We start from the raw sequence: 55,907 nt of genomic DNA, 5'->3' as shown, positions 1-55,907 counted from the left end.
ACGTCGGGCCGCGCGGAGCGCAGCCGACCCGGCGCGGTGCGCCATGTGGCCTCCACCACCGACAGATCAGGTTCCAGGCTCAACCACCGTGCCAGCACCGCTCCCACCAGATACGTATCGTGCACGAGAAGCACCTTGATCACGTCTGCCCTTTCATCCGGCCGATCGTTTCTGCTTACCTCGTGTCCCGTGGGAGCGCGTGCCCCTTCTCAGCTCTCTCACGTCTCCGCCTCTCAGCCCTTCTCACAGGTCCATGGCGGCGACGTCCGGAAGGAGTTTCGGCGCCGGGCGCGCGCCGAGGGGTGCGCGCCGGCGTGCGCCCGGCGCAGCGTCCGCCTCCCCGGTTGGAGCGGCCGCGCGTGACGGTGGGCCGGGACACCGGCTCAAAGCCGGGCCTGTGGCGGATGAGGGCCCCGGCACGGTGGGCGGTCGCGTGGACGGCCTGCTACGAGGCGTAGATCCGGGCCAGGATTTCGCGCCGTGCCAGTTGGTCCGCTCCCGGATACACGATCACCACCGGAATCCCACTGGGGTCGCGGCCTTCCAGCATGGCGAATCCACCGGCCGTCCGGTCGGTCGCGGATACGTAGGACGACCAGCGCCTGAGCACGCCCTCGCACCGTCGGAGATCGTCGAAGCCGTCGGCCACCCAGACCACGTACTGCACCCCGACGGAGCCGACGAAATGCTCGGCGTTGGCGCCGACACCCCGCAAGTAGAGTTGGACGTCGTCCGTCCCGACGAGGAGGGCTGCTGTGGTCGCACGAACCGTGACGTTCATCAAGAGCAACTCACGGTAGAAGTCGATGGAGCGCTCGAGGTCGCGAACGAACAACACCACCGATCCGAACACTGGTCCTCGGGGGGTCCTCGGGGGTTCAGCCGGTCGCCCTGCCTCATCGCCAGGCGTCTTCGCTTGGTCGTTCTCCACCGAGGCTTCCGCTCCTTCGTGCCACCCTCCGCTCGTCGGGGGTGCATCAAAACCGGGGGCGGCTCGAGCTGGGTCACCGGAACGTAGTCGGCTTGCGCGGCGATCAGGCCGCAACGGTGCAGCGGCCGCTGACCGTCACGACGGTATGGCATCCGCGGCGCGTGCTGTGCGCAGGCCCGTCGGCGTGTCGCCAACTACAGGCCGGATTCTTCGGCGGCCGGGACGCAGGACCGGCCGGCGCGGTGCGTTGCCGTGACGGAAGTCGCCGGGCTCGGCTCGACTGCCACCGCGACATGCTCCGCGCCCCCGGGGTACTCGGTGACCGCGCACGCTCTTTCCCCCACCACCCACCGGATCGGCAGGGCCGCCGACACGGCACACGGCGGCACCCTGCGCACGGGCGACCACCACCGTGGATCGGTCGCACGCAGGGGGACACTTCGGCAACCGCTTCGGTGCCGCAAGGTTCCGGACCTTGGTGAAGGCCATCGGATCGTGACTGATGAGGGGAGCCGCGCGTTCGTCAGGCTGTCACGAATCGATCGAGGGCCGCGGTCAGTTCCGCCGGCTTCTCCACCGGCAGTTCATGGCCGGCGTCGACGATACGGACCACCGCGTCCGGGTAGGCCTTCGCCATCCGCAGCATCTGCTTCACGGGCAGTTGGACGTCGTGGTAGCCGTGCACCAGCAGCGTGGGCACGCGGATCTCGCCCACACGGTCAAGGACGTCGAAGTCCCGCATGGCGGCGTAACACGTCATGACGACCTCGCGCGGTGTCGCCGAAGAGGCCCGGATGTGCTCCCGGACTTCCTCACGGGGATACCCGGGGGCGAAGGCACGCTGGATGTTGGCGGCGACGAACAACTTGAAGGGAACAAGCGTGGACACCGTCATCAGCAGGCCCCTGCCCCGGCTGTAGGTCATCCGGCTGATCGAATTGACCAACACCAGGCGCTCGACACGCTCGGGGTGCCCCAGGGCGATGGTCTGGGCGATCATCCCGCCCATGGAGTGGCCGATCAGGACGAAACGATCGACCTTCAGATGGTCGAGGAGGGTCAGGACGTCCCGGGCCAGTTCCCCGATCGTCCGCGACCCCGAGCCACCGCTCTCCCCGTGTCCGCGCAGATCGAGCCGTATCACCCGGCGCTCGACGGAGAAGTGCTCCACTTGGTGGTCCCAGCGGTGCCGGTCGGCCGTCCAGCCGTGGACGAACACCAGGGGTGTGCCGTCGCCGTCGCGGGGCCCCTCGTCGTCGTACGTCAGTGCCGCGCCGTCGACTTCGAGCTGTGGCATGGGATGCCTCCTGGAGTTCGGTCCGATTACTGGCGAGTACGGTAGTCGGCCCCGAGACAGCCTCTCCAGCATTTCGTCGACCGACCACTGGTCGTAGGCATGCTCGCAGTGGTTGGCCGCGACGACCCGGCCGTCGCCGTATGGAGGCCGCTCGAACCGCTCGCGCCGGCCGGCGGGACAACGGCGCTCGCCCGGTCCCTGGCGACCCGCCTTCACCCGCGCAACAACTGCCTCGGCGGCGAGCCTGGGAGGCGGCGCTCACCGCGACTCTGATTCTCAGGTTGAGGAAAAGACATCACTCAAGAGGAACAACAGGCTCCACCCATCCGTACCATCTCCACACCGGACTGCTCGCAGCAGTGACCGCCATCACCCTTCGGGCACCAGCCCGGGAACGTGTGTTCGCTTGGTTCCACAATCTGCGCAACAGCCCGCACACCGGTCGGGAAAACCGGAAGAAAGGAAAACTCATGTCCCAGAACACCAACGCCAACACCGAACTGACATCTCAGTACGCCGCCCAGGTGACAAGCGACCTCGAACGCAACGCCAAGGAACAGGTGCGCATCAGCGCGGACATCGCCGCCCTTCAGGAGCAACTGTCCGCCCTGCAGCATGACCACACCGTGCTGGTGAACGTGCAACAGGCACTGGGCCTCCCACCCACGCCGGTACTGCCCGCAGCCACGTCGGAGAGCGCCACTGTGCCCACTCCCCGAAGGAAGAACTCTGCCGAGCCCGTCGGCAAGCGAACGCGAGCGAAGGAATCCGCCGGTACTCAGAGCCGTACGGCAGGCAAGAGGTCGACCCCCAAGAAGCCGGCCGACAAGACAGCAGCCGCGAAGGCGGCCCGGCCCACGTTGGTCGAACTCGTCCGCAGCCACCTCACCGAACAGAGCGAACCACGCTCCGCGGCGGACGTCGCCACCACGCTCGGCCAGGCTCATCCCGACCGCGGCATCAAGATCACTGTCGTACGCAACACCCTCGAAGGACTCGTGGCCAAGAACCAGGCACAGCGCACCAAGCAGGGCGCCTCCGTCCACTACACCGCCTCCGACGCTGCGGAGCGGACGGCCACAACGGCCCAGGACGAGGCGCCCGGGGAAGCTGAGTAGGACCTTTGGCTGCACACTTGCCGAACTCGCCCGCCGTCCGTACGAGGCGGGCGCCGGCATTGGTACGCGGCTGTGGCTCGAGGGGGTCCCTCGCATGAGAGCGGAGTGGAACGTGACACGGACACTGGTCATCGGTGGCGGGATCGCCGGTTCGGCGGCCGCGCTGGCCCTGCACAAGGCCGGGTTCGAGGTAGCCGTGCATGAGGCGCACCCGGACACGGCCGAGGACATCGGGGCCTTCCTCACCCTGGCGAGCAACGGCATGCGTGCCCTGGCGCAGCTCGACGCCTCCGACGCGGTCACCGCGATCGGCTTTCCGCTGCGCTCGATGCGTCTTCTGGACGACCGGGGCGGCGAGTTGGCCCACGCGCCCCTGGGCGAGGCCGACAACGCCCTCCTGCAGTACCGGTGCCTGCGCCGCGGCGAGTTGAACGCCGCTCTGCAGGCCGAGGTCAGGCGGCGGGGCATAGGTCTTTCGCACGGGGCCCGGCTCGTCTCCGTCGAGAACGGCAGGGACCGGGTCACCGCCCGCTTCGCCGACGGCAGTGCCGCGACCGGTGACCTGCTCATCGGTGCCGACGGTCTGCACTCGACCGTCCGGCGGCTGATCGCCCCCGGCTTGCAGCCTGTCCACGCGGGGCAGCGCGTCTTCTACGGGTACACCCGCAACGGTCCTGCAGCGGAGGAGACCGGGCACATCACCATGGTTCGAGGCAGCACGGCCGCCTTCGGCTACGCGGTCTCGCCGGCGAGGGAGACGTACTGGTTCGCCCGGGTGGCCGGTGAAGCCCTGCTCGCCGACGAACTCACGCACCGCACTCCCTCCCCATGGCGTCGGCAACTGGTCGAGGTGCTGAGCAAGGACGCCACCCCTGCCGCGGACATCGTCGCGGCTTCCTCCGACGGCATCATGGTGACGAACGCCACCGAGATACCGCTCGGGACGCCGTGGTGCTGCGGGCGGACGGTGATCATCGGCGATGCCGCGCACGCGGCCTCTCCGGCGACGGGCCAAGGGGCCTCGATGGCGCTGGAGGACGCCGTCGTCCTCGCCAAGTCCCTTCGGGATGCGCCCGACCTGGCGAGCGCGTTCTCCGTCTACGAAGCGTGCCGCCGCCCGCGGGTGGAGCACAACGTCACCGTCAGCGGACAGATCTCCCGGGGCACCCACACCCCGTCCCCTACCGGCCGCGGAACGCCCGCTCCCCGCCCCGGCGACGACACACTGATTCCGCAGCTCGAGTGGGACATCGACATACGCACCGTCTCCAACGGCACCGGGTGAGCGGACCCTCGAGGCCCGTAGGGTTCCTGCATGACCGATGAGCGGGAGCTTGCTGTGCAAGCGGCCATTGAAGGAGAGCTGCGGCTGCTCGATCCTGAGGTGCGTGCTTCTCCGGCCGTCGTCTCGGAGCTTCTGGATCCGGAATTCACCGAGTTCGGAGCGTCGGGACGCCGGTGGGACGCGGAGTCGGTGCTCACCGTCACGAGCGCCGGAACGGTGTCACCCAGGTCTCCGGTGAAGGTCAGCGGGATGTCGGGGGTCGTTCTGGCTCCCGGAGTCGTTCATCTGACATATCTTGCCGACAACCAGGGGCGCAGGGCCTGGCGGAGCTCCTTGTGGCGGCTGACGGAGCAGGGCTGGCGCATGTACTTCCACCAGGCGACTTTGACCGATTGAACGGAGCAGAGGTCACGAGGCGGCTTCGAGGCCGCCCGTGATCAGGGCGGTGACGGCGGCAAGGCCACCGTCGGCCAGAGCGTGGCGCTGCCGGTCCGCGCCGGTGCCTGCCTGAACCAGCCGCTGTACGAGCGAGGTCACCTTTCGAGTGTCACCGGCCTCCTCCAGTGCGGGACGCACGCGGTCCACAAGCTGGTGCACCGCGTCGTCCGCGCGGCAACGCCTGCCGCCGGGGCCGATCAGATCTCCGCTCAGGCCATAGCGCGCAGCCTGCCACATGGCTGCCTTCATCAGCTCCGGAACGGGCTCCGGCGCCCGGCTGCCCGAGCCGGCCTCGGAAAGCTCAGTAGCCACCAGGGCGCGCACCAAGCCGGCGAACATCACCGCGTCGTCCGTGCGCAATTGGACATCCAGGCAACGGACTTCCACGGTGGGATAGTTCTCGGACAGCCGCGCCTGCCAGTACAACTGGCCGGTGTCGCTGATCACTCCCATCGACAGCAGCCGGCGCGCACGCACGCTGTAGTCCGTCTCGTCGGCGAAGCGCGGGGGCAGGCCGCTCACCGGCCAGCGGTCGAAGATGAGGGTGCGCCAGCTGGCGAAGCCGGTGTCGTGCCCCTCCCACAGCGGGGAGTTCGCTCCCATGGCGGTCAGCGTGGGCAACCACGTCCGGATCCCGTTCAGTACCTGAACGCCCATGTGGCGAGTGGGGACGGAGACGTGCACGTGCATGCCGTTGACCATCTGCTCGGCCACCAACTGGGGGGCCTGGCGCTGCATGGCCTGGTAGCGCGTCTTGTCGGTGACCGGGACAGGCAGGTCCTGCGCCAGTGGTGGCGTGCCACTGACCATGGCCCGGCATCCGTGTGCCTTGGCCGCTACGGCCACGGCGTGGCGCAGACGGAGCAGGTGCCCCTCGACCTCCTCCAGTGTGGTGCACACCGGGGTGGCCACCTCGATCTGAGCCTGGAGCAGTTCCGGCTGGACCTCCCCGGCGGAGACGAACGGCTCCAGCCCGGCTGCGGCCCGTACCTTCTCCCCCCGTGCTGCCAGACGGCCCGAGGCTGGATCGATCAGCAAGTACTCTTCTTCGACACCGACCGTCGCCATCAGCGATTCATCCGTTCCGCCGCGCCCGGCACCGCCCCGTCTGCCTCCAGCGTGCTCCTGGCAAGTTCCGCCATCGGAACGATTCAAACCTGCCGCGCGACCCGTGCCGGTCTCCGGGTACTTCGCCTCACCGAGGGCCCGTACGCGGCTGGCTGCCGAAGGGGCGCACGTACATGCCGAGAATCTGCCCGCCGTCACCGTGCACGACGATCACGCCGAGCGTGACACGTCCGCGCTGCACAGTGTCCGCCGGGATCAGATGCGGTTCGAGTGGGGCACCCGCGACGAGGGCTGCTGACGCAGCGACCGCCGCCCAAGTGTCCAAGCTGCCGACCGCGTCTTCCGGGTACTTCCCGCGCCGACTGCCCTCTTCGGCTCGTCGCCGCCACCCGGTCAGGGGCAGGTCGACTCCGGGCAGGAGCGGTCCCGCACCAGTTCGACTGCCAGCAGACAGAGCCATACGGCCACGGTCACCAGGTGGATCCGCTGGGCAACACCCTGCCCGCCCGGCCGACCGACATAGGGGCCGACGGAGGAGATGGCCGCGGCCATGGACGCCGGGAGCAGCCACCGGGCGCAGCGCCCGGCGAGCCGTGGTCCTGCAGGAACCGAGCCGAGGACGACGATGAAGGACGCCATTGAGGCGAACAGAGCGAAGTGGACCAGGCCGCTGGTCAGCGTGTGCCAGATGTTGTCGACGGGACAGCCCGGCTCGAGCGAGGGCGCGCAGTGCATCGGCAGCGCGACGTCGGCCACCGAAAACAACCCGAACGCCACCATCGCGCCCCACCCGGCGACGGCCCAGCCTCTCGGCGCCACGGATGCGCCCAGGAGGGCGCCGAACATCACCAGCAGCGCGGTGGCGACTTCGATGCCGCCGAACACCACCCGGTAGGGCTGATCGGCGGCGAAGACCTCACTGACGTAGGAATTGCGCTGGTCCAGCCCGGTGGGCACCAAGAACTGCAGCAGCCAGTCGTTATAGGTCACGCCCGCCACGGCGAGCAGCACCGCCGCCACACGAGTGACGCGGCCTTGCCGGACACCGAGCGCATACGTGCGCATGCCGCTCCTGCCCTCCGTCATCGGCCCCGCACCACGACGACACGTCCGCGAGGCCTCAGCTGTCCCTCCACCACGCCCCTTTCACTGATCCCTCTGCAGACCACTCGGCACAACCAGACGACTGCTCTGCAGTCCTACCCGAACCGCCCAACAGGCATCGCCGAAGGACAAAGGTGGACCAAGACGAGTCGTTCTGGGTATGCGTCAGGAACACGATGTCCCGGAAGGGATCGACGCGCCCGGGCTCGACCACCGTTCGGTTGGCGAAGGGCTACCGGCCGACACGCAATTCGGGCCGTGGGCCCGCCCGTCCGAAACGGCCCTGCGTCCTTCGGCTGCCGGACGCTCGGACTCGGCGCTGTCACCGACCGGACACTTCGTCAGATCTCGAGCGCTCGCTCCCTCCGCCGCCGGCTCCTCGTCCCTGTCCCATACGCCATGGACATGTCATATTGAAAGGAGTCTTTCCCCCCACGAAAGGTCACCTCCATGGCACACAGACGCCTGGCGGGCCTGACCGCCGGTGCCCTCATCGTCGCCGCGGCCCTGCTGCCGCAGGCAGCCCAGGCCCGGGCCCACGCGGACACCACCGCGGACCGCACGGACACCACCCGTACCGCGGACAGCGGCAGACAGCGGACGATCATCATCTACCGCGTGCCGACGCGCCACCCGCGCCGCGACGCGGAACGGCTCGCCGACGCGGGATACGACCTGCTGGAACGACGCCAGGGCGACAACCTGTTCGTCTCCGGCGACACGGCGACCGGCGCCGCACTGCGGCAACTCGGCTTCACCCCGGCGATTTCCACCACCCTGACCGAGGCGCTCCCCTCCCGCGCCGCCGCGCCGCACGCCTCCCCCGTGGGCGACACCTACGACGGCGGCTACCACACCGTCACCGCCCAGTACACGCACATGGACCAAGTCGCCACCCAGCATCCGGATCTGGCAAAGGTGGTGACGTACGGTCAGTCATGGCTCAAGCAGCACGGGCAGGGCGGCCGGGACCTCAAAGCGATCTGCATCACCAGGCTTCAGCCGAACGACTGCGCGCTCAGCCCGGGCTCGGCGAAGCCGCGATTCTTCCTGATGAGCCAGATCCACGCCCGCGAGCTGACCACCGGTGAGATGTCCTGGCGTTGGATCGATGCGCTGACCAACGGCTACGGCAAGGACTCGGCGATCACCAAACTGATGGACAGCACCGAGCTGTGGGTGGTACCGGACGCCAACCCCGACGGCGTGGACATCGTCGCCCAGGGCGGCAACAACCCGGTTTTGCAGCGCAAGAACGCCGACAACTCGCACGGCACCAGGTGCGGCGTGAGCGCCTACAGTCAGATCGGCGTCGACCTCAACCGCAACACCGACACCCACTGGGCCACCGCCGGCACTTCAGACGCACCTTGCGACCAGACGTACGGTGGTCCGGCTGCCGACTCCGAGGCGGAGAACACGGCTCTGGAGACGCTCTTCCGCGAGTTGTTCCCCGCGGTGCGCACCGGCACCGGCGACAACGACCCTGCGCCGTCCGGCGCGAAGGGCATGATGATCACCCTGCACAGCGACGCAAGCATGGTGCTCTTCCCCTGGGAGTACGACGCCTCCGTGCACACCGGCAACGACGCCGCCCTGCGTGCCCTCGCCGCCCACATGGCCTCGCTCACCGGCTACCAGTACGGCCAGGCCGGCGAGATCCTCTACAACGCCTCCGGCGGCACCGACGACTGGACGTACGACAAGCTCGGTCTCGCCAGCTTCACCATCGAGATCGGCGACAGCGACGGCGTGGGCTGCGACGGCTTCACGCCTCCGTACTCCTGCCAGGACAGCTACTTCTGGCCGAAGATCGAGCCCGCCCTCCTGTACGCAGCCCAACACGCCGCCGCTCCCTACCGCACCGCCTCCACCTCGCGGCACTGACGTCTTCCGGTCCTGCGGCGGCTTGCAAGGAGTCCGCCGCAGGACCGCCTGCCGTTCGAACGGCGCGGGAGGCTGACGGACCGTGGCTTCGGGTGATCCGGGCTGCCGACGAAATGCGTCTCGTGAAGGGCCGACGAGCCGGTCGCCCGCCCCGACGGGCCGGCTCAGATGGTGATCACGAGCTTGCCGCGAGTACGCCCGTCCAGCAGATGGCGGACGGCTGCGGCGACCTCGCTGAGCGGGTAGGTCCGGTCGATGACGGGCGTGACCTTACCGGACTCGATGATTTCGCGGATGGCCACCAGGTCTGCGGCGTTCTCCGACGCGATGAAGGTGCCGAGCTTCTGACCGACGAACGGAGACAGAAGGTGAGCCCGGAGCTGACGGTCGATGCCGCCGAGCCACCGCCCGTCGGTCTCGCCTCCGACGATGACGAGCCGTCCCTTCGGGGTGAGAGCTCGCCGCAGATGTGACAGACGACGGTTGCCTCCGATGTCGAGGATGACGTCGTAGCGGTCCCGGCCGTCGGCGAAGTCCTCTCGCACATAGTCGATGCACCGCTCCGCGCCGATCGCACGGACCATGTCGGCCTTCGAGGCACTGCACACCGCCGTCACTTCGGCCCCGTACGCCTTGGCGATCTGCACGGCGAAGGTCCCCACACCCCCCGAAGCGCCAACGATCAACACGCTCTGTCCGGCCCGGACCCGTCCCTGGTCGCGAACCGCCTGCAGCGCGGTGAGCCCCGAGACAGGGACGGCGGCCGCCTGCCCGAAGGACAGGTTCGCCGGCTTGAGCGAGAGCTTGCCGGGCCGGACGCACGCATACTCGGCGAACGCGCCGCCGCCGATGCCGAACACCTCGTCACCCGGATCGACGCCGGTCACATCGGCGCCGACGGCCTCGACCGTTCCCGCGAGGCTCCGGCCCGGGTTGGAGATCTTGGGCCTGCGCAGACCGAACCCTGCCGTCCGGACGGGATAGGGCAGCCCGGCCATCGCATGCCAGGTGCCCCGGTCCACGCTCGCCGCATGCACCCTCACCAGGACCTCGTCCGGCCCCATCGCGGGCGTGACGGTCTCCGCGAGCCGGAGGACCTCCTCGGGCGCCGCCCCGTACCGGTCCTGGACGATCGACTTCATGGTCTTCCCCCTGGCTGCCACATCGCCCACAGCATCCGGCTGTGCCGGGTTGCCGGCTTCTTGCGTTGCATCACGACCTGCTTGCTGTGCATCACGACGCTCCTGGTCAGGTCCTTACGACGGGAGGAGGCTCCTTACACCGTAAGGAGTAGTCCTTACGGCGTAAGGGTCGTCCTTACGACGTAAGGTTGTCAAGGTCGACGACGAGAGGATTCGGATGACACCGCGGACCGCGCGCGATCGAGCGCCCCGCACCCCACTCAGCCGCCAAAAGGTGCTGCACGCCGCGGTCGCTCTGGCCGACGGGAGCGGACTCGAGGCGCTCAGCATGCGCAAGCTCGGCGAGGCGGTCGGGGTCGAGGCGATGTCGCTCTACACGCACGTGGCCAACAAGGAAGATCTCCTCGACGGCATGATCGACCTGGTGTTCAGCGAGATCGATCTGCCGTCCCTCGAGGACGACTGGAAGACGGCGATGCGTCAGCGGGCGGTCTCGGCCCGCCGTGCCCTGTCCCGCCACCGCTGGGCGATCGGCCTGATGGAATCACGCGCGTCACCCGGTCCGGCGACGCTGCGGCATCACGACACCGTCCTCGGATGCCTTCGCGGAGCCGGATTCTCCGTTGCCCTGACCGCGCACGCGTACTCGGCCCTCGACAGCTACGTCTATGGGTTCGCCCTTCAGGAGCGCAGTCTGCCGTTCGAGGGGCACAACGAGACCGCGGAGCTGGCGCAAGCCATCCTGAAACGGGCCCCGGCCGACCAGTACCCGCACTTGGCCGAGCTGACGACCGAGCACGTACTCCGCCCCGGCTACGACTACGGCGACGAGTTCGAATTCGGGCTCGACCTGATCCTCGACGGTCTCGAGAGGGTCAGAGGCGGGGCCTGACGCAGACGGGACGAGTGGGGCCCGGCTGCAGCCGGGCCCCACTGGAGAACTGACGGTACGCCACTACCAGCGGTACCAGCGCCCCCTTCGGCCGCCGCTTCCGGCCGGCCGGACGACAAAGCCCAGCAGCCACAACACGAGCACAATGACGGCGATCCACCACAGCGCCTTCAGCGCAAAACCCGCGCCGAAAAGGATCAGGGCCAGCAGAAGGACGACAAGCAAAGGAACCATTTTCACAACCTCCAATGGGCCGAGTGCCCGCTCGACGAACGGACAAGCATCCGGGGCTTACGGTTTCTTCACCGCTGCCGGGAGAATTCGCGAAAAGCTACGCTTCCACCAGTTGTCCCCTCTTCATTCGCTCGGTCAGCGCTGGAGGACGAGGTTCGCCTCCGGCCCTGCGATCGACGCAGGAAGAGTCAGATCCGGCCGCCGGTGAGCCTGGTTATGGGACCGTACGTACGCTGTCCCGAGCGTCGGCCCACCGCATACGACGCGGCGCTCAACGCAGTCAGACCGGCACCGACACCGGCGGCGACGAGCTTCCGCTGGGCGATCACCGTCCAAGCCGTCCTGGCCGTGGCCGCGACGTGACCGGCGCTCGCGACGATCGCCTGACGGCCCGCTTCCACGCTGCCGGCCGCCGTGCGCACGGTCCGGACTGCCGCCTCGGCCGAGCGCTCTGCTCCTGCCTTGGCCGCTGACGCCGCTTCATCCGTCGTCGCCACGGCGTTCTTCGCGGCCCGCGAAGCCGGAGCGGTCGCCTTGTCCGCGGCCCGCCGGGCCTTGGATGCGGCCGTCGGCTTGGCATCGGGCTGGTGATTCATTCCGCTGTTCGATTCACTCATGGACATCGCGTTGCCCGTCACTCCGACGGCAAACACATCCGGACACCCAACCTGCATGGGCCGTCGGTGGGCTCTCGCGCCCCGATCGGCTCACTGCACGACGACGGCCATGTTCCCGTAGGTGGCGTAAGCGGCGGTGAACACACTCAGGGGGATGGAGACTCTGCCCCGGGCCGGGTCGTTGACCGTCACGGTGTTGCCGGAAATCCCGGTGACGACGACGGTGTGTTCTGCAGGCCCGGCGTATGGAATGCGAGCTCCGTCATAGGCCGTGTAGGTCGTGGTTGCCGCGCGGCGCCAGAGATAGTCGATCCAGACGATCGCGGGGTGCCCCTGGGCAACCTGGGACTGTAGTTGGCTGATGGAGACGCCCTGTCCCGCTTCGAGCACGTTCAATCCCAGGGATTGGGCCGCAGCAGCCACCGGCGGGGAGTAGACGCCGAATCCGGAACCGGCTTTCTCCGAACCGTTTGGATCCCCCACAAAGGCGCGGAACGGGTTCCCGGACAACGCTCCGGAGCGCCCGAATTGATAGTGACTCCTGTCCACCCCGATCTGATCCAGAATCGCCTGGTCTCCGATTTGGATGCCTCGCGCGGCAAGGACCATCCGGAGGGCCGCCGCTTCGCAGTCATTGCGCAACTGCATGCCGTACAGCGGTACTTCGGTCGATGACGTGGATGGCATGGCCGAGCGCGATGGGCTCGTCGGCGTCGACGGCGGTCGGCTGGTGTGCTCCTGCGGGGGCGTGGGGGCCGGTGTCACCGCCAGAGCTGACGTTCCCGACGCGAGGACCAGGGTGCTTGCGGCCATGCCGCTGACCAGCGATTGCACGATTCGTTGTGCCCGGCGTATTCGCGGTCTCCGTTTCTGCGACGGCTTCGCTCGCATGCTCAACCTCCTCGGGTCGACCACGATCGGTCACTTATGGTGACTTTATGTGATCAAGCGTGAGGAGGCCCCCCGTGCTGCGCCGTACGGGGGAAGGCGAGACCCCTCATGCGGAGGTCAGCCGGCGATCGCGACTGGACACGGAAGCGGCGTCAGGGTGCGGTGAACAGGGTCGGAAAACGGGGCGCCAGCCACGGCTTGCGCCCCCAGGCGAGTACCTGGCCCCGGGCCATGGCCCGCAATGGGTCGCGGCGGCCCAGCGCCATGAGCAAGAACGTGATGGGCTCGGTGAGAATGGTGCAGTCCGGGCGGTTCAGCGGTTCCGGCGTCACGTCGACCGCGCCGTCGTTGAAGGTCACACCGAACGCCGAGCCGCCCCTCAGGCGGAGCGTGTAGCGGGCCGTCAGTCCGGCGGTGGCGGCGGCGTCGGCGACTCGCTCCATGGCCACCAGCAGGAAAGGCAGGCACAGCCCGACCCGGACACGGTTGATCATGTGCGGCCGGCCCAGCGCGCGAGCGAGGTCGTAGCCATGACCCAGCATGTGCGTGAGCAGATACGAGGCCAGCACGGCCTGGTCCATGGGACCGAGGGGCGTGCCCAGAGTCCGGTCCGCGGTCCCGTCCGCGGCGGACCGGGCCACCGCGTCGAGGAAGACGCCCGCCTGCTCCTCGATCATGGTCGCCAGGGGTTGCGCATCGCGCTCCCCGAACACCGCGAGCGCACGCTCGTTGGCCTCGGCGAGGCTCTGGGGCGTGCCGTCCCCGTACGGGCGCTCGAAGCCCGCCGCGAGGTCGGCCATCAGCTCGTTGGCCTGCGCGAGGTGGGCCGCCGCTTCCCCGAGGGTCCACTGCGAACCGGGCACCGGCACGGTCGTGTCGGCCGCTGCGCGCAGCAGTGCGGCGATGTCGCCGGCGGTCTCGCGTATCGCCTGCCCCAGCCCTTCGGGCAGGGTGCTCTCGGTGTCCTGCCGCGTCCCCGGTTCCATTCCGCTCCCGTCCCAGTGCCTGATGCTCTTGTCGCAGGGCACCCAATCAGGCACGGAGGCGTACGACAAGAGTCCGAGCATCGCGCGGGGGTACACCTTCCTCGCACATCGTCCCGAAGTCGATTCATACTCCACCCACAAGTCGATCCGACCCTCGAGTACTACAAAAGGCGCTGCAGAACTCATGGACCATCAGCACGACCCGATTCCCGGCTCTTCCACCACTCCCCCTACGACGAAGTGGATCGCCACACCACTCACCACGGACCTGCTGCGCGGTGCACTCGAGCTGGAGCACACCGAGCAGGGTGTGCTCCCGCACCGTCTGCCTGGCTGGGCCCGCGCCCAGTCCACCGACGGGCAACTGGCCATGGCGGAAGCCCAGCCCTCCGGCGTCCGGCTGGTCTTCCGCACCCGGGCCACCGCGATCGAGTTGGACGTGCTCCCAACCAAGACGGTCTACCAAGGCGCCCCGCCCCGTCCGGACGGCGTGTACGACCTGCTCGTCGACGGCCGTCCGGCGGGCCAATCCGGCGCACCCGGCGGCAACGTCCTGACCGTGGACATGGTCACCGGGTCTGCCGAGACCCGGCCCGGTCCGGTCGGCACCGTACGGTTCTCCGGTCTGCCCGAGCATGTGAAGAACATAGAGATCTGGCTGCCGTACAACGAGATCACCCGCCTGGTCGCCCTGCGTACCGACGCTCCCGTCGAGGCCGTGCCGCGGGGAGACCGCAGGGTGTGGCTGCACCACGGCAGTTCGATCAGCCATGGCTCCAACGCCGAGAGCTCCAGTACGACCTGGCCGGCTCTGTCCGCCTCCCTCGGCGACGTCGAACTCATCAACATCGGTCTGGGCGGCAGCGCCCTGCTCGATGCGTTCATCGCGCGCACCCTTCGGGACACCCCTGCGGACCTGATCAGCATCAAGATCGGCATCAATCTGGTCAACGCCGACCTGATGCGGCTGCGTGCGTTCACCCCGGCGGTGCACGGTTTCCTCGACAGCATTCGCGAAGGCCACCCCACCGCTCCGCTCCTGGTCGTATCGCCCATCCACTGTCCCATCCATGAGGACACCCCGGGCCCCAGCGTCCCGGACTTCAGCGCCCTCAGCACCGGAAAGCTGCAGTTCCGGGCAGGGGGCGACCCCGCGGAACGCGCCGTCGGGAAGTTGACGCTCAACGTCATCCGTGAGGAACTCTCCAGGATCGTGAAGCAGCGGGCGGCCGACGATCCGCACCTGCACTATCTCGACGGCCGCGACCTCTACGGCGAGGCGGACTTCGCCGAGTTGCCGCTGCCCGACCAGCTCCACCCGGACGCCGCCACACATCGCCTCATCGGCGAACGCTTCACCAAGCTGGCCTTCGGCACCGGCGGGCCGTTCGCTGCCCAGAACCCTTGACCGGTCGGCTCGGCCAGGGCCGGACCACCTCCTTCGGTGCGCTGCCCGGGTGGCACCCGCTGTTGCCTCCGCCCCTGTGACCCTGGCCGACGGCACACTGGAGGCGTGAACGCAGACGACAGGACTGCTCTGGCCCGGGGGCGCGTCGCGACAAGGCTTCCGGCGCAGGATCTCGCCCGGGCACGACGGTTCTACTCGGAGCGGCTGGGTCTCGACCCTGTCGAAGAACGGCCCGGCGGACTGCTGTATCGATGCGGAGGGGCCGAGTTCCAGCTCTTCGAGTCCCCGGGAGCCTCGCCCGGGACCTTCACTCAGATGTCGTGGCAGGTCGACGACATCGAGGCGGTCGTGGCGGAACTCAAACAGCGCGGTGTGGTGTTCGAGGAGGTCGAGTTGTCCGCGGTCTACGGCGGCGGGCGGACGAAGGACGGGATCGTCGAGGTCGTAGGGAACTACCCGAGCACGGGTGCACGGGCCGATCGCGGCGCCTGGTTCCGCGACAGTGAGGGGAACATGCTGGGCATCGGTCAGCCGGTCTTCTGATCAGTGGCTGCTCGTGGACCCGGCACAGCCGTTCCTGACACCCGTTGACATGACGTCGCTCATGCCATGTCCGGTGGAGCCACTGCTGTCGTCCGGCTGTCTTTCCCGCGCCGTGGCGGCCGCAACTGCTCGGGCACTCGGTGAGGCAGGGTTCCACCGCATCGAACTCGGCCATTCGACGGCCAACGGGCCCTCTTGCCGGGTCGCGGTGAAGGCGGGCTTCGAGCCTGAGGGTGTCCTCCGCAGAGCATTGCTCCATGCAGACGGTTGGCACGGCATGCACCTCCATGCCCGGCTGCGGTGATCCAGGGAGCACTCTCCTCGCATCGGGCAGTTCGCCTGTTGAGGCCGCGAACCACATCGACGGCGTCACTCCTCTTGACTCGACTTTCCCCTCGAGGCAGCCGATCGTGAAGCGCCGTTCCTTGCCCGTCTGTGCCGCCGCGTCGGCCGTGGCCGCCGCCCTGTTGCTGACGGCCCGCGGCAATGGGGGCGACTCTTCGAAGAGCGACGACACGGCCGCGGAGGCCGCTGTCGGCGTCACGAAGACCTCGCCGTCGTCAACCGACTCAGGGGATGGGAGCGCAGGGCGCCCCGAGATCACGCTGCAACTCATGCCTGCTGTACATCGCGCGCATGGAGAAGAACGCCCGGGGCGTGTGGCAGACCGCTGGAAACCGCCCATCCACTGCCCGGGCACACCCGTGGAAGTGTGCTCTACCTCGCGGATGACCGGTACTGCTTCAGCGGCGACAGCTTCTACTGGTCACGCACGACCGGTGATCTGGAGGCCGTGGACAACGTGACCTGGTACTCCATCGAGGAGTTGACCCACTCCCTGACCAGGACGGCCCGACAGCTGCGATTCGAGTGGATCCTGCCGGGCGATGGGGACCGGCATCGCCTGGCGGCCGAGGAGATGTCCCGACGGCTGCGAGACCTGACGGAACGCACACGCATGCTACGGCCCCGGCCCATCGGCTTCACCGCCGTCCACTGGTGAGGGAGTCAATCGGTCGGCATGCCCGGCGGCTTGAGTGGCCGCTGCTCCGCCGCTCCCCACCCCATGTCACCTGTCCGATTTCTTTCTATTCTGCGCGATTTACCCCTGCAGGGTGGTTTAGCAGCATTGACCTTGGCGTCCGCCTCGCCACTGTGGCCTGCTACTTGTCAGGCGATCCCCGCCGGGCCCCGCCCCGTCCCCGGCGGCGCGGCCATCCACCATCACCGGCACCACGAGAAGGAGCGCTCCATGCGTCGCATCTGCTTGTCGGCCATCGCCCCCGTCGCCCTGGCGGTGGCCCTCGGTACCGTACCCACTGCGGCTGCGGCTCCCGGCAACTCTGCGCACCGGGCCGCCTACAACTGCTCCCCCGGGTACTTCTGCATCTACAGCGACTGGAACGGCGGAGGGACCCGTTGCCAGTGGTCCCAGCCCAGCAAGGCGAACACGGCCGACGACTGTTCGTTCATCCAGCGGGGATACAACGTCCGCTCCGTGTGGAACGGAACGGGTCATCGGGTGCAGTACTACACCCAGACCAACTACCAGCACCGAGTCGGCTCCACTCCGGCCGGCGCAGGCGGGAACCTGCAGGGCAGCTATCAGATCCGCTCCTTCAAGCCCCAGTAGAGGGCCATCACGCGGCAGGGGCGGACCGCTGCGAGCGGCGAACGGCTGCGGAGCGGCGAACCGCGTCCGGCCCATGAGCTCAACGTCTCCCGAGCAGCCTCCATGGACGGCTCACGGCGGCCGCGGACGAAAGCCCGGGCTGCGTGTCGCAGCCCGGGCACGACTCGATGGACATCCGAGTCACCGGCGGACCCACCCAGGGGGCAACGGACCTGCCTCCCGAACGTGACCTCCCTTTACGACGGTGTCCCGCCAGCCACAACCGGACGGTTGCGGCTGACGGGACATGTCCGGGGAGGGTCAGTGGGCCGGTGCGTCGGTGACCACGACCTCCTCGATGCTCCGCTCGATCGTTTCCGTTCCGGAAGCGGTCGCCTTGGCCCAGTAGTAGATGCCCAGGGAGAAGGCCGCGACCACGAGCATGTCCCACCACAGCGGGATGTGGCCCGCGCCGCCGAAGCCGCCCTGCCAGGAGAGCAGGCCCATGCCCAGCAGGTAGCCGGGCAGCCACTGGGCGGCCTTCCAGTCCATCCGGGGAGCGTCCGGCAGACCCTTGCGCGTGGCGTACCAGGCGTAGGCGCCGAGGAGCACGTAGCCGAGGACGATCGCCCAGCCGAGACGCCACAGCGTGTCCCAGCCCGACCAGTAGATGATGAGGTTGGCCACCACGAAGGACAGCGGAGAGATCACCTTGCCGGCGGGCAGGCGGTAGGGCCGCTCGTGGTGCGGGAGCCGATCGGCGAAGACGCCGTAGGCCAGCGGCGCACCGGCGTACATCAGGACGCTCGCGGAGGTGATGAAGCCGACCAGCGTCTGCCAGCTGGGGAACGGCAGGAAGCAGATCACGCCGGTCACGAAGGAGATGGCCAGGCCGAACCACGGCACGCCGCGGGCGTCGGTGCGCGCGAACACCTTCGGCGCGTAGCCGTTCTTGGACAGGCCGTACGAGACGCGCGACGTCGCGGTGGTGTAGATGAGGCCGGTGCCACCGGGAGAGATCACGGCGTCGATGTACAGCACCACGCTCAGCCAGCCGAGACCGACCAGCGTCGCCAGGCCGGCCCAGGGGCCGCTGATGCCCGGGAAGTCGAGCTTGGCCCAGCCGTGGGCGAACGAGCTGAGCGGCAGCGCGCCGATGAACACGACCTGGAGCAGCACGTAGATGACAGCACCGATGGCGACGGAGCCGAGCGTGGCGCGCGGCAGGTCGCGCTTCGGGTTACGGCTCTCGCCAGCCAGCTGGATCGCCTGCTCGAAGCCGAGCAGGGCGAAGATGATGCCACTGGAGCTGATGGCGCTCAGCACACCCTTGGCGCCGAAGGGGGCGAACCCCTGGGCGGTGAAGTTGTGCGGGTGGAAGTTGCCCAGCGCGATGATGAAGATGGCGCCCAGCGGCACGGCGATCTTCCACCAGGTGGCCGCGCTGTTTGTGTGCGCCAGGACTCTCACGCCGAGGAAGTTGACCACGACGAAGACGGCCATCAGGACGACTGCGACGGCGAAGCCGCTGGTCGTCAGCGTGCCGTCGCTGCTCTGGAAGCCCTTTGCCCACTCCCAGTGACCGGCGTAGCCGATCATCGCCTCGACCTCGATCGGGGCCACGGTCGCCGCCTGCAGCCAGGCGAACCAGCCGAAGGACATGCCGGCCAGGCCACCGAAGGCGTAGTGCGGGTAGCGGGCCGTGCCGCCCGCCACCGGGAACATGCCGCCGAGTTCGGCGTGCACGAGCGCCAGCAGCACGATCGCCACCGCGCCGATCAGCCACGAGAAGATCGCTGCCGGGCCGGCCATCACCACGGCCTTCTGCGCGCCGTAGAGCCAGCCGGAGCCGATGATGGAACCGACCGAGGCCCACATCAGTCCGATCAGACCGACGTCGCGCCGTAGACCCGTTGTGTCTCGCGTGACATCGGGGGCTGCATGGTCAACGTTCACCATGTCAAGGGGCCTCTCACTATTTGAACAGGGAATTAACGCTCAACGGCCGCTTACAGTAGGAATCGAACCCGGGCAGCAGAAGACCGTTGCCCGAGATTTGACTCTTTCAGGGGGGCTTCTTTTGAACAGTCTTTGCACAGGTCAGCCGCCGTGGCAGAATGTATCCATTCAATTGCGGGTTGTTAGAATAATGCAAGACACGATCGCCGGGTGTGAAGATATCGCAACCATCTGAATCGGGCGTGGCGCTCCACGGAGCGCGGAGCCGTCCAGCGCCGGGCTCTCCCGGCACTCCTTGACACGACAGAGCACCCCGAGCGGACCGGCGAGCCACCCGGGGGCGGGGCCGAAGATCACCGCGGCGGCCGGCGCCGCCCATCACTGCTCGTCCCCACCTCAACGCGCGGTCTCACGGACAACGAAACCCTGGAGCGTGTAGATGACCTCCCAGCCCTACCTCGACGAACTGTTCTCGCTGGAGGGCCGGGTCGCACTCGTCACCGGCGGGAGTTCCGGGATCGGCCGGGCCATCACCGGGGCCCTGGCACGTGCCGGGGCGAGTGTCGTGGTCGTGGCACGCAAAGAGACCGAACTGGCCGACACCGTGGACGAGTTGGCGGCGGACGGCTGCCGGGCGGCGTGGGTGGGCGCCGACCTGAGCACGCGTGACGGGGTGCGGGCTGCGGCCACGAAGTCCGCCGGGGTGTTCGGGGAGCCGGACATCCTCGTCAACTCCGCGGGGATCAACCTGCGCCCGCCGATGGACGACCTCACAGACGAGGTGTGGGACGCCACCATGGCGGTTAACCTGGAGGCGCCTTACCTCCTCGGTCAGCGCTTCGGTCCCGGGATGGCCGAGCGGGGCTTCGGGCGGATCATCCACGTCACATCCCAGCAGGCGCACCGGGCCTTCGTCCGGAGCGGCGCGTACGGCGTGTCCAAGGGCGGTCTCGAGTCGCTGGCCCGCTCACAGGCAGAGGCGTGGTCCCCGTACGGCGTGACGTGCAACACACTGGTTCCCGGTTTCGTGATGACCCCGCTGAACCAGCGTCTTTCCGCCGACCCGGCCAAGGTGGCCGAGCTCGCCGCCCGCACCATGGTCGGGCGCAACGGTCTGGCAGAGGACTTCGCGGGCGCAGCGGTGTTCCTGGCAAGCCGGGCGTCCGCGTACGTCACCGGGCAGTCGCTCTTCGTCGACGGCGGATTCTCCGTCCACTGATGCGGCCGGACTCCAGGTGACCGGCCTGAGGGCCCGGGTGCGTCAGCCTCTGCGGCGCGGTCCGCGTGCGACGAGCGGGCGATCGCCGTTCTCCGGCAGGACGACGATGAAGCGCCAAGAGCCGTCCTCGACACAGGCCAGGCCGCTCGCCGCAGCGGCCTCGAGCGCGTCGGCGGCAGGCCCTGCTCCCTCGGTCAGCTCGTCGAGCCTCGCGTAGTGCTGGGCAAGCGTTGCGGAAGGACCGTTGATCCACAAGGCGATCTTGGCGCCTTTGCGGAGCGCGGCGAGCACATCGTCGCGGGCCCGGCCCTGAGCTGCGGCTCGGACCCTGTCGTGAAGACGTTCCTGGGGCGACGGCTGTGCCGGGGCAGCGTCGGCCTGCCGACGGCACCGCGCGCACGCCTGGCGGCCCTCAGCATGGAACAGGTGCCGATAGCGCGTGATCTGCTGCTCGGGAATGCCGCACAACGTCCCGGCGTCAGCCATCGCATGCTCGACGCCAGGGGCTCCCTCGAGTCCGCCTGCGCCGAATCGGGCCGGCTCCCGCGCTGTGGCGAACGACCAGCCCGCGTCCGGGACTTGGGTCATGTCGACGAGCATGCCACAGCCACGTGCCCGGCCACCGCCGGGTACCTGCGGTCCCGCGGGCGAAGCGCCGTGACGAGCGGTTCGGCGGGTTGGGAACCGCCCGGTGGATCATCTCGCACTGCGAGGTTCACCATAGCGCCCACTTTCGTCCCCTCGGGGGCACGCAGGGCACCGCCTCGGTCCGGGACGTTGGTACGAGAGGCGGCGATCGGCGAGTGGGCGGGAGTGAGAGGGGTGAATCATGGACTATGCAGCGTTCCTCGGCACCGTGTCCCAGCGTGCTCCGGTCCCCCGTGACAAGGCGGAGGACCTGACGCGCGCCACGCTGGAGACCCTGGCCGAACGGCTCACCCGGAGCGAAGCCGACGACCTGGCCTCGGAGCTGCCCAACCCGATGAGGGAGTCGCTGATTTCGCCCACTCCGCAGGCAGAGGGGTTCGGTCTCGACGAGTTCGTCAGTCGGGTGGGCAGGCGGTCGGGCCTGGCTCCGGAGGAGGCCCGGCAAGGCGTGCGGGCCGTGTTGAGCACCCTGCGGGAAGGCGTCGGCGACGGCGGGTACAGGCACGTACTGGCCCAGCTCCCCCAGGAGTTCGCCGCACTGGTGTGACGGGCGGCCGGGTGCCGCGGTCGGCCGATACCGACCGTGGGAAGCAGTGAGCGGGACATGGCCGGTGGCTGGGCTGCTCATGGCCGGGCAGCACGTCTAGCCACGGACGTTACGGGCCAGCCAGGGGCTGAGCATGGTGTGGAGGATGAGCTCCTTGTAGGTCTCGTCCCCGGGCAGCGGCACGATGAGCCATTGGCCGGGCGGGAAGAATCTCCCCCTTACGTAGGCCACGCCACCGTAGACGGACCGCAGGAACCCCGGGACCGAGTCACGGGGAACATCCTCGAAGTCCACGCCCTCGACAGTGATCTTCGCGTCGCCTTCCGGGAAGAGCTGCACGGTGACGGCCGGGGAGCCCCCCAACTCGACGAATGCCTCGTGCGGCAGCGAGCCGTCCGGGTCGACGACCGTGAACGCCCCGGCCGCGGTGCGACGGGACGTCCGGTCCGCGCCGATGTCGTCCGTGACGGTCAGCGGCAGGCCGTGCTCCCGCGCGATCCCACGTATCGCTGTGACGGCCGCCTCGGTGGTCGGCAGGTGTGCATGGGTCATGTGCTGATGATGCCTCACCTGTCGTGGTGCACGCCGGACTGCGCCCTGCCGGCATCCCGTGCCGAGTCACTGGAGCCCCCGTTCTCGGCGACCGCGATGGCTTGTTGCAGTGTCTGCCGGGCCTGCGTCAGCTCCAGCACGCGCTGGTCGAGGCGGGCAAGCTCGACGCGGAGCGTGTCCCGCATTCCCGGACAGGGGCGCAGGGCGCCGTCCGCGAGCGCGCAGGGAAGCACCTGACGGATCACACGGGTCGGCAGGCCCGCGGCGAGCAGGGCGCGAGTCTGTCCGACTCTCTGCTCGGCGGCATCGTCGTAGTCGCGGTACCCGTTGCCCTGGCGCCTCGAGGTGAGCAGTCCGACGCGTTCGCAGTGGCGAAGCCGGCGCTCGCTCGTCCCGGTTCGTTCGGCCGACTGACCGATCAGCATCGATGCTCTGAACGGGCCGTGCAGCAGCTCGGGGGTGACCCGCGTGCGCGGATTGCTGCGCACACCTGCGGTGCGTGACGCATGTTCCTCGTCCGCCGGGCCGGACGGAACAGCCCCGGCCCGCGACCCCGAGGGCAATCGGTACGGGCGCAGAAAAGGCCTTGCGTTCACGCGTTCGACATCCAGAATCAGGGTGTGCAGATCCTTTCGTTTCCCGAAGAAGCCGCGCCGTCCGAGCTGCGCGTGCAGGTGCGGGAGATCCAAGAGCAGGCCTGGCCGACCGAGCGGGCGTCGGATGCTTCGGCCGACGCGCTGAACCACGATCCTTCACTGCGGCCGTTGTCGATGGTGCTCGTGGACGAGGGGGTGGTGCTGGCCACGCTGGACATCCTGTTCAAGGACATCGTCCACGCAGGTGCGCGCCATGCCGCCGCCGGGCTGAGTGCCGTCGTGACACGGCGGGAGGCACGTGGTCACGGGCATGGCCGGCGCCTGGTCACCGCCGCGAGGGAGACGATGATCGAGCGGAAGGTGGATCTGGGACTTTTCACCTGCGACCGCCCGCTTCAGGCGTTCTACGAGGACGCCGGCTGGCGGGTTCTTCCCGGTGCCGTGTTGATCGGTGGGACACCGCAGGAGCCATTCCCCAGCGACCAGCCCGGCTTCGACAAGGTCACCATGGGAGACTTCTTCTCGCCCGAGAGCCGGCGCGCCCGGACATCGTTCCACGGCAGCCGTATCGAGCTCTATCCGGGGAAGATCGACAAGCTCTGGTGACGTCACAGGCTCCGGTGGGCTCATCGGACGCGTCGGTCGGCGACCGTCCTCAGGGCCGGCCGAGTCCAGTCCGGCGGACGTCGGCACCAGTGCCAGAACTCTCCCCCACCAGGAAAGCGGCCTTGCAGGTACGGCGAAGAGCGCGACGGCGGCCGGACCCGAAGTTGCACGCACCCGCCGTGGGTGATGGCCTGAAGTAGCCGTGCGTCGTACCGCCTGGCGGGTGACGCGCCGAACGCACGTGGACGGGGCCCGGCGCGGGGGCGCCGCCCGCTACGACCGGGGGCCGGGCGGCGGACGGCTGGTGGTCCCGGGAGAGCGGTCATGACGACACAAGCGAGGCGAACAATCGCCCTCCCCACAGGGGAGCGGATCCCGGCGCTCGGGCAGGGCACCTGGTATCTCGGCGAGGACCCGGGCAGGCGCAGCGAGGAGCTGGCGGCCCTGCGGCTGGGCCTCGACCTCGGCATGACGGTCATCGACACGGCAGAGATGTACGGCGACGGCGCCTCCGAGGAGCTGGTCGGGGAAGCCGTCCGCGGGCGCCGTGAGGAGGCCTTCCTCGTCAGCAAGGTGCTGCCCGGCCACGCGAACCGGAAGGGTACCGTCGCCGCGTGCGAGGGCAGTCTGCGGCGGCTCCGTACGGACCGGCTGGACCTGTATCTGTTGCACTGGCGAGGTCGGTTCCCTCTGGAGGAGACCCTCGCCGGATTCGGCGATCTGGTCGCTGCGGGGAAGATCCGCCATTGGGGGGTGAGCAATCTGGACGTCGCCGACCTCGTGGAGCTGACCTCCTTGCCCGGCGGCGACGGGGTGGCGGTCGACCAAGTGCTGTACAACCTCATGCGGCGCGGCATCGAGTGGAACGTGCTCTCCTGGTGCCACGAGGCCGGGGTGGCGGTCATGGCGTACTCACCCGTCGAACAGGGCCGGCTGCTGCGGGACGAAAGCCTGCGGACCGTGGCCGAGGAGCTCGGGGCCACGCCCGCCCAGGTGGCACTCGCATGGGTGCTCGAACAGGGAGTGGCCGCGATCCCGCGCTCCGGGAGGCCTGATCATGTCCGGGAGAACCGGGGCGCCGCCGACCTGCGGCTGCCCGAGCAGGCGCTCGCGGCCCTGGACGAGGCCTTTCCGCCGCCCACCGAGCCCGTACCGCTGGAGATTCTCTGACGCTCGGGTGCCGCACCCCTCCGGCCAGGGTCGGTACGGGACCGTCGAAGGCCTCCGGCGGCGTCATGGCTCCCCCGTCATCCGGTCATCCGGCCGCCGCCTCCCGCGGCTTCCCTTCGGTGCGGGTCCCGATCAGGATGTTGCCGGGCGTTCGGTGGGGCCGCCGGGTGCTGCGCTCGGAGCGACCTTGCGGCCTCCGGGAGCCGCGGATGTCCCACGAAGCAGGGGCCACGCTTCGGCGGGCGCCCTCAGCGGCATGATCGAGATGAGCCGCTCGGCGGTGCGTGAAACCATCGACGCAGCGCAGGCTTCGCTGGGCCCGGCCGTCCGTTGCGCCTCATCGGGGCGCCGCCCCGGCACAGGAGGTCGAGGTCACTCGGTGGTTTCCCGAGCCCTTCGGCGCGTCAGGGACGTCACGGGCGCCCACTGATCCAGATCGTTCCGAACCCCAGAGCCGTCCGGAGGACGCGATGGTGGACGTAGCCCATATGCAAGGTGCCGCGGATCCGGAAGTGCGGGTCGTGACCCTCGACGTGAACGGGCAGACGCGCAAGGTGGCGCTCGACTCGCGTGTCACGTTGTTGGACGCCCTGCGCGACCACCTTGGGCTCGTGGGCACCAAGAAGGGCTGCGACCAGGGTGCCTGCGGTGCCTGCACCGTGCATGTGGACGGCAAGCGCGTGCTGTCCTGTCTGACGCTGGCCGCCCAGTGCGAAGGCCGCGCGGTCAGGACCATCGAGGGACTCGCCGGGCCCGAAGGCCTTCATCCGGTCCAGGCCGCGTTCCTGGAGCACGACGGGTTCCAGTGCGGCTTCTGCACACCCGGCCAGATCATGTCCGCCGTGGCGCTGCTCGAGGAAGGGCGAGCCGGCTCCGACGAGGAGATCCGCGAGTACATGAGCGGGAACCTGTGCCGGTGCGGCGCCTATCCGCACATGGTCGCGGCGATCCGTGAGGTGGCGTCGGCGAGTGGTCGCGATGCGGGCGCTTGAGTACGTACGCGCCACCGATGCCGCTCAGGCGGTCGAGATCGTCGCGGGGGATCCGACGGCGGCCTTCCTCGCCGGCGGCACGACACAGCTCGACCTCATGAAGGACGGCGTGCTCAATCCCACACGGCTGGTGGACATCACGCGCCTGCCGCTGCGCGCGATCGAGAGCCACGAGGACGTCCTGCACGTCGGAGCGCTGGTGACCATGGAGGAACTGGCGGCGCATCCCACGGTCGCGGACCGGATTCCCTTCGTCCGGGACGCACTGCTGTCAGGGGCGTCGGTCCAGCTGCGCAACATGGCGACGATCGGAGGGAACCTCCTGCAGCGCACACGCTGCCGGTACTTCCGCGACCCTGACGTTTCCCAGTGCAACAAGCGGGCGCCCGGGTCGGGTTGCGCGGCCGTGCACGGGTCCCCCCGTATGCACGCCATCCTGGGGGCGAGCGCACGGTGCATCGCCGTGCATGCCTCCGATCTGGCGGTCGCCCTGGTGGCCCTCGACGCCGTGGTGCACGTCCAGGGGCTGGCCGGACCTCGGCAGGTCCCCCTGACGGAGTTCTATCTGGAGGCTGCCGACAGCCCGGAGGTCGAGAACGTCCTGCAGCACGGCGAGCTGATCACGTCGCTGTCCGTCCCCCTGCTGCCGGCCGGCGCCCGTTCGGGCTACCTGAAGGTGAGGGACCGCAGTTCCTACGAGTTCGCGCTGACCTCCGCCGCCGTCAGCCTGCTGATCTTCGGCAACGCGATCAAGGAAGCCCGGATCGGCCTGGGCGGGGTCGGATCCGTACCGTGGCGGGCTTGGGAGGCGGAGAGGGCCCTGGTCGGCGCCTCCGCTTCCGTCGAGAACTTCCAGTGGGCCGCCGCCCAGGCCGTCCAGGGCGCGTGGACCGTGCCGGGTACGGCGTTCAAGGTCGAACTCGCCCGGCGCACCCTGGTCCGCGAGCTGCAGGCCCTGGCGGGAGTGGCGCCATGAGAACGGTGCGGAGCAGGCCGGTCATCGGCACCGGAGTCAACCGCGTCGACGGTCCTCGCAAGGTCACCGGTACCGCGCCCTACCCGATGGACTTCGACGTCCCCGGACAGGTCTATGCGGCGCTCGTCCAGAGCACGATCGCCGCGGGCCGTATCCTCCGCATCGACACGGAGGCGGCCGAGGCATCACCCGGGGTGGTGACCGTGCTCACGCATACCAACGCACCACGGCTGAAGCGCGCGCCGGTGAGCAAGCTGGGCGCTTCCCCTCCCCCGCCGCTCCAGGACGACCGCATCCTGCACTACGGGCAGCACATCGCGGTGGTCGTCGCCGAGACGCCGGAGCAGGCGACCGCAGCCGCGCGTCTGGTGTCTGCGGAGTACGAGCCCACCGAGCCCCTGCTGGACCTGATGGACCCCCGGGCGCCCCAGGTCGACGACCCGTGGGGGACGGACCACAGCCGGGGGGACGCCGCCGCTGCCCTGACGACGGCCGAGGTCATGGTGGAGGCGACCTACACCACCGCGGACAACACCAACAACCCGCTGGGTCCGTTCGCGACCCTGGCCTCCTGGGACGGCGGCCACCTCACGGTCCACGACACCACGCAGTGGCCGTTCCTGGTGCGCGGCACCCTGGCCGCCGTGTTCGGGGTTCCCGAGAGTTCGGTGCGCGTGCTGGCACCGTACGTGGGCGGGGGGTTCGGGGCCGGGCTGCGCGTGTGGCCGCATGTGATTCTCACGGTCGCCGCTGCCCGTCTGCTCCAACGGCCGGTCAAACTGGTGCTCACGCGGCCCCAGATGTTCACCTCCGTCGGCCATCGGCCCAAGACCGTGCAGCGCATCTCGGTCGGCGCCACCCGCACCGGCGACCTGGTGGGCATCGACCACCGCAGTGTCTCGCCGGTCGCGATGGAGGACGAGGACTACGAGCCGGTCGCGTCCGGCACAGCATCCGCCTACGCGTGCGAGAACGTCTTCACGCAGGACCGGCAGGCCCGTCTGAACATTCCGGACCCCACCTCCATGCGGGCCCCGGCCCAGGCCCAGGGCAACTTCGCGCTGGAATCGGCGCTGGACGAACTGGCCTACAAGCTGGGGGTGGACCCGCTGGACCTGCGTCTGCGCAACTACGCCGAGATACACCCGGTCCACTCGCTGCCGTGGTCGAGCAAGGCGCTGCGCGAGTGCTACGAGGTCGGCGCACAGCGGTTCGGCTGGTACGCCCGCAACCCGGTGCCCGGCTCGATGCGGGACGGGAACTGGCTGGTCGGCTATGGCGTGGCGGGAGTCAGCTATCCCTGGTTCGCCATGGACTGCTACGCGCAGGTCACCGTCCACCGGGACGGAAGCGCTCTGGTGCGCAGTGCCGCCACCGACATCGGTACGGGCACGTACACGGTCATGACGCAGCTTTCCGCGGAGTGTCTGGGCCTGCATCTGGGGCAGGTGCGCTTCGACCTCGGTGACTCGGACATGCCCGTCGCGCCCCAGGCCGGGGGGTCCGGGCTGACGGCGGCGCTCGGCAACGCGGTCTTCGATGCCTGCCATCAGCTTCTGCGGCGGTTCGCGGAGCTGGCGTCCGGGGACAGGGAGTCTCCGCTTTACGGTGTCGCGCCCGAGGCCGTCGAGGCCACGCAAGGCCATGTCCATCCGATCGGACGGCCTCGCCTCGGCGAGACGTACACCGACATCCTCGGCCGGCACGAACTGCCGGAGCTGGCGGCGAACGGCCACAGCAGGCCCAGGTCCCAGGACGAGTTGGGCATGGCCCCGGCAGGTGCCTTCGGGGCCAAGTTCGTGGAGGTCCGTGTCGACGCGGAGCTGGGACTCGTCCGCGTCGCCCGCGCGGTGTCCGTGATCGACGGCGGTCGCATCCTGAACGAGAAGACCGCCAGGAGCCAGATCATCGGCGGGACCGTCGGCGGCATCGGCATGGCGCTCCTGGAGGACACCGTCACCGATGTGCCGAGCGGGCGGATCGCCAACGGTACCTTCGGTGACTACCTCATCCCCGTCAACGCGGATGTGCCCGACATGGACGTCGTGTTCGTCGGTGATCCGGACCGCGGCAGCCCCGTCGGCACCAAGGGAGTCGGCGAGGTGGGCATCGTCGGTGTCGCTGCCGCCGTGGCCAACGCCGTCCACCACGCAACCGGCAAGCGCATCCGCTCGCTTCCCATCACCCTCGACGCGCTGCTGTGAGGACCCGAACGGTCGGCACCGTCACGGCACGCGCGCCGTCCACTCCGGGGACGTGAACTTGGCGGCGGCCAGTTCCTCGGCGCGCCGGAGTTCCTGCCCGCCGATCCGGCCGACGGTAAGGCCGTAACGCGCGCGGAACGAACGGATCATGTGGTCGATGACGGCCTCGCGGGAGAGGCCGGTCTGCCGCCTCAGCGGGTCGACGCGCTTCGCGGCGCTGCGGATGCCCTTGTCGGACAGCTTCTCCCGGCCGATGCGGAGCACCTCGAGCATCTTGTCGGCGTCGATGTCGTAGGACATGGTCACGTGGTGGAGGACCGCGCCCGGACCGCCGTCGGGCCCGACGACGCGCTTCTGCGCGGCTCCGGCGATCTTGCCCGCAGCGGTGGCGATGTCGTTGAGGGGCTGGTACCAGGCCTTGATGCCCATGTCGTCGAGAGCGCCCAGCACCCAGTCGTCGAGGTAGGCGTAGGAGTCGGCGAGCGGCAGCCCGGACACGAGGGAGGCGGGGACGGAGAGTGAGTACGTGATGGTGTTTCCGGGCTCGACGAACATGGCGCCGCCACCCGAGATGCGCCGTACGACGGTCATCCCGTGGTACCGGGCGGCTTCCGCGTCGACCTCGTTTCTCAGGGACTGGAAACTGCCGATGACGACGGCGGGTCCGCCCCACTCCCAGACCCGGAGGGTCGGCGGGCGGCGTCCGGCGGCGACCTCCGCGGTGAGGACCTCGTCGAGCGCCATGTGCAGGGCGGGTGGTTGGGGCCGCTCGTGGATGAGCTGCCAGTCGTAGTCGGTCCAGTCCGTCGCCTGGGCGACGGCGCGGCGCACGGCGATGGCGACGCCTTCCGGAGTCAGGCCGTACATCACGTTGCCCTCGGGCAGGCCCGCTTGGATGCGCTCGGCGAGTTCGGCGGCTTCCGTGGTGAGGGGGGCTCCTTCGAGGGCCCGGTCGATGGCGCTCAGCGCCTCGTCGGGCTCGAGGAAGAAGTCGCCCGCGACGCGCACGTTCCGCAGTACACCGTCGTGGCCGTCGAGGTCGACGACGACCAGCTTGCCGCCAGGAACCTTGTACTCGCCGTGCATGCCGATCCGCCTTGGTCCTTCGTACCTCCCTGTCGGACAACGCCGCCCGTGGCGTCTCCTGTTCCCCCTTCGGTGGCGGCCGCGACCCTCGTCCCGTCGGCGGCCCGGCGACGTCGCGCGACCGTGGCGCCGCTCGAAAGCCTCCGGCCGTCCCTCGGTGCCGACGCGGCCGTCCACCTGGTGGGTGCGGTCAGGGCGGCGGAGGCAGGTGGAGGTGGCGAAGGTCATCGGGTACGGGGCTGCCGGGCCGGAACAACGGGGGTGCTTCGCCGTCCGCGGCCGTAGCCGGAGCGTCCGTGAGCCGCATGCGCTCTCTGAGCCGTCCGTAGAAGTTGGCGGGGTTGAGCCTGACCAGGCGCAGGGGCTGCGGCGCCGCGAACACACCGATCCAGTCGCCGGGCTCGAGGATGCCGCGCGGCTGCCCGTCGACGCTGACCGCGGCGCGTCCGGAGTGGGGCAGCACGCGAAGGGCAATGGGCTCGTCCGCGTCGGCGATCACCGTCCGGTTGAACGCCATGTGCGGGGCCACGGGCGTGAAGACCAGCGCGCGCATCCGAGGGGAGAGCACCGGCCCCCCGGCTGCGAAGCTGTAGGCGGTCGAGCCCGTCGGGGTGGCGAGGATGACGCCGTCGGCCGAGTACGAGGCCAGGAGTCGGCCGGCGATGTAGACGCCGACGCTGACCTGGTGGTCCCGGGCCAGTTTCTCGACGACGATGTCGTTCAGCGCGGTGACGTCCAGCGCGATTCCCCAGGGGTCGGCCTCGGCCGAGTCGGCCTGCGGCTGTGGGGGCGGGAGCGCCGGACCTCTCCCGTAGCAGAGGAGTTCCTCCATGTCGGTGGGGACCTCCAGCAGCCTGGACGCCCGCATCGTGAGCATCATGCGCTCTTCGCACTCGGACCTGTCGGCATGCACGGCGTCCAGCGCCCGCTCCACGTCGCAGACCGGCGTCTCCGTCAGAAAGCCGACCTTGCCGAGGTCGACGCCCAGTACCCGGACGTTGTCCCGGGCGGCGACGCGCGCGCCGCGCAGAAAGGTGCCGTCCCCGCCGAGGGTCACGATGAGGTCGGGGCTGCCCGCTGCCCGCGCTTCGTCGCGGGCGTGGCGGCGGCTTCCGGGGCCGTGCCACACGTCGATGTCCACGCAGCCGATGCCGTGCCGTGCGCACCACCGGCGTACGGTCTGCGCTCCGGACGCCGCCTCGGGACGGCCGCCGTGCACGACGAGTCCCAATCGGCTGATCGGCATGTCACCTCCCGGGCCGCCGCCCCGACTGCAGGTCTCGAAGTCATCCTCACAGTTTCGGACGGTGCCTGCCACGGGGGCCGGCCCGCGTCCGAGGGACCCCACAGCCGGGTCCGTGACCGTGTCCACGCACACGGCCGGACGAGTGACGGCTCTACGGGTGAAATCTTCTTCAGGGGCCCCACGTCACCGAGCCCCTGAGCGGGCATCCGGTGGGGGCGTCCCAGCGGCGGCATGGCCGTGTTCGTTTCTCAACACGGTGCGGCACCAGGCGATGGCGATGGCGGACGGGGCGGATGCGCCGTGCTAAGGGAGAGTCATGAGACAGTCCCGAATCGCGGCATCCGTGTCCTCCCTCCTCCTCGCGGTCGCGTGCACGCTCACGGGTACCGCGACGGCGCAGGCGGCCCCGCAGGCATCGGCCACGGGCTACGTGGCCCTCGGGGACTCCTATTCCGCCGGGGTCGGAGCCGGCAGCTACTTCGGCAGCGTCAGCTGCATGCGCAGCAGCAGGTCGTATCCCGCCCTGTGGGCCTCGGCCCATTCACGGTCGTCGTTCAGCTTCACCGCGTGCAACGGTGCTCGCACGAGCGATGTCGTCTCCGGCCAGCTCGGCCCGCTCAGCACCCGTACCGGCCTGGTCAGCATCACCGCCGGCGGTAGCGACGCCGGTTTCTCCGGCGTCATGACGACCTGTGTGCTGCGGGGCAACAGCAAATGCCTCTCCGCCGTCGCCGAGGCTCGCTCGTACATGGACCGGTCCCTCCCGCGCAACCTGGACCGTCTCTACACGGCCATCAGAAGGAAGGCCCCCGCCGCCCACGTCGTGGTTCTCGGCTATCCGCGCCTGTACAAGCTCAACGGCACCTGCAGGGCGGGACTCCCGGACACCGCGCGGTCCGCCATCAACAACGCCGTCGACCACCTCAACACCGTGATCGCGAAGCGCGCCGCCGACCACGGGTACACGTTCGCCGACGTCAGGACCGCCTTCTCCGGGCACGAGATCTGCTCCGGCAGTCCCTGGCTGCGCAGCGTGGACCTGCTGGCCCTGACCGAGTCGTACCACCCCACGGCACTCGGGCAGTCCCGCGGCTACCTTCCCGTCTTCAACCGCGCAGAGTGAACGCCGCCTCGGGCTTACCGCAGGAACCGAGTGGACCGTGCTCGGAGGGCATCCGGCGGGCGGCCGGAACGCGGGCCCGTACGCCCGTCGCCCGCACCCTGCCCCCGCAACGCCGATGCCCGTCTCGAGCCGTCCGGCCACGGCTCAGGGCACAGTGGGACCATGGACGCACAGGACAGGATGGATCTGGCCGGGGCGCGCGTGGCAACCAGGCTTCCGGCTCGGAGCCTGGACCGGGCCCGGCGCTTCTACTCCGAATTCCTCGGTCTGGAGGCCGTCGACGAGCGGCCCGGTGGACTGCTGTACCGATGCGGAGGCGCGGAGTTCGTACTCTTCCAGTCGACGGGGACCTCTCCCGGCACCTTCACCCAGATGGCATGGCAGGTCGACGACATCGAGGCCGTTGTGTCGGAACTCGGGCGGCGCGGTGTGGTGTTCGAAGAGGTCGACGTGCCGGGGCTGCGCACGAGGGACGGGATCGCCGAGATCGCCGGGAACTATCCGAGCAAGGGCGCGCGCAGTGAACGCGGTGCCTGGTTCCGGGACAGCGAAGGGAACCTGCTCGGCATCCACGAGCCGATCGTCTGAAGGCCTGGCCGAGCGTCGGCTTCGGCCGGGACGACGGGCTCAGCACCCGACCGGACACCCCGTACTCCCTACGCTCGGCCGCCGACTGGTGGCTCGGAATCTCGCCGCACGTCCGGCACAGCGCCCGCCGGTGATCAGCGCCCAGGCCGCGGCCGGGGCAGGAATGCCCCCCGCGCTCCGGACGCGCATTGCTCCCTACGAGTGGTGCAACCCCTGACGCGGTCGTAGCGTCATTACAGATGCAACGCCCCCGCGAGGACGGTACGAACGGGCGGGCGCGGGGCACATAGGTCCGGGGACACACGGACGGGAGCGGACATGCGGCGACACACGGTGAGTACGACGGTCATGCTCTGTGCCACTGCCTCGCTCACGGCTGCGATGGGCACGGCCTCCGCCGCCCCGGCGGCATCCCCCGCGGCCGGGCACACCGTGAAACAGCAGGTCGGGCGTCCCGTGCTCGTCGACTGTCTCTGGCACCCGCAGGTACACCCGCAGAACTTCATGATCGCCTGCGGCGACGGCAACAGTCTCCTCACCTCGCTGCATTGGTCGCACTGGGGTGCGACATCGGCGACGGCCCAGGGCTTCAACGTCGTGAACGACTGCAAGCCGTACTGCGCGGCGGGCAAGTTCCACTCGTACCCCGTCATCGTGCGGCTCGACCACCCGCAACCCTGGAAGAAGCAGCCGACGCTGCAGCACTACACGCAGATGCGCCTCGTCTACACCAGCGGGAGGCCGGACGGGTTCCAGCGAGTGGTGACCTACCCACTGTGGAACTGATCGCGTGGTCCAGCCCGTGTGGAACTGAACGCGTAGTCCAGCCCCTGTGGAACTGATCGAGCAGTCCGGGCTCCGCCCGTCAGCGCCCCGGTCAGGTCCCCGGGTCGTGCACGACGCCGGCGATGACCGTGGTCACGACCTTACGGACGGCTTCGGGCTCCGGCGGGGCTGCGGTCCGGTCGGCGAAAAGCAGGTGCCCGGCTCCGATCAGCGTGGGGGCGAGCGTGTCGACATCGGCCTCGGCCACGACCCGGCCCAGGTCGCGCTCGGCCGTCAGATACGAGGCGATCATGACCGCGGCTTCCGTCAGAACGGGGACACCGGTCGGCCTGGCCCGGCGCAGCCGGGCACGCAGACCGTCCCGGGAGGTGACCAGGCCGACGATCGCCACGGCAACCGTCCCGAAGAGGTCCATCAGCGCCACGGTGATGTTTCCGGCGACGGTGCCGGTGCCGGCGGAGTCGCGCAGGGCGGCGGCCTGATCGTCGATCCGGGCGACGCGGTCCAGTACGAGCTCGGCGAGGAAGGCATCGAAATCGGCGAAGTGCCGGTGCAGGACCCCCTTGGCACAGCCCGCCTCCGTGGTGACCGCCCGGCTGGTCAGCGCGCTCGGCCCGTCCCGGAGCAGGACGCGCTCGGCAGCTTCGAACAGCTGCTCACGCACATCACGGATGGCTACTCCCGTCGGCACCGTGGGTCTCCTCCGTCTTGCCTCGGCCGGCCCGCCGGTTGACGAGTGGGCATGTGCCCACGATAGTGGGCACATGCCCACTATAGACCCTGAGCGCCTCCCTTCGTCCGGAGACGAGCCTCATCACCAGCGACTGATGGCGGAGTCGTTCGGCGCGGACCCCGAACGCTACGACCGGGCCCGGCCCCGCTACCCCGACGCCATGGTCGACGCGATCGTCGGCGCCAGTCCCGGGCCCGACGTCCTCGACGTCGGCGTCGGAACCGGCATAGCGGCCCGGCAGTTCCAGGCGGCCGGCTGCAGCGTGCTGGGCGTCGATGTCGACGCACGCATGGCCGGGTTCGCGCGGCGCAGCGGACTCGAGGTCGAGGTGGCGGCGTTCGAAGCCTGGGAGCCCGCCGGCCGGTCCTTCGACACGGTCGCCTCCGGGCAGACCTGGCACTGGGTGGACCCGACGGCCGGCGCGGCCAAGGCCGCTCAGGTGCTTCGGCCGGGCGGCAGGCTGGCCGTCTTCTGGAACGTCTTCGAGCCTTCGCCCGAGATCGCGGAGGCCTTCTCCGCCGTCTATCACCGGGTCGTGCCCGAAGCGCCGCTCAAACCCTGGACGACGTCCCCACTCGATGCGTACTCGAGGGTGCTCACCAGGACGGCCGACGGGATACGACGGGTGGGCGCGTTCGGTGACCCGCAACGGCAGCAGTTCGGCTGGGAACGGGTCTACACCCGCGACGAGTGGCTGGACCAGATGCCCACGGGAGGCGATGCCGTCCAGTACCCGCCGGGCAAGCTGGCAGAGCTGCTGGCGGGAGTGGGGGCCGTGATCGACGCGACGGGGGGCAGGTTCACGATGCGTTACACGACCGTCGTGGTCACCGCGGCACACACCGCCGCTGCCTGACGCCAAGTCAGGCCCATGCAGTCACCCCGGGGTTCCAAGGAGGGGCCCTCAGGTGCCGAGGGGGGTAAACCCCCGTGCGCACACGGACGTTGGCCGGATGGGACGGACGGGCTTGATCCGCGAGGCTCCTGCACATGAAGCAGACCAGCCACTCGACAGCCGCCTGGCTCACCGTCTCCGCCGCCCTCCTCACTCTCGCCGCCCCACTGAGCGCATCACCATCCGCGGCCGACTCCGGGGCCCCCTCACTGCACTGGAACGCGTGCGAAGGCAGCGGGATCGATCCACGGCAGCAGTGCGCGACCGTCGAGGTACCCATGGACTACACGGACCCCGGCGGCCGGAAGATCGAAGTCGCCGTCTCCCGCATTCCCAGCGAGAAGCCGGCGGTCCGACGCGGCGCGCTGCTGCTCATCCCCGGCGGGCCCGGCGGCTCCAGCCTCGCCGACCCGTCGGGAAAAGGGCAGAAGCTGCCGCAGGAGGTGCGGGACGCCTACGATCTGATCGGCTTCGCCCCGCGCGGGCTCGTCCCCTCCACCTCCGTCGGCTGCGGCCTCGACCACGCCGACCTCGCCGTCTCCAAGCAGCGGCCGTGGCCCGCCCCGGACGGGTCCATCGCGGAGAACTTGGTCATCGCCCGGAGGATCGCAACGGCCTGCGCACACCGGGGCGGTGAGCTGATCCGGCACATCAGCACGGTCGACGAGGCCCGTGACATCGACCGTATCCGCGCCGCGCTCGGCGAACGCAGGCTCTCCGCGTGGGGCGTCTCGTACGGCACCTACACCGGCGCCGTCTACAGCCAGTTGTTCCCCGCCCGTACCGATCGCATCGTGCTGGACAGCAACGACGATCCCGACCCCACCCGGGTCGCGCGTGCCTGGCTGGCCGGGTACGAGAAGGGCGTCGAGGACACTTTCCCCGAGTTCGCCGCATGGGCGTCGGCGCCCGGGAACCCTGACCGGGTGGCCGAGACCGCGGCCGAGGTGCGGCCGCTGTTCCTGCACCTCGCCGCGCGGCTGGACCTCGAACCGATCCCCTGGCCGGGTGCCAACCCCCAGGAGCTCAACGGCAATGTGCTGCGTCAGACCATGCTGGACAGCCTCTACGCGACCAGCCGCTACCCCACCCTGGCGAAACTGATGCTGGCCGCACGGCGCGGCACGGTGCCGCCTGCGCCCGCCACACCGCCGGAGCCGGTACTGCAGAACGTCACCGCGGTCAGCGCAGCGACGATCTGCAACGACATTGCATGGCCCAGGTCGGCCGCCGCATACCGCAAAGCGGTCTCGGAGAGCCGGGAGAACCACCCGCTGACCGCCGGAATGCCCCGCAACGCCATGGCCTGTGCCGCCTGGCCGTACCCGCCGAGGCAGGCGCCGGTACGGATCACGCCCCAGGGGCCGTCGAACATCATGCTCGTGCAGAACGAACGCGACCCCGCCACCCCGCTCAGCGGCGCGCTCCGGCTCCGCGACGCGTTCGGCGCGCGCGCCGTCATGGTGACCGTGAACTCCACCGGCCACGATGCCTACCTCGCGAACGGGAACACATGCGGCGACCGCACCGTCTCCCGCTTCCTGGCGACCGGTGAGCGGCCCGGCCGGGACACCTACTGCGAGTAGACGGCCCTCTCGAGAACAGCGGCGATGATACGAGAATCCCCCGTCTCGCCTCTGTGATCAGTGGCGGCGGCACCGGTGGAACAATGAGCGGCATGCCCAATGCCGCCCGCTCCGCCCCGACTCGTCAGCGCATCATCGCAGCCGTCCTGCAGATCATCGGGGAGGGCGGCGTCGCGGCGGTCACCAACCGGGGTATCGCCAAGAAGGCCGGAGTGTCACTCGGGTCGGTCACGTACCACTTCGAGACCCAGCACGATCTGCTGCGGGAAAGCCTGCTGCACTTCGTGCGCGAGGAGACGCGCCACTTCACCGAACTGGCCGACCAATGCCGAAGCCAGGACATCGACATGGCGGCCGCGGCATCCCTGGCGGGGCAGGTGGCCTGCGGTACGCCGTTCGACAGCACACATATCGCGCCGTTCGAGCTGTATGTGCAGGCCGGGCGCGACGAGCGGTTGCGCGCGGCGGCGTCGGAGGCGTTCGAGGCCTACGACCGGCTCGCCGCCCAGATCCTCACCGCCCTGGGCGTCCCGAACGCGGAACGCCTCGCCGCCACCACCGTCGCCGTGGTGATGGGTCTTCAGCTCCGCCGCCTTGCGACAGGCAGCGCGGCGGACGACCTGGTGGACGCTTTGCTGCTGCTGGCACGGGGGGCTGCCGACGAGTCGGCGCAGGAGCCAGCCGGTCCCCCGGCATCGCGACGCTGAGTGCGCGATCCGTCCGCCAACTCCTCTGCCGCGGACAGCAGTCGGCGTACGCTCCCTGTGGACACGCGGCCACACCCTCCCTATTGTTCGTTCGAACGAACAAGACCGGAGGGTAGCCATGCACATTGCCGGAGCGACCGTTCTGCTCACCGGAGTGACCGGCGGCATCGGCGGGGCACTCGCCGCCGAGCTGTCCGCCCGCGGTGCCGACCTCGTCCTCACCGGTCGGCGCCGCGAGGCGTTGGAGCCGCTCGAGGAGCGCTACGGCGCCCGGACGATCCTCGCGGATCTCGCCGACCCCGACGATGTGCTACGCCTCGCCAAGGAGGCCGAAGGCACGGAGATCCTCATCGCCAACGCGGCCCTGCCCTCCAGCGGCGAGGTGCTCGACTACACGCCCGCGCAAATCGACCGATCCCTCGCGGTGAACCTGCGCGCGCCCGCGATGCTCGCGCGGCTGCTGGCTCCGGGGATGGTGGCGGCAGGGCGCGGGCACATCTGCTTCGTCGGGTCGTTGTCAGGGATGGCAGCCACCAAGTCGTCGTCGCTCTACACCGCGACGAAATTCGGGCTTCGCGGGTTCTCGCTGTCCTTCCGCCAGGACCTGCACGGCACCGGCGTGGGCGTCTCGATCGTTCAGCCCGGCTTTGTCCGCGACTTGGGGATGTTCGCCGACACCGGCTCGCGGACCCCCGGCGGCGCCCGAACCGTGTCACCGCAGCAGGTCGTCAAGGGCGTGATGCGAGCGATCGAACGCGATGTCGCCGAGATCAACGTCGCGCCGCTCGAGCTGAAGTTCCTTACGAAGATCGCATCGCATTTCCCCGGGTTCGCGGAACGAGTCCAGCGGCTGGCGGGAGCGGACCAGACCGTGGAAGCGATCGTGGCGGCACAGCGGTCGAGCCGATGAACTGCGGCCGTCCGATGACGGCCTGCACGGCGAGCTCCTCGTGAAGGCCGATCAGGCAAATCGTCACGACACGCCGGGACCAACGCTTTTGCACCCGTCCGGCCCTCCGTCATCACACTTCGAGCATGTCCGATATGACAGATATGAAGGTATGTCAGTAGGTTCATCGCGGGTCGGCTGCCCAGCCGGCGTCTGCGAGACAGAAAGAAGTGACATGCCTACGCGTACCTTTGCCGTGGCCACCGCCGTAGTAGGCGCGGCGGCTCTGGCCACCACCGGCATCACCTACGCCTCGACCGCCGGATCTCAGAGCGCCCCGTCCCACCAGCAGGCGGCCGCACCCGTCCGGCATGCCGCCCCGCCCGTCCGCCAGGCCGCCCCCGCCGCGGCTCCGGTCAGTGGCGGCGACTCGAACGGAAAGAGGGACGAGGGCCGGAACGACCGCGACCGGGACGACCGGGAGCGCGGCGGCCACGGCTACGAACGGCGGGACGAAGGAAGGATCGAATTCAACGAGCGGACATTCTCCGCCGCCACGGACGGCTGCATCGTCGCAGCCAGCGGGCTGGGCTCCAGCAGCTTCAGCATCTTCAACGACAGCAGGAAGATCGTTGAGGTGTTCCGCGGGTTCACCTGCGACAACGGCGCCCCGGTCGCCACGGTCGGCCCCTTCGGCGCCACCAACGGCGTCGTGACCCGTACCGTCGAGGGAGGCCTGTTCGGCGACGACGGCGTCGTGGGCAGCTTCCGGGTGATCGGTCACCACGACGAGTGGTGACCGCGCCGCTCACCACATATGGCAGCGCCGGCCCGACGGAATCGGGCCGACGCTTGCGACGCGACTCGCCGCGCGCCGGACGCGAGCGATGGCCGCGGCGAGCACTTCCGGCCTTCGCGCAGCATCGCGGTGTCGGACTCCCCCGCCGCGGCCTTGAGCACCATGGCCGGGCGTTCCACGGCCTGGTTGGCGGCGCCCGGCACCCGCCCCGCGGTGTCGGCCACCCCTCCTGACAACCGTCATAGGAAGCGGGGACGGGGGCCGATCCGGAACGCCGGAAGGCGCTCGCCGCGACCGTGTCGCCGTAGGGCCCTGGCGGTCCCAGCATCAGGCGCGCAATTGTTCGATTAATCCGTACGCATTCATGTTTATGTTCCACGCGCGGGGTCACCCGGAGTCGTGACATCGACGTCAACCGCGACTTGGAGTGAACAACGGTGGCTGGAGACCAGAAGGCCAAGGCCAAGATGGAGCAGGCCAAGGGCAAGGCCAAGGAGACCGTCGGCCGTGCGGTGGGCAACGAGAAGCTGACCGCCGAGGGCCAGGCCGAGAAGTCGAAGGGCGACGCCCGCCAGGCGAAGGAGAAGACCAAGGACACCTTCAAGCGCTGACGCGCGCGGCAAGCGGCGGGGTCCCCGATCGGTGATCGGGGACCCCGCCCTTTGCCGTGCCGGCAGGCCGCCGCACAGGACACCGCCGACCGCGCCCTCACATGCGTAGAGCGCGCTCCTACCGGTCCACGGACCTCATCCCGGCCTCGTCATAGCGCTCCCCGGCGGCCTCGGGGAGTTCGGCGTCGATGCGCGCGAGGTCGTCCTTGGTCAGCTCGACGTCGACCGCGCCGACGTTCTGCTCGAGGTAGGTGCGGCGCTTGGTGCCCGGGATCGGGACCAGGTCCTCGCCCTGCGCCAGTACCCAGGCGATCGCGAGCTGCGCCGGTGTGACGCCCTTCTCGTTGGCGATCTCCTTCACCTTCTCCGCGAGCCTGAGGTTCGCCTGGAGGTTCTCACCGGTGAAGCGGGGGCCGCTGCGCCGGAAGTCCCCCTCGTCGAGCTCGTCCGGGGAGTTGAACCGGCCCGCGAGGAAGCCGCGTCCCAGCGGGGAATACGGCACGAATCCGATCCCGAGCTCACGGCAGGTGGGCAGTACCTCGGACTCCGGGTCGCGTGTCCACAGCGAGTACTCGGTCTGCACCGCCGTGATGGGATGTACGGCGTTCGCCCGGCGGATCGTCTCCGCCCCGGCCTCACTCAGACCGATGTGGCGTACCTTGCCCTCCGCGACCAGCTCCGCCATCGCCCCCACGGTCTCCTCGATCGGCACGTCGGGGTCGACACGGTGCTGGTAGTAGAGGTCGATGTAGTCGGTACCGAGGCGTTTGAGCGAGCCGTGGATCGAACTGCGTACGTGCTCCGCCGAGCCGTCCTGCCGTCCGAGCGTACTGATGTCGCCCGGGACGGCGTTGTCCATCCGGTAGTTGAACTTCGTCGCGATGACGTACTCGTCACGATGTCCCTTGATCGCGCCGCCGACCAGCATCTCGTTGGTGAGCGGGCCGTAGAGCTGCGCGGTGTCGAGGAAGTTGACACCCAGCTCGAGAGCGCGGCGGATGGTCTTGACCCCCTCGTCCTGGTCGGCGGAGCCGTAGAAGGCGGACATGCCCATGCAGCCGAGGCCGATGGCCGAAACTTCCAGGTCTCGAAGCGTGCGCTGCCTCATGTTCGTCCCAGCCTTTCCTTGCGATGTCGACTTTCCGTACGGGGGGCGCGGATCCCCCGCACAGACCCTCGCCCACTCCATGGAGCAGCGGATCCAGGGAATCGGCATCCCGATGCCCACACCGCGCTCTCGGTGACGCCATGCCGTGAACGCTAGGAGTTGGCGTGCACTCCAAGTCAAGGGCGGACTCCACGGCGAAGCGCGGATCCGACGCCGGGCCCTGACCGGCTTCGGTCCGTGGCGGACGCCACCGGTCGGCGTAGCGGCCACCCGGTCGGTCTAGGCGGAGTCCGAAAGTTCGCGTCGGATCGGTGCGCGGCGTCCGGTGCAGGGATCACCCCCCGGCGGTAGCCGGAAAGCACCGGCAGGCGGAGGTTCTCCCCGCGTACTGGGCGTACTCAGGTGTCTCCACAACGCGGCGAGGTGCCGTGCCAGGCGTCACGCGCCCGGCGGAAAGGGCCGGACATCCCCTGGCGAAGAGCCGAGTCGTCGGGCGTCGCAGTCCCGCCGCTCGCTCCGCCGGAAGTGTGCGTCGGGGCGGCCCGGGATGCACGGGGCCGCCGGGCGATCTTCGTCCTGTTCGCACACCCTGGTCCCGGGGCCGCCCAGCCATGCCGGGCAGCCGCTCCGCGGGCAGATCGCCCCACCCGCCGTCCCGAGAGACTCTCCGACAAGGAAACAAGGAAGCACGGCAATGACAGTGACGACGAACGCGCTCATCCCTGCGCTGCAAGACGCCCGAAGTGCCCACGCCGCGGTCATCGACCGGTTCCGGGCGGACATGGCCGTCATCCCCCACGGTCCGCACCGCCGGACGCTGGAACACCACCTCGCCGACATCCAGGAGCACATCGCCCGTATCGACGACCACCTCCGCGCCATCCGACCGCGCCATCTGGTGTACGACACCGTCGAAATCTTCCGCACGCTCGCGTCCGGTCTGGGCCGTGCCGTGCAGATCCCGCTGGAGGCCGGCGCGGTGATCGCGGACGGCATCCTGCGCGGCGCGCGCCCGGCCACCGATCGCCAGCTGCTGAGGACCACCGAGTGCGAGTACGGGGCCGCTGCCCAGGCACGGGCAGCCTGCCGTGCCGGGGAGAGCATCGCCGCTCTCGCCGACGACGAGAAGGCCATGGACCTGCTCGGGGCACTGCGCCGCCATGACGAACTGCTTCTCGAATCGCTGGACAACAGCATCGAACAGCTGGCCCTGGCCCTGGCCGACGCGGCGGCCGCGGACGGCCCGTGGGTCCGGGCCGACGACGCCCACGCCGGGGCGGCGGCGCGCCTGTCCGGGCTGGAACACCATCAGTCCTGGCGGGATCACCGCCCGCCCGCGGACGGCCGGGTCGGTTCGCGCCCGACGGGTACCGGGCTGGGGACCATCGGCTGAGCCCGCGGCGACGGGAGGCGGAACGGGAGAAGGACACCGAGGCCGTGGAGCCGCTCCGCAAGGCGCGGGCCGAACGCCGCATGGGCGCCGGACGCGGTGAGCAGCCCTTGCACTCCCGGCTCGGCAGCTGACGACGCGGCGCGCGACGCGCCCGCGATGCAAGAGGGCCGGCGGCTGCCCCGCCCCGGCCCCCTTGGCGGCTCGGCCTGCCGACAACCCGCCGAGCCACTCACGGTACTTCCGGCCCGGCGCCCGCGGGGGCCGCCGCACCCACCAGTACGGGCTCCCGTACCTCCCGCAGGCGGTCGGAGACCACCGTGCCGGGGCCGTCGCCCTGGGCGGAGCGCACATGCACCGTGACCCCGTACCGCCAGGCGTGTTCCACACTGCGCAGTGCCAGCACCCTCGCCCCGGCGGCGGCCAGCTCCCACATCTCCTCGTAGGTCAGGTGACGCAGCAGGCGCGCCGTCGGTACGAGCCGTGGATCGGCGGTGTAGACGCCGTCCACGTCGGTGTAGATCTCGCACACGTCGGCCTTGAGGGCGGCGGCCAGGGCGATCGCCGTGGTGTCGGACCCGCCGCGGCCCAGGGTGGTGACCTCACCGGTCTCCCGGCAGACGCCCTGAAAGCCCGCCACGAGCACGATCGCACCGTGGTCGAGGAGCCGGCGTATGCGCTCGGGCCTGACGTCGACGATATGGGCCTCGCCGTGCACCGAGGTCGTGACGATGCCGGCTTGGGGGCCCGAGAGCGAACAGGCGCGGGCGCCGAGCGCGTGAATCGCCATGGCCGTCAGGGTGTTGGAAACCTGTTCGCCCGATGCCAGCAGCAGGTCCAGCTCGCGCGGCGGTGGAACGGGGTCCACCTCCCGGGCCATCCCCAGCAGTCGGTCGGTGGTGTCGCCCATCGCGGACACCACGACGACGACCTCGTGACCGGCCGTGTGTGCCGCGACGACGCGGCGGGCCGCGTGCTTGATCCGATCGGTGCTCCAGACCGAGGAGCCGCCGTACTTCTGAACGATGAGGGCCATCGGGGACACCTCTCGGCGGGCCGCCCAGGGGCGGCTAACCGGACCGGGCCGGGGTGCACGACGGAGCACTGCACGCGAAGACGGCTTCCACGAGTATCGCGCAGGCCATGTCCACCACCTCGGCGGTGACGTCGAGCGGGGGCAGGATGCGTACGACGGTGTCCTCCCGCCCGCCGCGTTCCACGATGAGCCCGTGGCGCAGCGCGTGGCTCTGGACCGCCGCCGCCATCGCGGTCGCGGGCCTGCCGCCGTCGGGCTCTGCCATCTCGATCCCCCACATCAGGCCGAGCCCCCGTACTTCGCGGACCCCTGGACAGCCGGACAGCGCCGCGAGCCGGTCCGCGATCTGCTCACCGCGCCGCCGTACATTGGCGAGCACGGCATCGCGCCGGATGACCCGGATCGCCTCCACGCCGGCGGCGAAGGCCAGTTGATTCCCGCGGAAGGTACCGATGTGCGCGCCGGGCGCCCAGGTGTCCAGTGCGGCGTCGTACAGGATGACGGCGACCGGGAGGCCTATGCCGCTGAGGGCCTTGGAGGCGAGGATCACGTCCGGTTCGATGCCGTACTGCTCGAAGGCGAACCACGTCCCGGTGCGTCCGCAGCCCGTCTGCACCTCGTCGGCGATGAGCGGGATGCCGAGGGAACGGGTCAGCGACCGTACCCGCCGTACGAAGTCCCGGCCGGGGATCACGACGCCGCCTTCCCCCTGTACGAGTTCGAGGATCACTGCCGCCGGGGGCGGAATGCCGCCGTTGCTGTCGTGCAGCGCCCGCTCCAGTTGTCCGGCACAGTCCTTGGTGCACCGGCCGGGTACCGGATCCGAAGTGCCGCCGCAGGAGCAGTACGGGAAGAAGTGGACGCCCGGCATGCCGTTCGGCACCGGCGCCTTCTGGGAGACCGGGCCGCTGAGAGCCATGGCCGCGTGGGTGCTGCCGTGGAAGGCGCCCTGGAAGGAGATGACGTCGCCCCTGCCTGTGGCGATCTTGCACAGTTTGACGGCCGCTTCCACGGCGTTCGCGCCCGTCGGCCCGCAGAAGTGCATCTTCAAACGTGCTCTCAACTCGGGTGGAATCATGGATAGTTGGGCCTCGGTGAAGGCGTCCTTGGCAGGTGTGGGGAAGTCGAGGCCATGAGTGAGTGAGCGCAGCTGCCGCATCACGGCCTCGACGACGTCGGGGTGGTTGTGGCCCAGCGAGAGCACTCCGGCGCCGCCCAGGAAGTCGATGAAGAGGTTTCCGTCGACGTCGCGGACGAAGCTTCCGTCGCCGTCGGCCAGCGCGATGGGGAGATGGCGGGGGTAGGTACGGGCGTTGGACTCCCGGCGTTCCTGACGCGCGAGCAGTTCCGCGGAGCGTGGTCCGGGCAGGTCGCCCATGACGTGCGGTGCCGTCGGACGGCCGGACAGGAGGGAGATGGTCATGAGGGATCTCCTGGCTTGGTCGGGGCGGTTGGTTCGTCGGCGCGGCGGGGAGCCGCCGGGATGCCCCGCCAGCGGGTTCCCGCGGGCAGTGATTCGCCTTTCATCGCCAGGGACATGGCGTCCAGACAGGCGCCCTCGCCCACCCGCGCGTCGTACAGGACGACGGAACGGGTGCCGACCGAGGCGGCCGCCTCGACGGTGACCCTGGACATCTTCATCACCCGGTCCTCGAACAGATGGGTCTGCAGGGAGGTGACTTCGCCGACGGCCGCGTCATCGCCGAGCCTGACCAGGTCGAACTCGGTGAGAAAGGTGGTGTTCAGCCACACGCGGCGGCCGATGCGGGCGCCGAACAGCCGCAGCACCATGGCCGCCCAGGGACTGCCGATGAAGAGGTTCATCATGAGGGGCGCGACGAGGTTCTCGTAGAGGCCGGTGATCAGTTCGGTGCGCCGTACCCAGACGCTCCACAGCGGTTCGACCCGCGGCCGGTAGCGGCCGATCACCGCCCACTTGAGAGCCACTGCCACCAGGGCGCAGCCCATGTCCGACCCGAGCAGCAGGGCCGGCCCGAGCACGACCACCGCGAGCGGCGGAACCGCCGCTGCCAGCGCTGCCCAGGCGTACAGGAGGCCCAGGAGGCCGAGTGTGCTGCAGGTCGCGGGGAGGGTCACCCGGAAGTACTCGACGGCCAGACGTGCCGCGATGAGTCCCCGCGAGGGCAGGTAGGTGAGCGCCTGCGGGAATTCCTGGCTGGCCTGGCGGCTGGGCAGGAAGATCGCCGGCGAGCCGAGCCAGGTGGTTTCGGGTCCCGTCGCCTTGGGCGGCGCGAGAGAGTGGACGCCCAGCAGACTGTCGTCGCCGAGCCGGTGGGAGCCCGGGACCAGTGCGCCGTTGCCGACGAAGCTGCGCCGCCCGATCTCCGCCGGCGCGATGGCGACACGGCCGCGATGGAACACCGCGGATCCGACGACGCTGACGTCCGCGAGGAAGCACTGCTCCCCGGTGACGAGCATGTCCGGGTCGACGAAACTGACCGTCGCCACCTCCGACCAGCGCCCGGTGCGCGCGCCCATCGCGCGCAGGAACGGGACGAGGTACAGGGTCGAGTACAGAGCCTGGGTCATGGTGAGGCTGATGGCCATCAGACCGTCACTGATCCACTTGCGCACCCCGAATCCGCTGCGCTCCGCGTGGATGCCGGCCGGGGTCCTCGGCATCACCGCCCGCTTGACGACGAGGACGCACACACAGGTGGCGGCGACGACGAGGGGTCCGGCCACCGCCGTGGACGCGATCGCCCATCCGATGCCGTGCCGCACGGCCGTGTACCCGACGAACGTCGCGGCCGCCCCGATGACCAGCAGCGGGATGAACAGGATGAGCAGCGCGCCCGCCACGTGTCCGGCCAGCACATGGACCGGCCAGGGACCGTCGTCGGCCTGCGCGGCCATGTCCTGCAACAGGGCCGGGGGCGCGTCCTGGCGGGTGACGGGGGAACCGGCCCAGTGCTCGTGCGGTGGTACGGCACCGTCCTCGGGTACGAGTGACTGCTCGCCGACCGACGCGTGGTCGCCGATGACGGCACCGGGCTGCACCACGCTGTTGGCCCCCACGAAGGCGCCGGTTCCGATCCGGACCGGTGCCAGCCGCAGCCGGCCACCCTCGACCGCGTACGTCTGCAGGCGGGCGCCGTAGCCGATACTGGCGCCGTCCCCGATCTCCAGCAGGGAGAGCGGGGCGAGCACGGCCTGCAGATGGCAGCCCCGGCCGACGCGGGCGCCCAGCAGCCGCAGGCAGGGAGCGAGCAGCGGCGAGCCGCCCAGGAGGCGCAGCGGTGTCAGGGCCAGCAGCCTGCCGTGGAGCCAGAACCGCAGATAGGTGACGCCCCACAGCGGATAGGTCCCCGCACGGACACCGGTCATCAGCAACCGGCAGACCAGCAGCGGCAGTGGGAGAAGGGTGAGCGCCAGCCATGCGGCCTCCAGGGCGAGGAAGGGCCCCAGCGGCATGTGGACGAGGCTGCCCAGGATGCCGTCGGCCGCCGCCCCCGGTACGGAGCCGTGCCAGGCGGCGTACTGCCGGTACGGCAGGAGGACCACCGTGAGGCCCGGGAGGAGCAACCACGCGTACAGCGCCGCCAATTGCGCCACTCCGCAGGCCGTGACCTGCACGCTGGAACGGCGCTGGACGGGCGCCGCCGACGACGGTCGTGGCGCGTCCGGCGTGCCGAGGCCGGCCTCGATGAAAGCGGCCAGCCCCCGAACGGTGGGATGGGCATAAAGGTCGCCCATGGCCACATCCCTCGAGGGCTCGTCCCGGCGCAGCCGGGAGACGAGGACGGCGGCGGTCATGGAGTGGCCGCCAAGATCGCGGAAGAAGTCGTCCTCGACCGAGATCGGGCCACGGCCGAGGACGTTCTGCCACAGCTCCGCCAGCCGCTCCTCCTGCGGTGTCGCCGCGGAGACGTGCGAGCGGGAACCGCAGGCGAGCGGCCGTGACGTCGGGGCGGGCAGCGCGGCGCGGTCCACCTTGTCGGCGGCGAGCAGCGGAAGCGCGGGGAGGACCTCCACCCATGCGGGGATCATGTACTCGGGCAGCCGGCGGCGCAGCGCCGTGCGCAGGCGGTCACGGAGAACCTCCCCGTCCTCCGCGGCCGAGCGGTCGTGCAGGGTGACGTAGCCGATCAGGTCCGGTGCGGTGCCGTCCCGTTCCCGCGGTGCGACGACCGCGCTCTCGACGGCCTCGTCCTCGCGCAGGATCTCCTCGATCTCGGCGAGTTCGATGCGGTAGCCGCGGATCTTCACCTGGGTGTCGGTGCGGCCCTGGTACTCGATCTCCCCGGTGGCGGTGACCCTGCCCCGGTCGCCCGTGCGGTAGATCCGCGGCACGGCGGCGCGATCGCGCGGCACCGGGTTGGGGACGAAGCGCTCCGCGGTGAGTTCGGAGCGGTTGACGTAGCCGAGCGCCACGCCGGGCCCACCGATGCAGATCTCGCCGCTGTCGCCCGCCGCGACCGGTCGCAGTCGGTCGTCCAGGATGTAGACGCGATACGTGGGCAGCGGAGTACCGATCGTGACGGGCCGGTGCGGATGGAGCTCGGCGCAGGTGGCGGTCACGGTCGTCTCGGTCGGCCCGTAGGCGTTGAGGATGCGGCGGCCCGGACGCCACCAGCGGCGGACCAGATCGGGAGGGCAGGTCTCACCGCTGACGAGCAGGCTGCGCAGGGAGGGGACCTCCGCGTCGAGGGTCGTCAGCAGGGTGGGCACACAGCACAGCACCGTGATGTCCTGTCCGGCGAGGAAATCCCGGAGTTCCGGCCCGGCGAGCCTGGCGCCGGCCGGGGCCGCCACCAGGGTGGCCCCCGCCATCCACGTCGGCCAGATCTCCTCGATGGCGAAGTCGAAGGCGATCGACAGGCCCTGGTACACCCGGTCCTCGGCGGTCACGCGGTAGACCGGGGCGACGACTCGCAGGAAGTTGACGATGCTCGCGTGCGATACGGCGACTCCCTTGGGCCTCCCCGTCGTCCCCGAGGTGTAGACGACGTAGCACTCGTCCGACGGCTCGACGCCGACCGCCGGCCGGATGTCCGGCTGGAGGGAAAGACGGTCCTCGACCCGGTCGACCTCCAGTACGGCACAGGGAAGATCCCCGGTCCGTGCCCGCAGCGCCGACGCCGTCACCAGCTCCCGCAGGCCCGCGTCGTGGGCGATGAAGGCCAGCCGGTCGGTGGGGAAGGACGGATCGAGCGGCACGTACGCGGCCCCCGCCTTGAGCACGCCCAGCAGGGCCACGTAGGTGTCGCAGGAGCGCTCGAGCAGGATTCCCATGCGGTCGCGGGCCGTCGCCCCGCGCGCCCTGAGCAGATGCGCCAGCCGGTTGGCGCGGCGGTCCAGTTCCACGTAGTCGAGGCGCTGCGGTCCGCAGACCACGGCGGTGGCCGAAGGGCTCCGGTCGCAGGTGAGCTCGAACAGGTCGCTCAGGGCTCGCGCCGGTGGCGGGCCCAGGTTTGGCGGGCAATCGTCCCACGGCGGGCTCACGGGGACCCGGGCGTCGTCCACACCGTCGCGGACGTCGAGGAAGATTCGCTTGCTCATGACGTCCTCCGCGAGGTGCATCACCTCACATCTCGATGCTAGGGAGACTGCGGTTAACTCCAGCAAAGACAGGGGTTAGGCGAGGGTAAGTCTCACGGACTTTCTCGCCCGCGGAAGGACGCCGAGGAGTACGAGCGCACCGGCCGTTCCCCTGGAACGTCCCGGCGGACACGGCACCGCCGGTCGGTGCCGGCCTTGGCTCACGGAGGGCTCTGCTGGTTGCGGCGGAAGTCGCCGGGGTTGGTGCCGGTGTGGTGGGTGAAGAACTTGCCGAAGTTCGTCGGCTCGGAGAAGCCGAGCCGACGGGCGATGGTCGCGACGGGTTCCCCGGTGTGCGCGAGCAGACGCTGGGCCTCCAGGGCGACGCGGGCGTCGATGACCTGCTTGACGGGTTGCCCGGTGACGGCCTGGCAGGCACGGGTCAGGGTCCGGACGCTGCAGCCGATGCGCCGGGCGTAGTCCTCGGCGCGGCGGGTGGCGGCGTAGGAGCGCTCCAGTTCCGTACGGAATCGGGTGTAGATCTCGCCGCCGGTGTGCGGGTCCCTTCGCCCGCCCTGTCCGGGTAGCCGGTCGATGTTCAACAGGACCGCGGCGAGCAGGAGTTGCAGGATCTCCCGCGACACTTCGCCGCCCGGCCTGCTGAATTCGGCCCGCATACGGTCCAGCAGGGTGGACAGGGTGGTGTAGTCCTCGCCGGTGCCCAGCTGCCGGCAGACGGGGCCGTACCACTCGCCCACCAGCCGGTCGACGCCGCCGAAGTGGGGTGGGAAGGCGGGTGTGAACAGCAGGTGCGTACCGTTCATCGATCCGGCGCGGCCGAAGCGCTGCACCTGGCCGGGACGGACCCACAGCAGGGTGCCGGGCCGGCAGGGGTGGGTGACGAAGTCGACGGTGTGCTCGCCGCTGCCCTCGGTGATCAGGGTGATGGCGTGGAAGCCGACGCGATGAACCCGCTCCAGACTGCCGTCGCTCACTCGGCCGTGGAGGGTCTCCAGGTCGGTGATCACGAGGCCGGGCACGGGAGCGGCCGGTGGATCGAAGCCGAACCCGGGGATCGGCCGGCCGGCCGCACCGGGGGTGTCGGCGTCCTGGGTGGTCGCCATGGTGGTGATCTCGCTCATGTCCGTGTCTGACCATGAAGGAACTCCCGAGCTCCCAGAATATTGCCCCTGACGGCAGTCCGAATGTGATCGCCCGACGGACCGACCGGTCGTCCGCCGTGCGCGCCCTGACCGCTTCCACGACACCCTTCGCCCACCGGCTCGGATGCCGGCTCCGGCCCCGACCGGCCGTCCCGCTCCCGCAGGGCAGCCGCGCCGCTGGTCGCCGGGGCGGCCCGCACGCCGCGTATGCCCGGACGTTCCCAGGGCATCCGGACTGCGGGAGGTCGAGATGAACACGAGTGCCATGGCGTTGACCGGCCGGGGCAAGGCGCGACGCGCGGCGAGGAGCTCGGTGACACGGGGCGCCGCCCGGGCGGGGCTGACCGCACGCGGAGTGATCTACCTGCTGGTCGGTGTCCTGGCTCTGCGGATCGCCCTCGGCGACGGCACGCGGCAGGCCGACCGCAGCGGTGCCCTGGCCGAGATCGCGGCCGAACCGTTCGGGGCGGTACTGCTGTGGGCGCTGGGCATCGGGGTGGTCGGCATGGCGCTGTGGCGGCTGTCCGAGGCCGTCGTGGGCTCGGTCGGGCCGGACGGCCGCAAGGCGGTCAAGCGGCTGTCGGCGCTGGCCCGTTGTGTGTTCTATGCGTTCGCCGCCGCCTCCGTGCTGTCCTTCGCGTCCGGCGCCGGCGGTGGGAGCCGATCCAGCGACGAGCAGTCCCGGGACGTGACGGCCAGGGCCCTGGGGATGCCGGGCGGCCGGTGGCTCGTGGGCCTGGCGGCGGCCGGCATCGTCGTGGCGGGGGTGCGGATCGGTGCACGGGCCGTGCGGCGCGACTATCACGACAAGCTGAAGCTGGGCGCGATGTCCCCGCGGACCCGGCGGCTGGTGGACATCGCCGGTGTGGGTGGCGGTACGGCGCGGGGGCTGGTGTTCGCCGCGGCGGGGGCCTTCGCCATGCGTGCGGCGGTCGACCACCGGCCCGACCGGGCCAAGGGACTCGACGACACACTGCGCTCGTTCGCCGACACACCGTTCGGGCCGTGGCTGCTGGTCCTGGTCGCCGCCGGGGTCGTGCTGTTCGGCCTGTTCTCCTTCGCGCTGGCGCGCTGGCGCCGGGTCTGAGCCTCGACGGGCCGGGCCACGGCGAGGGGGCGGGCCAGGCACAACGAGCGGGATCGGCATGGCACGACGGGCGGGACGGACCGGGCCACGAGGGCGGGACGGACCAGGTCCACGACGAGCAGGACGAGCGGTCGGACAGGCAGGGCAGCCCAGGCTCGACGGGCGGGACGGACCAGGTCCACGACGAGCGGGACGGGCGGGACGGACCGGGCGGGACGGGACAGGTCAGACGGGCGGGACGGGACAGGTCGGACGGGCGGGACGGGCCGGGCAGGACGGGACAGGTCAGACGGGCAGGACGGGCCGGGAAGCCGGTCCCGTAGTCCGTTCCGGAGAAGGTTGCGGCCGGTGCTCCAGGGGCGTTACCTGGAATCATCCGGCGCGTGCTCAGCGAACCCGCTGCAACCGATGCCCCTGGAGCGGTGACATGCCTCAACCGGCGCCGGGTCGGCCGCTCGCGGCCGTGGGACCGGCCGCGGTGGGCACTCGGCAGTTCCGAGGCCTTCTGCCATCCGGTCTCCGCTCCGTTTGCCTGCTTCGAACGCCGACTTGCTCGCTTCGAACCTCGACGGAGGCGCCGTGAAATTCGGAATCGCGACCTTCATCACCGACCGGGGCATCCGCCCGGTCCCACTCGGCAAGGCGCTGGAGGAGCGGGCTTTCGACTCGTTGTTCGTCGCCGAGCATTCGCACATCCCGGTGGACCGCCGGTCGCCCTACCCGGGCGGCGGGGAGCTGCCGGAGATCTACTACCGCACGCTCGACCCGTTCGTCGCCCTGAGCGCGATCAGCGCGGTGACCGAGCGGCTGCTGCTGGCCACCGGCATCGCGCTCATCCCGCAGCGAGATCCGATCATCACGGCAAAGGAGGTGGCCTCGCTCGATGTGGTCTCGGACGGCCGTGCGATCTTCGGCGTCGGTGTCGGTTGGAACCGTGAGGAGATGAGAAACCACGGCGCCGACCCCTCGACCCGTGGCCGGCTCAGCGACGAGCGGCTGCTCGCCATACGAGAACTGTGGACCAAGGAAAGGGCCGAGTTCCATGGCGAGTTCGTGGACTTCGATCCCGTCTTCTCCTGGCCCAAGCCCGTGCAGCGCCCACATCCGCCGATCTATGTCGGTGGGGGCGAAGGCGCGTTCCCGCGGGTGGCGCGGCTGGGTGACGCATGGCTGGCCAACAGCGTGCCGCCCGCGGCGCTCGGTCCGCAGATCGAACGGTTGCGTTCCCTCGCGGGCCGGGACGTGCCGGTGACGGTGTATGCGGTCCGCGAGGACCCCGAGAAGATCGAGGCCTACATCGCCCTGGGGGTCGAGCGGCTGCTGTTCTACCTGCCGACGACACCCGAACGCGACACGCTGAAGGAACTCGACCGGCTGGCCGAAGTGGCCGCACGCTACCGCTGAGGCGACAGGCAGGGCGTCGGCCTTCGGCACCGCGGTGGCGGCGCGGCCGGGCGCACATGGGTGCGGCAACGGACGGCAGGAGGAACTGCGGGAGGCCACCGTCGGGATGTTCGGCCCCAGGCAACGGGCCGTCGCCTTGATGAGGACGCCGTCCCCGCTCAACCCGTGGCAGGCCCTGGGCCCGTCGTTCGAGTACATGCCCCCGCAGAAGCGTGAGCAGATCCGACAGGAGATCGCCTCCGCCCGCCAACTCCCCCGAACGATCCGGGCTCGGACTCATGTGCGCTGCGCCCTGTTCCAACCACCCTGCCTGGGCGAATTTCGGCCGATCGGAATCCGCTGCTCTCTTCACCACGGCGAACGGTTCCGGAGCAAATGACAGCGATCAGCGACTTCCAGGACCGGCCCGAGCCCCGAGGAATTCATCCGGCGCATCGAAGGGGCGCAACATATGCTCGTGGTCACCGTCAGATCAGCTTGGTGAGACCGGTGTTGGGCGAGTAATGGACGGCGGTCCGCTGAGCACGCCGACTGCAAGATACACGGAATGCGAATGGCCGGATGTCGACCGGCTGACGTTGCGTTGCTCCCTGCTCCAGGAGTGCGCCGGAGCACCGCCTGACCTGCCGGTGGCTCGTTTGCACATAAGTTAGCGCATGGAAACGGTTTGTGATCGCGCGCTCTTCCTGCGCTCCGATGCCCCGTATCCTCCAACCCGCCCGGGACCTAAGTTGGTGAGACTCTCCGGACACCTCTTACCGGCGCACCACCCGGCCGAACTCCCTCAGCCTTTCCACAAGACAGGAGGGATAACCCATGTCCTCCGCCAGCCTCGTGCTGCTCAAAGGCGGCCCCTGTGATGCTCCCCAGGTCGTGCACGCTCCGTCGGGCGGAACGGGCACCCCCGTGAAAGTGATGTACGGCAGCGGATTCGAGCACTACGAATTCACGGGCGAGTATGCCGACATCGGCGAGGGCCCGATGCCGGTCTACCGCTGGGTGCGTCACGCACCCGGTGCCGAATAGCCGGCCTGACAGCTCACCCACCGTGTGTCGCGGACACACCCTCAGCCGCCGCTTGGAGGTCGGCATGACGAATTCACCTTCCCGACTGCCGGATATCGGCTTATCACCCGGGCGGACCCGCGGCGGAGCAAGCGCGCGTGACGTGTTGGTCACCGGTATGGGGTTCTGCCTGCCGGGGCGCAGCCGCCCCGTGTTCACCGCGGACGACATCTGGGAGATCGCGTCCCGAGGTGCGTCGTGCCTGGTGCACGAGGACGTCTACTACGGGGCCGTCGACCTGTCGCCGACCATGTTCGACGCACGGCTGCCGGACGTCCCGCCGACGTTCTCCCGGCACTACACCAACGCCCACCGGTTCGGGCTGATCTCGTTGGTGGAGGCCTGCGCGGACGCCGGGCTGGACTTTCGCGCGGGTGACCTGACCGGGGCGGCCGTACTGACCGGCCGTGGCGGCGTGGACTCCAATGTCGGCCCCTACCTGGCGGTGCTCGAGGCCGACCCGCTGACGACCAGCCCCCAGGAGGCGATGGAACTGTTCGTCCGGGGCCAGCAGGGTCTCACCCCGTCCGATGTCTCGCTGGTGCAGGGCGCGCTCATCAGGTCGACCGGCCCGTCCTTCACCGTGTCCTGCGGTTGCGCCTCGTCGGCGGTGCAGGTCGGCACGGCACAGCGGTTGATCGCCGAGGGCTCGGTCGACCTGGCCGTCGTCTCGGGCGTGGACCTCTTCGGCATGGACGTCATCCTGAACGTCCAGCGGCTTCTGCGGTCCGCCCAGGGCGCCTACGAGAGCGTCCGGGTGCCCGGCATGCCCGAGCTCCTTCCGTCGTTCGACCGTCTGATGCGCCCGTACGACCGCCGGGCGGACTGTGTGAACCACGGTGAGGGCGCGGCGACCCTCGTCCTGGAGTCGCGCAGCCGCGCCGACGAGCGCGGCGCGCGTGCCTACGGGCAGGTGCTGGCCCATGCCATGACCCGCGACGGTCTGATGAATCCGCTGGCCAGCGACGACAGCGGGGTCGCCCTGGTGGAAGCCGTCCGCCGGTGTCTGGGAGATCGCTGGGACATCTCGCAGGTGCCCTACATCCACGGCGGCAGCGACGGCGACGTGGTGGTCACCGCCTTCGAGGCGAGCGCGGTCGAGCAGCTCTACGGCGCCGACAGCGGCGTGGTGATGACCTCCCAGGAGGCCTGCTTCGGGCACAACGGCGCCCCGTCGGGCTGTGTCGGGGTGGCGCTGAGCCTGCTCATGATGAACCGCGGCGAGGTGTGTCCCACGGCGAACTGCGAAGAGCCCGCCGAGGGGCTGCCGTTCGACCCCGTGCCCGGCACCAGCAGCCGGCCCCTGGACTTCGAGTACGCGCTGACCTGCAATTACCAGATCGGAGGCGTGAAGAGCGTGATCCTCGTCGGCAGCCCGGACGCCGTCTGATGCCCATGTCGTCCTCGTCGGCCGTCACGACCGGACGCGGCGGCACCGGTCGCCTCCGCAATGTCGGCGATCACCGTCCTCACCACCACAGCAAGCACAGAACGACAGCAGAGGGAGAAGCTCGTGGCACTGAACGAGCGCGGTTTCACAGCCGGTGGTGACGGGCGCGTCGCCGTGATCGGCATGGGATGCCGCCTGCCGGGAGACGTCGACTCACCCGCCGCCCTGTGGCGACTGCTGGTCGCCGGCCACGACGCGGTCGGCGAACCACCGCCCACGCGCACGGAAGTGGGGTGTAGGCGGGACTCCGCGCCGCCCCGGCAGGGCGGCTGGCTGAAGGACGTATCCGGTTTCGACGCGGCCTTCTTCGGTGTCTCCGGCCGAGAGGCGGACGTACTCGACCCCCAGCACCGGCTGTTACTCGAGGTGTCCTGGGAGGCATTGGAGCACGCGGGGCTGCCGCCGGACCGTCTCGCCGGAACGTCAACCGGGGTGTTCACCGGGCTGAGTTACACCGACTACATGGACGGCCTGGCCGGGCATCCCAAGGAACTGGAAGGCGCGGTGCTGACGAACGGTCACTGCGTCGCACCGGGACGCATCTCCTACTTGCTCGGACTGCACGGCCCCTCACTTGCCCTGGACACCGCGTGCTCGTCCTCGCTGGTCGCCCTGCACCTGGCCGACCAGGCCCTGTGGAACGGGGAGTGCGACATCGCGCTCGCCGGCGGCGTCACGTTGATGCTGGGCTCCAGGACGACGCGATCGTTCGTCCGGATGGGGATGCTCTC

General features: G+C 69.9%; 52 protein-coding genes and 1 pseudogene (1 of these 53 only partly in view). 32 read left to right on the top strand and 21 right to left on the bottom strand.

The genetic code is table 11. From position 1 onward, the window contains the following. Window positions 1-445: 445 nt before the first annotated feature. Together AAW14_RS04695 and AAW14_RS04690 are read right to left on the bottom strand one after the other, a co-directional pair. A complete protein-coding gene (locus AAW14_RS04695; RefSeq protein ID WP_265560196.1) occupies window positions 446-841 on the bottom strand; it encodes a VOC family protein in 396 nt (131 codons plus the stop codon). A 613-nt stretch (window positions 842-1,454) separates the two neighbouring features. Next, window positions 1,455-2,228 (bottom strand): alpha/beta fold hydrolase, encoded by a 774-nt coding sequence (locus AAW14_RS04690; protein WP_265560195.1) that lies wholly within the window; start codon window positions 2,226-2,228, stop codon window positions 1,455-1,457. A gap of 470 nt (window positions 2,229-2,698) precedes the next feature. Between AAW14_RS04690 and AAW14_RS04685 the strand changes: the two genes are divergently transcribed. From AAW14_RS04685 to AAW14_RS04675, 3 genes are all read left to right on the top strand, one after another. Further along, window positions 2,699-3,346 (top strand): hypothetical protein, encoded by a 648-nt coding sequence (locus AAW14_RS04685; RefSeq protein ID WP_265560194.1) that lies wholly within the window; start codon window positions 2,699-2,701, stop codon window positions 3,344-3,346. A 112-nt stretch (window positions 3,347-3,458) separates the two neighbouring features. Further along, window positions 3,459-4,631 carry an FAD-dependent monooxygenase gene (locus tag AAW14_RS04680; RefSeq protein WP_265560191.1) on the top strand — a complete coding sequence of 391 codons (1,173 nt, stop codon included), beginning with the start codon at window positions 3,459-3,461 and terminating at the stop codon, window positions 4,629-4,631. 30 nt (window positions 4,632-4,661) lie between these two features. Continuing rightward, window positions 4,662-5,027, top strand: a complete 366-nt coding sequence (locus tag AAW14_RS04675; RefSeq protein ID WP_265560189.1) for a nuclear transport factor 2 family protein — start codon at window positions 4,662-4,664, stop codon at window positions 5,025-5,027. A 12-nt stretch (window positions 5,028-5,039) separates the two neighbouring features. Here the strand turns inward: AAW14_RS04675 and AAW14_RS04670 are convergent, their stop codons facing one another. Continuing rightward, window positions 5,040-6,137 (bottom strand): carboxylate-amine ligase, encoded by a 1,098-nt coding sequence (locus AAW14_RS04670; RefSeq protein ID WP_265560187.1) that lies wholly within the window; start codon window positions 6,135-6,137, stop codon window positions 5,040-5,042. 103 nt (window positions 6,138-6,240) lie between these two features. Between AAW14_RS04670 and AAW14_RS39415 the strand changes: the two genes are divergently transcribed. Continuing rightward, window positions 6,241-6,435 (top strand): hypothetical protein, encoded by a 195-nt coding sequence (locus tag AAW14_RS39415; protein WP_322741008.1) that lies wholly within the window; start codon window positions 6,241-6,243, stop codon window positions 6,433-6,435. A gap of 95 nt (window positions 6,436-6,530) precedes the next feature. Here AAW14_RS39415 and AAW14_RS04660 read toward each other — a convergent pair whose 3' ends face one another. Next, complete coding sequence (locus tag AAW14_RS04660) at window positions 6,531-7,202, bottom strand: DUF998 domain-containing protein (protein WP_265560185.1); 672 nt, start codon at window positions 7,200-7,202, stop codon at window positions 6,531-6,533. Between the two features lie 489 nt (window positions 7,203-7,691). Between AAW14_RS04660 and AAW14_RS04655 the strand changes: the two genes are divergently transcribed. Continuing rightward, window positions 7,692-9,128: a M14 family zinc carboxypeptidase gene (locus AAW14_RS04655; protein ID WP_265560183.1), complete on the top strand. Its 1,437-nt coding sequence runs from the start codon at window positions 7,692-7,694 to the stop codon at window positions 9,126-9,128. A 164-nt stretch (window positions 9,129-9,292) separates the two neighbouring features. On the opposite strand, the gene AAW14_RS04650 is transcribed toward AAW14_RS04655, so the two are convergent. Next, window positions 9,293-10,270, bottom strand: coding sequence for an NAD(P)-dependent alcohol dehydrogenase (locus AAW14_RS04650; protein WP_265560181.1), 978 nt, complete (start codon window positions 10,268-10,270; stop codon window positions 9,293-9,295). Between the two features lie 217 nt (window positions 10,271-10,487). Here AAW14_RS04650 and AAW14_RS04645 point away from each other — a divergent pair, with 217 nt between their 5' ends. Next, entirely contained in the window at window positions 10,488-11,162 is a 675-nt protein-coding gene (locus AAW14_RS04645; protein WP_265560179.1) for a TetR/AcrR family transcriptional regulator, read from the top strand. 63 nt (window positions 11,163-11,225) lie between these two features. Here AAW14_RS04645 and AAW14_RS04640 read toward each other — a convergent pair whose 3' ends face one another. The 4 genes from AAW14_RS04640 to AAW14_RS04625 form a co-directional block, all read right to left on the bottom strand. Beyond that, the gene (locus tag AAW14_RS04640; RefSeq protein WP_265560177.1) at window positions 11,226-11,396 is read right to left on the bottom strand and encodes a DUF5670 family protein; all 171 of its coding nucleotides are present in this window, start codon (window positions 11,394-11,396) and stop codon (window positions 11,226-11,228) included. Window positions 11,397-11,584: 188 nt separating this feature from the next. After that, complete coding sequence (locus AAW14_RS04635; protein WP_265560175.1) at window positions 11,585-12,019, bottom strand: hypothetical protein; 435 nt, start codon at window positions 12,017-12,019, stop codon at window positions 11,585-11,587. 84 nt (window positions 12,020-12,103) lie between these two features. Next, on the bottom strand, window positions 12,104-12,904 hold the full coding sequence (locus AAW14_RS04630; protein WP_265560173.1) for a C39 family peptidase: 801 nt from the start codon (window positions 12,902-12,904) through the stop codon (window positions 12,104-12,106). A gap of 152 nt (window positions 12,905-13,056) precedes the next feature. Further along, window positions 13,057-13,890: a maleylpyruvate isomerase family mycothiol-dependent enzyme gene (locus AAW14_RS04625; protein ID WP_265560396.1), complete on the bottom strand. Its 834-nt coding sequence runs from the start codon at window positions 13,888-13,890 to the stop codon at window positions 13,057-13,059. Between the two features lie 184 nt (window positions 13,891-14,074). On the opposite strand from AAW14_RS04625, the gene AAW14_RS04620 reads away from it, so the two are divergent. From AAW14_RS04620 to AAW14_RS04600, 4 genes and pseudogenes are all read left to right on the top strand, one after another. Beyond that, entirely contained in the window at window positions 14,075-15,298 is a 1,224-nt protein-coding gene (locus AAW14_RS04620; protein WP_265560171.1) for a GDSL-type esterase/lipase family protein, read from the top strand. A gap of 105 nt (window positions 15,299-15,403) precedes the next feature. Then, entirely contained in the window at window positions 15,404-15,841 is a 438-nt protein-coding gene (locus AAW14_RS04615) for a VOC family protein (protein ID WP_265560169.1), read from the top strand. Between the two features lie 676 nt (window positions 15,842-16,517). Next, a pseudogene (locus AAW14_RS04605) lies at window positions 16,518-16,844 on the top strand (MBL fold metallo-hydrolase); the annotation flags it as partial. 249 nt (window positions 16,845-17,093) lie between these two features. Next, window positions 17,094-17,474, top strand: coding sequence for a peptidase inhibitor family I36 protein (locus tag AAW14_RS04600; RefSeq protein ID WP_265560167.1), 381 nt, complete (start codon window positions 17,094-17,096; stop codon window positions 17,472-17,474). A gap of 300 nt (window positions 17,475-17,774) precedes the next feature. Here the strand turns inward: AAW14_RS04600 and AAW14_RS04595 are convergent, their stop codons facing one another. Further along, the gene (locus tag AAW14_RS04595) at window positions 17,775-19,412 is read right to left on the bottom strand and encodes an APC family permease (RefSeq protein ID WP_265560165.1); all 1,638 of its coding nucleotides are present in this window, start codon (window positions 19,410-19,412) and stop codon (window positions 17,775-17,777) included. A gap of 439 nt (window positions 19,413-19,851) precedes the next feature. On the opposite strand from AAW14_RS04595, the gene AAW14_RS04590 reads away from it, so the two are divergent. Further along, window positions 19,852-20,631, top strand: coding sequence for an SDR family NAD(P)-dependent oxidoreductase (locus AAW14_RS04590; protein WP_265560163.1), 780 nt, complete (start codon window positions 19,852-19,854; stop codon window positions 20,629-20,631). 42 nt (window positions 20,632-20,673) lie between these two features. Here AAW14_RS04590 and AAW14_RS04585 read toward each other — a convergent pair whose 3' ends face one another. Next, window positions 20,674-21,219: a hypothetical protein gene (locus AAW14_RS04585; protein WP_265560161.1), complete on the bottom strand. Its 546-nt coding sequence runs from the start codon at window positions 21,217-21,219 to the stop codon at window positions 20,674-20,676. Between the two features lie 241 nt (window positions 21,220-21,460). Here AAW14_RS04585 and AAW14_RS04580 point away from each other — a divergent pair, with 241 nt between their 5' ends. Next, a complete protein-coding gene (locus AAW14_RS04580) occupies window positions 21,461-21,826 on the top strand; it encodes a DUF2267 domain-containing protein (RefSeq protein WP_265560159.1) in 366 nt (121 codons plus the stop codon). Between the two features lie 96 nt (window positions 21,827-21,922). Here AAW14_RS04580 and AAW14_RS04575 read toward each other — a convergent pair whose 3' ends face one another. Both AAW14_RS04575 and AAW14_RS04570 read right to left on the bottom strand, forming a co-directional pair. Beyond that, entirely contained in the window at window positions 21,923-22,378 is a 456-nt protein-coding gene (locus AAW14_RS04575; protein WP_265560157.1) for a hypothetical protein, read from the bottom strand. A gap of 14 nt (window positions 22,379-22,392) precedes the next feature. Beyond that, a complete protein-coding gene (locus AAW14_RS04570) occupies window positions 22,393-22,866 on the bottom strand; it encodes a MerR family transcriptional regulator (RefSeq protein WP_265560155.1) in 474 nt (157 codons plus the stop codon). An 18-nt stretch (window positions 22,867-22,884) separates the two neighbouring features. On the opposite strand from AAW14_RS04570, the gene AAW14_RS04565 reads away from it, so the two are divergent. From AAW14_RS04565 to AAW14_RS04545, 5 genes are all read left to right on the top strand, one after another. After that, a complete protein-coding gene (locus tag AAW14_RS04565; RefSeq protein WP_265560153.1) occupies window positions 22,885-23,580 on the top strand; it encodes a GNAT family N-acetyltransferase in 696 nt (231 codons plus the stop codon). Window positions 23,581-23,904: 324 nt separating this feature from the next. Beyond that, window positions 23,905-24,750, top strand: a complete 846-nt coding sequence (locus AAW14_RS04560; protein WP_265560151.1) for an aldo/keto reductase — start codon at window positions 23,905-23,907, stop codon at window positions 24,748-24,750. Between the two features lie 470 nt (window positions 24,751-25,220). Further along, window positions 25,221-25,742: a (2Fe-2S)-binding protein gene (locus AAW14_RS04555; RefSeq protein ID WP_265560149.1), complete on the top strand. Its 522-nt coding sequence runs from the start codon at window positions 25,221-25,223 to the stop codon at window positions 25,740-25,742. Beyond that, window positions 25,729-26,718: an FAD binding domain-containing protein gene (locus AAW14_RS04550; protein WP_265560148.1), complete on the top strand. Its 990-nt coding sequence runs from the start codon at window positions 25,729-25,731 to the stop codon at window positions 26,716-26,718. The genes AAW14_RS04555 and AAW14_RS04550 overlap by 14 nt, the downstream gene beginning before the upstream one ends. Further along, on the top strand, window positions 26,715-28,922 hold the full coding sequence (locus tag AAW14_RS04545; RefSeq protein WP_265560147.1) for a xanthine dehydrogenase family protein molybdopterin-binding subunit: 2,208 nt from the start codon (window positions 26,715-26,717) through the stop codon (window positions 28,920-28,922). Before AAW14_RS04550 ends, AAW14_RS04545 begins: the two co-directional genes overlap by 4 nt. A 21-nt stretch (window positions 28,923-28,943) precedes the next feature. Here the strand turns inward: AAW14_RS04545 and AAW14_RS04540 are convergent, their stop codons facing one another. Together AAW14_RS04540 and AAW14_RS04535 are read right to left on the bottom strand one after the other, a co-directional pair. Then, window positions 28,944-30,008, bottom strand: coding sequence for a lipoate--protein ligase family protein (locus AAW14_RS04540; RefSeq protein WP_265560145.1), 1,065 nt, complete (start codon window positions 30,006-30,008; stop codon window positions 28,944-28,946). A 190-nt stretch (window positions 30,009-30,198) separates the two neighbouring features. Further along, complete coding sequence (locus AAW14_RS04535; protein WP_265560143.1) at window positions 30,199-31,254, bottom strand: NAD(+)/NADH kinase; 1,056 nt, start codon at window positions 31,252-31,254, stop codon at window positions 30,199-30,201. A gap of 316 nt (window positions 31,255-31,570) precedes the next feature. Between AAW14_RS04535 and AAW14_RS04530 the strand changes: the two genes are divergently transcribed. The 3 genes from AAW14_RS04530 to AAW14_RS04520 all read left to right on the top strand — a co-directional run bounded on the left by AAW14_RS04530 (window position 31,571) and on the right by AAW14_RS04520 (window position 33,751). Further along, window positions 31,571-32,377, top strand: coding sequence for an SGNH/GDSL hydrolase family protein (locus AAW14_RS04530; protein ID WP_265560141.1), 807 nt, complete (start codon window positions 31,571-31,573; stop codon window positions 32,375-32,377). Window positions 32,378-32,539: 162 nt separating this feature from the next. Further along, window positions 32,540-32,965: a VOC family protein gene (locus AAW14_RS04525; protein ID WP_265560139.1), complete on the top strand. Its 426-nt coding sequence runs from the start codon at window positions 32,540-32,542 to the stop codon at window positions 32,963-32,965. Between the two features lie 318 nt (window positions 32,966-33,283). Next, window positions 33,284-33,751: a hypothetical protein gene (locus AAW14_RS04520; protein ID WP_265560137.1), complete on the top strand. Its 468-nt coding sequence runs from the start codon at window positions 33,284-33,286 to the stop codon at window positions 33,749-33,751. 91 nt (window positions 33,752-33,842) lie between these two features. Here AAW14_RS04520 and AAW14_RS04515 read toward each other — a convergent pair whose 3' ends face one another. Then, window positions 33,843-34,442: a TetR/AcrR family transcriptional regulator gene (locus AAW14_RS04515; RefSeq protein WP_265560135.1), complete on the bottom strand. Its 600-nt coding sequence runs from the start codon at window positions 34,440-34,442 to the stop codon at window positions 33,843-33,845. 136 nt (window positions 34,443-34,578) lie between these two features. Between AAW14_RS04515 and AAW14_RS04510 the strand changes: the two genes are divergently transcribed. From AAW14_RS04510 to AAW14_RS04485, 6 genes are all read left to right on the top strand, one after another. Continuing rightward, the gene (locus AAW14_RS04510; protein ID WP_265560133.1) at window positions 34,579-35,340 is read left to right on the top strand and encodes a class I SAM-dependent methyltransferase; all 762 of its coding nucleotides are present in this window, start codon (window positions 34,579-34,581) and stop codon (window positions 35,338-35,340) included. Between the two features lie 134 nt (window positions 35,341-35,474). After that, a complete protein-coding gene (locus tag AAW14_RS04505) occupies window positions 35,475-36,965 on the top strand; it encodes an alpha/beta hydrolase (protein WP_265560131.1) in 1,491 nt (496 codons plus the stop codon). 92 nt (window positions 36,966-37,057) lie between these two features. Then, window positions 37,058-37,672 carry a TetR/AcrR family transcriptional regulator gene (locus tag AAW14_RS04500; protein WP_265560129.1) on the top strand — a complete coding sequence of 205 codons (615 nt, stop codon included), beginning with the start codon at window positions 37,058-37,060 and terminating at the stop codon, window positions 37,670-37,672. Window positions 37,673-37,790: 118 nt separating this feature from the next. Then, complete coding sequence (locus AAW14_RS04495; protein WP_265560126.1) at window positions 37,791-38,582, top strand: SDR family NAD(P)-dependent oxidoreductase; 792 nt, start codon at window positions 37,791-37,793, stop codon at window positions 38,580-38,582. A gap of 214 nt (window positions 38,583-38,796) precedes the next feature. After that, entirely contained in the window at window positions 38,797-39,360 is a 564-nt protein-coding gene (locus AAW14_RS04490; RefSeq protein WP_265560124.1) for a hypothetical protein, read from the top strand. A 437-nt stretch (window positions 39,361-39,797) separates the two neighbouring features. Beyond that, complete coding sequence (locus AAW14_RS04485; protein ID WP_265560122.1) at window positions 39,798-39,971, top strand: CsbD family protein; 174 nt, start codon at window positions 39,798-39,800, stop codon at window positions 39,969-39,971. 118 nt (window positions 39,972-40,089) lie between these two features. Here AAW14_RS04485 and AAW14_RS04480 read toward each other — a convergent pair whose 3' ends face one another. Then, window positions 40,090-41,079 (bottom strand): aldo/keto reductase, encoded by a 990-nt coding sequence (locus AAW14_RS04480; RefSeq protein ID WP_265560120.1) that lies wholly within the window; start codon window positions 41,077-41,079, stop codon window positions 40,090-40,092. A 694-nt stretch (window positions 41,080-41,773) separates the two neighbouring features. Here AAW14_RS04480 and AAW14_RS04475 point away from each other — a divergent pair. Continuing rightward, window positions 41,774-42,472 carry a hypothetical protein gene (locus AAW14_RS04475; protein WP_265560118.1) on the top strand — a complete coding sequence of 233 codons (699 nt, stop codon included), beginning with the start codon at window positions 41,774-41,776 and terminating at the stop codon, window positions 42,470-42,472. A 229-nt stretch (window positions 42,473-42,701) separates the two neighbouring features. Here the strand turns inward: AAW14_RS04475 and AAW14_RS04470 are convergent, their stop codons facing one another. The 4 genes from AAW14_RS04470 to AAW14_RS04455 form a co-directional block, all read right to left on the bottom strand. Beyond that, window positions 42,702-43,505, bottom strand: coding sequence for an aspartate kinase (locus AAW14_RS04470; protein WP_265560117.1), 804 nt, complete (start codon window positions 43,503-43,505; stop codon window positions 42,702-42,704). 34 nt (window positions 43,506-43,539) lie between these two features. Continuing rightward, on the bottom strand, window positions 43,540-44,928 hold the full coding sequence (locus tag AAW14_RS04465; RefSeq protein WP_265560114.1) for an aspartate aminotransferase family protein: 1,389 nt from the start codon (window positions 44,926-44,928) through the stop codon (window positions 43,540-43,542). Further along, complete coding sequence (locus AAW14_RS04460; protein WP_265560113.1) at window positions 44,925-49,028, bottom strand: Pls/PosA family non-ribosomal peptide synthetase; 4,104 nt, start codon at window positions 49,026-49,028, stop codon at window positions 44,925-44,927. Before AAW14_RS04460 ends, AAW14_RS04465 begins: the two co-directional genes overlap by 4 nt. Window positions 49,029-49,228: 200 nt before the next feature. After that, on the bottom strand, window positions 49,229-50,149 hold the full coding sequence (locus tag AAW14_RS04455) for a helix-turn-helix domain-containing protein (protein WP_416223254.1): 921 nt from the start codon (window positions 50,147-50,149) through the stop codon (window positions 49,229-49,231). 271 nt (window positions 50,150-50,420) lie between these two features. On the opposite strand from AAW14_RS04455, the gene AAW14_RS04450 reads away from it, so the two are divergent. The 5 genes from AAW14_RS04450 to AAW14_RS04430 all read left to right on the top strand — a co-directional run. Beyond that, window positions 50,421-51,257 carry a DUF1206 domain-containing protein gene (locus AAW14_RS04450; RefSeq protein ID WP_265560111.1) on the top strand — a complete coding sequence of 279 codons (837 nt, stop codon included), beginning with the start codon at window positions 50,421-50,423 and terminating at the stop codon, window positions 51,255-51,257. Between the two features lie 579 nt (window positions 51,258-51,836). Continuing rightward, the gene (locus AAW14_RS04445) at window positions 51,837-52,661 is read left to right on the top strand and encodes an LLM class F420-dependent oxidoreductase (protein ID WP_265560109.1); all 825 of its coding nucleotides are present in this window, start codon (window positions 51,837-51,839) and stop codon (window positions 52,659-52,661) included. An 816-nt stretch (window positions 52,662-53,477) separates the two neighbouring features. Next, entirely contained in the window at window positions 53,478-53,687 is a 210-nt protein-coding gene (locus AAW14_RS04440; RefSeq protein ID WP_265560107.1) for a DUF5988 family protein, read from the top strand. Window positions 53,688-53,829: 142 nt separating this feature from the next. Beyond that, window positions 53,830-55,116, top strand: coding sequence for a beta-ketoacyl synthase N-terminal-like domain-containing protein (locus tag AAW14_RS04435; protein ID WP_265560105.1), 1,287 nt, complete (start codon window positions 53,830-53,832; stop codon window positions 55,114-55,116). Window positions 55,117-55,239: 123 nt separating this feature from the next. Beyond that, window positions 55,240-55,907 carry the 5' portion of a type I polyketide synthase gene (locus AAW14_RS04430; protein ID WP_322741007.1) on the top strand. 5,836 nt of this gene lie beyond the right edge of the window, so the window shows 668 of its 6,504 coding nt (coding positions 1-668); the start codon lies at window positions 55,240-55,242; its stop codon lies off the right edge, out of view.

It is taken from the genome of Streptomyces hygroscopicus (assembly GCF_026168105.1).
Taxonomy (GTDB): domain Bacteria; phylum Actinomycetota; class Actinomycetes; order Streptomycetales; family Streptomycetaceae; genus Streptomyces; species Streptomyces hygroscopicus_D.
Note: the sequence above shows the minus strand (reverse complement) of the source record. Positions and strands in the feature narration are given on the sequence as shown.

Excerpts from the sequence above, each read along its gene's own strand:
- AAW14_RS04690 (WP_265560195.1), bottom strand. The coding sequence starts at position 2,228 with ATGCCACAGCTCGAAGTCGACGGCGCGGCACTGACGTACGACGACGAG.
- AAW14_RS04685 (WP_265560194.1), top strand. The coding sequence starts at position 2,699 with ATGTCCCAGAACACCAACGCCAACACCGAACTGACATCTCAGTACGCC.
- AAW14_RS04675 (WP_265560189.1), top strand. The coding sequence starts at position 4,662 with ATGACCGATGAGCGGGAGCTTGCTGTGCAAGCGGCCATTGAAGGAGAG.
- AAW14_RS04670 (WP_265560187.1), bottom strand. The coding sequence starts at position 6,137 with ATGGCGACGGTCGGTGTCGAAGAAGAGTACTTGCTGATCGATCCAGCC.
- AAW14_RS04660 (WP_265560185.1), bottom strand. The coding sequence starts at position 7,202 with ATGCGCACGTATGCGCTCGGTGTCCGGCAAGGCCGCGTCACTCGTGTG.
- AAW14_RS04655 (WP_265560183.1), top strand. The coding sequence starts at position 7,692 with ATGGCACACAGACGCCTGGCGGGCCTGACCGCCGGTGCCCTCATCGTC.
- AAW14_RS04650 (WP_265560181.1), bottom strand. The coding sequence starts at position 10,270 with ATGAAGTCGATCGTCCAGGACCGGTACGGGGCGGCGCCCGAGGAGGTC.
- AAW14_RS04645 (WP_265560179.1), top strand. The coding sequence starts at position 10,488 with ATGACACCGCGGACCGCGCGCGATCGAGCGCCCCGCACCCCACTCAGC.
- AAW14_RS04640 (WP_265560177.1), bottom strand. The coding sequence starts at position 11,396 with ATGGTTCCTTTGCTTGTCGTCCTTCTGCTGGCCCTGATCCTTTTCGGC.
- AAW14_RS04635 (WP_265560175.1), bottom strand. The coding sequence starts at position 12,019 with ATGTCCATGAGTGAATCGAACAGCGGAATGAATCACCAGCCCGATGCC.
- AAW14_RS04630 (WP_265560173.1), bottom strand. The coding sequence starts at position 12,904 with ATGCGAGCGAAGCCGTCGCAGAAACGGAGACCGCGAATACGCCGGGCA.
- AAW14_RS04625 (WP_265560396.1), bottom strand. The coding sequence starts at position 13,890 with ATGGAACCGGGGACGCGGCAGGACACCGAGAGCACCCTGCCCGAAGGG.
- AAW14_RS04620 (WP_265560171.1), top strand. The coding sequence starts at position 14,075 with ATGGACCATCAGCACGACCCGATTCCCGGCTCTTCCACCACTCCCCCT.
- AAW14_RS04600 (WP_265560167.1), top strand. The coding sequence starts at position 17,094 with ATGCGTCGCATCTGCTTGTCGGCCATCGCCCCCGTCGCCCTGGCGGTG.
- AAW14_RS04595 (WP_265560165.1), bottom strand. The coding sequence starts at position 19,412 with ATGGTGAACGTTGACCATGCAGCCCCCGATGTCACGCGAGACACAACG.
- AAW14_RS04590 (WP_265560163.1), top strand. The coding sequence starts at position 19,852 with ATGACCTCCCAGCCCTACCTCGACGAACTGTTCTCGCTGGAGGGCCGG.
- AAW14_RS04585 (WP_265560161.1), bottom strand. The coding sequence starts at position 21,219 with ATGACCCAAGTCCCGGACGCGGGCTGGTCGTTCGCCACAGCGCGGGAG.
- AAW14_RS04580 (WP_265560159.1), top strand. The coding sequence starts at position 21,461 with ATGGACTATGCAGCGTTCCTCGGCACCGTGTCCCAGCGTGCTCCGGTC.
- AAW14_RS04575 (WP_265560157.1), bottom strand. The coding sequence starts at position 22,378 with ATGACCCATGCACACCTGCCGACCACCGAGGCGGCCGTCACAGCGATA.
- AAW14_RS04565 (WP_265560153.1), top strand. The coding sequence starts at position 22,885 with ATGTTCCTCGTCCGCCGGGCCGGACGGAACAGCCCCGGCCCGCGACCC.
- AAW14_RS04560 (WP_265560151.1), top strand. The coding sequence starts at position 23,905 with ATGACGACACAAGCGAGGCGAACAATCGCCCTCCCCACAGGGGAGCGG.
- AAW14_RS04555 (WP_265560149.1), top strand. The coding sequence starts at position 25,221 with ATGGTGGACGTAGCCCATATGCAAGGTGCCGCGGATCCGGAAGTGCGG.
- AAW14_RS04550 (WP_265560148.1), top strand. The coding sequence starts at position 25,729 with ATGCGGGCGCTTGAGTACGTACGCGCCACCGATGCCGCTCAGGCGGTC.
- AAW14_RS04545 (WP_265560147.1), top strand. The coding sequence starts at position 26,715 with ATGAGAACGGTGCGGAGCAGGCCGGTCATCGGCACCGGAGTCAACCGC.
- AAW14_RS04540 (WP_265560145.1), bottom strand. The coding sequence starts at position 30,008 with ATGCACGGCGAGTACAAGGTTCCTGGCGGCAAGCTGGTCGTCGTCGAC.
- AAW14_RS04535 (WP_265560143.1), bottom strand. The coding sequence starts at position 31,254 with ATGCCGATCAGCCGATTGGGACTCGTCGTGCACGGCGGCCGTCCCGAG.
- AAW14_RS04530 (WP_265560141.1), top strand. The coding sequence starts at position 31,571 with ATGAGACAGTCCCGAATCGCGGCATCCGTGTCCTCCCTCCTCCTCGCG.
- AAW14_RS04525 (WP_265560139.1), top strand. The coding sequence starts at position 32,540 with ATGGACGCACAGGACAGGATGGATCTGGCCGGGGCGCGCGTGGCAACC.
- AAW14_RS04520 (WP_265560137.1), top strand. The coding sequence starts at position 33,284 with ATGCGGCGACACACGGTGAGTACGACGGTCATGCTCTGTGCCACTGCC.
- AAW14_RS04510 (WP_265560133.1), top strand. The coding sequence starts at position 34,579 with ATGGCGGAGTCGTTCGGCGCGGACCCCGAACGCTACGACCGGGCCCGG.
- AAW14_RS04505 (WP_265560131.1), top strand. The coding sequence starts at position 35,475 with ATGAAGCAGACCAGCCACTCGACAGCCGCCTGGCTCACCGTCTCCGCC.
- AAW14_RS04500 (WP_265560129.1), top strand. The coding sequence starts at position 37,058 with ATGCCCAATGCCGCCCGCTCCGCCCCGACTCGTCAGCGCATCATCGCA.
- AAW14_RS04495 (WP_265560126.1), top strand. The coding sequence starts at position 37,791 with ATGCACATTGCCGGAGCGACCGTTCTGCTCACCGGAGTGACCGGCGGC.
- AAW14_RS04490 (WP_265560124.1), top strand. The coding sequence starts at position 38,797 with ATGCCTACGCGTACCTTTGCCGTGGCCACCGCCGTAGTAGGCGCGGCG.
- AAW14_RS04480 (WP_265560120.1), bottom strand. The coding sequence starts at position 41,079 with ATGAGGCAGCGCACGCTTCGAGACCTGGAAGTTTCGGCCATCGGCCTC.
- AAW14_RS04475 (WP_265560118.1), top strand. The coding sequence starts at position 41,774 with ATGACAGTGACGACGAACGCGCTCATCCCTGCGCTGCAAGACGCCCGA.
- AAW14_RS04470 (WP_265560117.1), bottom strand. The coding sequence starts at position 43,505 with ATGGCCCTCATCGTTCAGAAGTACGGCGGCTCCTCGGTCTGGAGCACC.
- AAW14_RS04465 (WP_265560114.1), bottom strand. The coding sequence starts at position 44,928 with ATGACCATCTCCCTCCTGTCCGGCCGTCCGACGGCACCGCACGTCATG.
- AAW14_RS04460 (WP_265560113.1), bottom strand. The coding sequence starts at position 49,028 with ATGAGCAAGCGAATCTTCCTCGACGTCCGCGACGGTGTGGACGACGCC.
- AAW14_RS04455 (WP_416223254.1), bottom strand. The coding sequence starts at position 50,149 with ATGAGCGAGATCACCACCATGGCGACCACCCAGGACGCCGACACCCCC.
- AAW14_RS04450 (WP_265560111.1), top strand. The coding sequence starts at position 50,421 with ATGAACACGAGTGCCATGGCGTTGACCGGCCGGGGCAAGGCGCGACGC.
- AAW14_RS04440 (WP_265560107.1), top strand. The coding sequence starts at position 53,478 with ATGTCCTCCGCCAGCCTCGTGCTGCTCAAAGGCGGCCCCTGTGATGCT.